Annotated in this window: 52 protein-coding genes and 6 tRNA genes (2 of these 58 only partly in view); 10 read left to right on the top strand and 48 right to left on the bottom strand. The window is 49.4% G+C overall.

Features of this window, described 5'->3' with window-relative positions:
* The 8 genes from PAEVO_RS19570 to PAEVO_RS19605 all read right to left on the bottom strand — a co-directional run.
* Positions 1-899 carry the 5' portion of an extracellular solute-binding protein gene (locus tag PAEVO_RS19570; protein ID WP_100539047.1) on the bottom strand. The gene continues 637 nt to the left of window position 1, outside the view, so 899 of the gene's 1,536 nt are visible here — the first part of the coding sequence; it begins with the start codon at positions 897-899; the stop codon falls past the left edge of the window.
* A 61-nt stretch (positions 900-960) separates the two neighbouring features.
* Entirely contained in the window at positions 961-1,833 is an 873-nt protein-coding gene (locus PAEVO_RS19575; protein WP_326114269.1) for a carbohydrate ABC transporter permease, read from the bottom strand.
* Positions 1,834-1,884: 51 nt separating this feature from the next.
* Complete coding sequence (locus PAEVO_RS19580) at positions 1,885-2,820, bottom strand: ABC transporter permease (RefSeq protein WP_243390827.1); 936 nt, start codon at positions 2,818-2,820, stop codon at positions 1,885-1,887.
* 425 nt (positions 2,821-3,245) lie between these two features.
* Positions 3,246-8,024: a polysaccharide lyase family 8 super-sandwich domain-containing protein gene (locus PAEVO_RS19585; RefSeq protein WP_165789687.1), complete on the bottom strand. Its 4,779-nt coding sequence runs from the start codon at positions 8,022-8,024 to the stop codon at positions 3,246-3,248.
* A 239-nt stretch (positions 8,025-8,263) separates the two neighbouring features.
* Positions 8,264-9,310, bottom strand: a complete 1,047-nt coding sequence (locus PAEVO_RS19590; protein WP_100539049.1) for a glycoside hydrolase family 130 protein — start codon at positions 9,308-9,310, stop codon at positions 8,264-8,266.
* Positions 9,311-9,342: 32 nt separating this feature from the next.
* Positions 9,343-10,875, bottom strand: coding sequence for an ABC transporter substrate-binding protein (locus PAEVO_RS19595; RefSeq protein ID WP_100539050.1), 1,533 nt, complete (start codon positions 10,873-10,875; stop codon positions 9,343-9,345).
* Positions 10,876-10,957: 82 nt separating this feature from the next.
* Complete coding sequence (locus PAEVO_RS19600) at positions 10,958-11,842, bottom strand: carbohydrate ABC transporter permease (protein ID WP_100539051.1); 885 nt, start codon at positions 11,840-11,842, stop codon at positions 10,958-10,960.
* A gap of 9 nt (positions 11,843-11,851) precedes the next feature.
* On the bottom strand, positions 11,852-12,790 hold the full coding sequence (locus PAEVO_RS19605; protein ID WP_100539052.1) for an ABC transporter permease: 939 nt from the start codon (positions 12,788-12,790) through the stop codon (positions 11,852-11,854).
* Between the two features lie 307 nt (positions 12,791-13,097).
* Between PAEVO_RS19605 and PAEVO_RS19610 the strand changes: the two genes are divergently transcribed.
* Both PAEVO_RS19610 and PAEVO_RS19615 read left to right on the top strand, forming a co-directional pair.
* Positions 13,098-15,365 (top strand): AraC family transcriptional regulator, encoded by a 2,268-nt coding sequence (locus PAEVO_RS19610; protein WP_165789688.1) that lies wholly within the window; start codon positions 13,098-13,100, stop codon positions 15,363-15,365.
* Positions 15,366-15,487: 122 nt separating this feature from the next.
* On the top strand, positions 15,488-17,818 hold the full coding sequence (locus PAEVO_RS19615) for a helix-turn-helix domain-containing protein (RefSeq protein ID WP_100539054.1): 2,331 nt from the start codon (positions 15,488-15,490) through the stop codon (positions 17,816-17,818).
* Positions 17,819-18,079: 261 nt separating this feature from the next.
* Here PAEVO_RS19615 and PAEVO_RS19620 read toward each other — a convergent pair whose 3' ends face one another.
* From PAEVO_RS19620 to PAEVO_RS19670, 11 genes are all read right to left on the bottom strand, one after another.
* A complete protein-coding gene (locus tag PAEVO_RS19620) occupies positions 18,080-18,265 on the bottom strand; it encodes a hypothetical protein (RefSeq protein WP_100539055.1) in 186 nt (61 codons plus the stop codon).
* 272 nt (positions 18,266-18,537) lie between these two features.
* Positions 18,538-20,406 carry a DUF6382 domain-containing protein gene (locus PAEVO_RS19625; RefSeq protein ID WP_100539056.1) on the bottom strand — a complete coding sequence of 623 codons (1,869 nt, stop codon included), beginning with the start codon at positions 20,404-20,406 and terminating at the stop codon, positions 18,538-18,540.
* 13 nt (positions 20,407-20,419) lie between these two features.
* A complete protein-coding gene (locus PAEVO_RS19630) occupies positions 20,420-20,932 on the bottom strand; it encodes an A24 family peptidase (RefSeq protein ID WP_100539057.1) in 513 nt (170 codons plus the stop codon).
* 239 nt (positions 20,933-21,171) lie between these two features.
* Positions 21,172-22,158, bottom strand: coding sequence for a TadE/TadG family type IV pilus assembly protein (locus tag PAEVO_RS19635; RefSeq protein WP_243390828.1), 987 nt, complete (start codon positions 22,156-22,158; stop codon positions 21,172-21,174).
* A gap of 16 nt (positions 22,159-22,174) precedes the next feature.
* Complete coding sequence (locus PAEVO_RS19640) at positions 22,175-24,406, bottom strand: hypothetical protein (RefSeq protein WP_100539058.1); 2,232 nt, start codon at positions 24,404-24,406, stop codon at positions 22,175-22,177.
* Positions 24,407-24,408: 2 nt separating this feature from the next.
* Entirely contained in the window at positions 24,409-25,083 is a 675-nt protein-coding gene (locus PAEVO_RS19645) for a TadE family protein (RefSeq protein WP_100539059.1), read from the bottom strand.
* Complete coding sequence (locus PAEVO_RS19650) at positions 25,076-25,267, bottom strand: Flp1 family type IVb pilin (protein ID WP_076324651.1); 192 nt, start codon at positions 25,265-25,267, stop codon at positions 25,076-25,078. Before PAEVO_RS19650 ends, PAEVO_RS19645 begins: the two co-directional genes overlap by 8 nt.
* Positions 25,268-25,287: 20 nt before the next feature.
* The gene (locus PAEVO_RS19655) at positions 25,288-26,160 is read right to left on the bottom strand and encodes a type II secretion system F family protein (RefSeq protein WP_100539060.1); all 873 of its coding nucleotides are present in this window, start codon (positions 26,158-26,160) and stop codon (positions 25,288-25,290) included.
* Positions 26,161-26,175: 15 nt separating this feature from the next.
* On the bottom strand, positions 26,176-27,033 hold the full coding sequence (locus PAEVO_RS19660) for a type II secretion system F family protein (protein ID WP_100539061.1): 858 nt from the start codon (positions 27,031-27,033) through the stop codon (positions 26,176-26,178).
* Positions 27,030-28,280 carry a TadA family conjugal transfer-associated ATPase gene (locus PAEVO_RS19665; protein WP_100539062.1) on the bottom strand — a complete coding sequence of 417 codons (1,251 nt, stop codon included), beginning with the start codon at positions 28,278-28,280 and terminating at the stop codon, positions 27,030-27,032. The genes PAEVO_RS19660 and PAEVO_RS19665 overlap by 4 nt, the downstream gene beginning before the upstream one ends.
* Positions 28,280-29,434 carry a P-loop NTPase family protein gene (locus PAEVO_RS19670; protein ID WP_100539063.1) on the bottom strand — a complete coding sequence of 385 codons (1,155 nt, stop codon included), beginning with the start codon at positions 29,432-29,434 and terminating at the stop codon, positions 28,280-28,282. The genes PAEVO_RS19665 and PAEVO_RS19670 overlap by 1 nt, the downstream gene beginning before the upstream one ends.
* Positions 29,435-29,744: 310 nt before the next feature.
* Here PAEVO_RS19670 and PAEVO_RS19675 point away from each other — a divergent pair, with 310 nt between their 5' ends.
* From PAEVO_RS19675 to PAEVO_RS19685, 3 genes are all read left to right on the top strand, one after another.
* Entirely contained in the window at positions 29,745-30,608 is an 864-nt protein-coding gene (locus PAEVO_RS19675; RefSeq protein WP_100539064.1) for a thermonuclease family protein, read from the top strand.
* Between the two features lie 78 nt (positions 30,609-30,686).
* Positions 30,687-32,099, top strand: coding sequence for a PepSY-associated TM helix domain-containing protein (locus PAEVO_RS19680; RefSeq protein WP_100539065.1), 1,413 nt, complete (start codon positions 30,687-30,689; stop codon positions 32,097-32,099).
* A gap of 40 nt (positions 32,100-32,139) precedes the next feature.
* The gene (locus PAEVO_RS19685) at positions 32,140-32,616 is read left to right on the top strand and encodes a FixH family protein (protein ID WP_100539066.1); all 477 of its coding nucleotides are present in this window, start codon (positions 32,140-32,142) and stop codon (positions 32,614-32,616) included.
* 10 nt (positions 32,617-32,626) lie between these two features.
* Here the strand turns inward: PAEVO_RS19685 and PAEVO_RS19690 are convergent, their stop codons facing one another.
* The 6 genes from PAEVO_RS19690 to PAEVO_RS19715 all read right to left on the bottom strand — a co-directional run bounded on the left by PAEVO_RS19690 (position 32,627) and on the right by PAEVO_RS19715 (position 35,032).
* Positions 32,627-33,052, bottom strand: a complete 426-nt coding sequence (locus PAEVO_RS19690) for a thiol-disulfide oxidoreductase DCC family protein (RefSeq protein ID WP_100539067.1) — start codon at positions 33,050-33,052, stop codon at positions 32,627-32,629.
* An 85-nt stretch (positions 33,053-33,137) separates the two neighbouring features.
* A complete protein-coding gene (locus tag PAEVO_RS19695; protein ID WP_076324660.1) occupies positions 33,138-33,413 on the bottom strand; it encodes a hypothetical protein in 276 nt (91 codons plus the stop codon).
* A gap of 89 nt (positions 33,414-33,502) precedes the next feature.
* Positions 33,503-33,745: a zinc ribbon domain-containing protein gene (locus PAEVO_RS19700; protein WP_071222731.1), complete on the bottom strand. Its 243-nt coding sequence runs from the start codon at positions 33,743-33,745 to the stop codon at positions 33,503-33,505.
* 133 nt (positions 33,746-33,878) lie between these two features.
* Positions 33,879-34,298, bottom strand: coding sequence for an organic hydroperoxide resistance protein (locus tag PAEVO_RS19705; protein ID WP_100539068.1), 420 nt, complete (start codon positions 34,296-34,298; stop codon positions 33,879-33,881).
* Between the two features lie 185 nt (positions 34,299-34,483).
* A tRNA-Leu gene (locus tag PAEVO_RS19710) sits at positions 34,484-34,566 on the bottom strand.
* 103 nt (positions 34,567-34,669) lie between these two features.
* Positions 34,670-35,032 (bottom strand): helix-turn-helix domain-containing protein, encoded by a 363-nt coding sequence (locus tag PAEVO_RS19715; protein WP_100539069.1) that lies wholly within the window; start codon positions 35,030-35,032, stop codon positions 34,670-34,672.
* A gap of 192 nt (positions 35,033-35,224) precedes the next feature.
* On the opposite strand from PAEVO_RS19715, the gene PAEVO_RS19720 reads away from it, so the two are divergent.
* Positions 35,225-35,854 (top strand): PAS domain-containing protein, encoded by a 630-nt coding sequence (locus PAEVO_RS19720; protein ID WP_243390829.1) that lies wholly within the window; start codon positions 35,225-35,227, stop codon positions 35,852-35,854.
* 100 nt (positions 35,855-35,954) lie between these two features.
* Here the strand turns inward: PAEVO_RS19720 and PAEVO_RS19725 are convergent, their stop codons facing one another.
* The 13 genes from PAEVO_RS19725 to PAEVO_RS19785 all read right to left on the bottom strand — a co-directional run bounded on the left by PAEVO_RS19725 (position 35,955) and on the right by PAEVO_RS19785 (position 45,668).
* Positions 35,955-37,637, bottom strand: coding sequence for an alpha/beta hydrolase (locus PAEVO_RS19725; protein WP_100539071.1), 1,683 nt, complete (start codon positions 37,635-37,637; stop codon positions 35,955-35,957).
* Positions 37,638-37,659: 22 nt separating this feature from the next.
* The gene (locus PAEVO_RS19730; RefSeq protein ID WP_100539072.1) at positions 37,660-38,679 is read right to left on the bottom strand and encodes a FecCD family ABC transporter permease; all 1,020 of its coding nucleotides are present in this window, start codon (positions 38,677-38,679) and stop codon (positions 37,660-37,662) included.
* A complete protein-coding gene (locus PAEVO_RS19735; protein WP_100539073.1) occupies positions 38,672-39,679 on the bottom strand; it encodes a FecCD family ABC transporter permease in 1,008 nt (335 codons plus the stop codon). The genes PAEVO_RS19730 and PAEVO_RS19735 overlap by 8 nt, the downstream gene beginning before the upstream one ends.
* Before the next feature lie 40 nt (positions 39,680-39,719).
* The gene (locus PAEVO_RS19740) at positions 39,720-40,742 is read right to left on the bottom strand and encodes an ABC transporter substrate-binding protein (RefSeq protein WP_100539074.1); all 1,023 of its coding nucleotides are present in this window, start codon (positions 40,740-40,742) and stop codon (positions 39,720-39,722) included.
* A gap of 115 nt (positions 40,743-40,857) precedes the next feature.
* A complete protein-coding gene (locus PAEVO_RS19745) occupies positions 40,858-42,525 on the bottom strand; it encodes an AraC family transcriptional regulator (protein WP_100539075.1) in 1,668 nt (555 codons plus the stop codon).
* A 258-nt stretch (positions 42,526-42,783) separates the two neighbouring features.
* Positions 42,784-43,248, bottom strand: coding sequence for a KGG domain-containing protein (locus tag PAEVO_RS19750; RefSeq protein ID WP_100539076.1), 465 nt, complete (start codon positions 43,246-43,248; stop codon positions 42,784-42,786).
* A 315-nt stretch (positions 43,249-43,563) separates the two neighbouring features.
* Positions 43,564-43,646: transfer RNA gene (locus PAEVO_RS19755), tRNA-Leu, on the bottom strand.
* Between the two features lie 39 nt (positions 43,647-43,685).
* Positions 43,686-43,761 (bottom strand) — tRNA-Lys (locus tag PAEVO_RS19760).
* Between the two features lie 159 nt (positions 43,762-43,920).
* A tRNA-Glu gene (locus PAEVO_RS19765) sits at positions 43,921-43,995 on the bottom strand.
* Positions 43,996-44,111: 116 nt separating this feature from the next.
* Entirely contained in the window at positions 44,112-44,807 is a 696-nt protein-coding gene (locus PAEVO_RS19770) for a Type 1 glutamine amidotransferase-like domain-containing protein (protein ID WP_100539077.1), read from the bottom strand.
* Between the two features lie 178 nt (positions 44,808-44,985).
* A tRNA-Ser gene (locus PAEVO_RS19775) sits at positions 44,986-45,074 on the bottom strand.
* Between the two features lie 3 nt (positions 45,075-45,077).
* A tRNA-Asn gene (locus PAEVO_RS19780) sits at positions 45,078-45,153 on the bottom strand.
* 26 nt (positions 45,154-45,179) lie between these two features.
* Positions 45,180-45,668, bottom strand: coding sequence for a SprT family protein (locus PAEVO_RS19785; RefSeq protein ID WP_207797488.1), 489 nt, complete (start codon positions 45,666-45,668; stop codon positions 45,180-45,182).
* A 116-nt stretch (positions 45,669-45,784) separates the two neighbouring features.
* Between PAEVO_RS19785 and PAEVO_RS19790 the strand changes: the two genes are divergently transcribed.
* Both PAEVO_RS19790 and cmpA read left to right on the top strand, forming a co-directional pair.
* Complete coding sequence (locus tag PAEVO_RS19790) at positions 45,785-46,135, top strand: hydrolase/acyltransferase (RefSeq protein ID WP_100539079.1); 351 nt, start codon at positions 45,785-45,787, stop codon at positions 46,133-46,135.
* Positions 46,136-46,215: 80 nt separating this feature from the next.
* The gene (cmpA, locus tag PAEVO_RS19795; RefSeq protein ID WP_015737250.1) at positions 46,216-46,347 is read left to right on the top strand and encodes a cortex morphogenetic protein CmpA; all 132 of its coding nucleotides are present in this window, start codon (positions 46,216-46,218) and stop codon (positions 46,345-46,347) included.
* 96 nt (positions 46,348-46,443) lie between these two features.
* On the opposite strand, the gene PAEVO_RS19800 is transcribed toward cmpA, so the two are convergent.
* Positions 46,444-46,914: a DinB family protein gene (locus PAEVO_RS19800; protein WP_100539080.1), complete on the bottom strand. Its 471-nt coding sequence runs from the start codon at positions 46,912-46,914 to the stop codon at positions 46,444-46,446.
* A 149-nt stretch (positions 46,915-47,063) separates the two neighbouring features.
* On the opposite strand from PAEVO_RS19800, the gene PAEVO_RS19805 reads away from it, so the two are divergent.
* Entirely contained in the window at positions 47,064-47,624 is a 561-nt protein-coding gene (locus PAEVO_RS19805; protein ID WP_100539081.1) for a CGNR zinc finger domain-containing protein, read from the top strand.
* Positions 47,625-47,691: 67 nt separating this feature from the next.
* Positions 47,692-48,132, top strand: coding sequence for a GNAT family N-acetyltransferase (locus tag PAEVO_RS19810; protein ID WP_100539082.1), 441 nt, complete (start codon positions 47,692-47,694; stop codon positions 48,130-48,132).
* A 104-nt stretch (positions 48,133-48,236) separates the two neighbouring features.
* Here the strand turns inward: PAEVO_RS19810 and PAEVO_RS19815 are convergent, their stop codons facing one another.
* The 9 genes from PAEVO_RS19815 to PAEVO_RS19855 all read right to left on the bottom strand — a co-directional run.
* Positions 48,237-50,453, bottom strand: coding sequence for a Tex family protein (locus PAEVO_RS19815; protein WP_100539083.1), 2,217 nt, complete (start codon positions 50,451-50,453; stop codon positions 48,237-48,239).
* A 439-nt stretch (positions 50,454-50,892) separates the two neighbouring features.
* The gene (locus PAEVO_RS19820) at positions 50,893-51,243 is read right to left on the bottom strand and encodes a type II toxin-antitoxin system PemK/MazF family toxin (protein WP_006212388.1); all 351 of its coding nucleotides are present in this window, start codon (positions 51,241-51,243) and stop codon (positions 50,893-50,895) included.
* A gap of 3 nt (positions 51,244-51,246) precedes the next feature.
* Positions 51,247-51,528 (bottom strand): CopG family ribbon-helix-helix protein, encoded by a 282-nt coding sequence (locus tag PAEVO_RS19825; RefSeq protein ID WP_028406492.1) that lies wholly within the window; start codon positions 51,526-51,528, stop codon positions 51,247-51,249.
* 225 nt (positions 51,529-51,753) lie between these two features.
* A complete protein-coding gene (alr, locus tag PAEVO_RS19830) occupies positions 51,754-52,941 on the bottom strand; it encodes an alanine racemase (protein ID WP_100539084.1) in 1,188 nt (395 codons plus the stop codon).
* A gap of 270 nt (positions 52,942-53,211) precedes the next feature.
* Positions 53,212-54,324, bottom strand: a complete 1,113-nt coding sequence (locus PAEVO_RS19835) for a LolA family protein (protein WP_100539085.1) — start codon at positions 54,322-54,324, stop codon at positions 53,212-53,214.
* A gap of 263 nt (positions 54,325-54,587) precedes the next feature.
* Entirely contained in the window at positions 54,588-55,916 is a 1,329-nt protein-coding gene (locus tag PAEVO_RS19840) for an MFS transporter (RefSeq protein WP_100539086.1), read from the bottom strand.
* 64 nt (positions 55,917-55,980) lie between these two features.
* A complete protein-coding gene (locus tag PAEVO_RS19845; RefSeq protein WP_100539087.1) occupies positions 55,981-56,478 on the bottom strand; it encodes a winged helix-turn-helix domain-containing protein in 498 nt (165 codons plus the stop codon).
* Between the two features lie 174 nt (positions 56,479-56,652).
* The gene (locus PAEVO_RS19850; RefSeq protein WP_100539088.1) at positions 56,653-57,213 is read right to left on the bottom strand and encodes a GNAT family N-acetyltransferase; all 561 of its coding nucleotides are present in this window, start codon (positions 57,211-57,213) and stop codon (positions 56,653-56,655) included.
* Positions 57,214-57,248: 35 nt separating this feature from the next.
* Positions 57,249-57,671: the final stretch of an alpha/beta hydrolase gene (locus tag PAEVO_RS19855; RefSeq protein ID WP_100539089.1), read on the bottom strand. 906 nt of this gene lie beyond the right edge of the window; 423 of the gene's 1,329 nt are visible here — the last part of the coding sequence; its start codon lies off the right edge, out of view; it ends in the stop codon at positions 57,249-57,251.

Below are 57,671 nucleotides of genomic sequence, written 5' to 3' on the forward strand. Positions count from 1 at the left end.
CCCAAACGGACGAACCATTCACCGCTGTCGAGTTGTGCATCTACCTGCTCCTGCTTCATGACCAGGATATCGGGATTGGTAATGCCCTTTGTGTACAGCTCGCGCATGAAAGACGCATCTTTCTTGAACTCTTCGGTCTCAATCCAAGACTTAACCTCGCCGCTTTGATTCACATAGAAGAACTTATCCTTCACGGTAAACGGGAACGTGTCATAAGTCCGGTGCAGGATGGACGTATGCAGGTAGATCGGGTCAAAGTCAGCGCGAGTGCCAAGATAGGGCTTATTGCTTCCCTTCCAGTTCTTCATGACAATCTCCCAAGCGCTGATCAATTCAGCTGGAGTCGTCGGCTCTTTGAGATTATTCTCGGCGAGAATGTCACGACGAATATTGAATTGACCTTCACTCGCCATTTCAACCCAATAAGAGGGAACGGCATAATACTTGCCATCGATTTTAGCTCCGTCGAAGATATCATCCGGAATATATTTCTTCAGATTTTCTCCATGCTTTTCAATCGCATCCGTGATATCCGCCAGTGCACCGCGGTTATAGTAGCTCGAGAACGGCGTGCGGTCCTGCATGACGTGGAACAGGTCGAAATCTTCTCCAGTGGACAGCATTAAGTTCAGCTTCTGATCCCACGCATCCCACGGGATATATATTTTTTCCACCTCAACGCCGACACCGTCCGCAGCCAGCTTCTCATTGACCTTTTGGAACACTTCCTTGTAGTCTTTCGGCTCTGTGCCTGGAACTAAATATTTGATTTTGACCGTATTGGCAGGCTTGTCATTATTCTCTGAATTGGAGACTGAAGAATTGTCCCCCTTACCGCATCCAATTAACGTCGAAAGGACAAGCACCACAGCCAATAGAAACACACCATACTTTTTCATATTAAATATTGACCTCCTTCTATAAAGTGCTTAATTTATGTTAACCCCGAAGGGGAGTATATCAGCCTTTGACAGAACCAATAACCAGGCCTTTCACGAAGTACTTTTGCAAATACGGATAGAGTAAGACGATCGGCCCGATCGTCACGATCGCTGTTGCCATCTTGACCGATTCTGAAGGAAGCGTGATGTCGCTTGTTCCGGCCAGCATCGTCATCTCGTTCAGCATGCTGATCTCCGATTGCATTTGCAGCAGCATAAATTGCAGCGGGTACAAATCCTTGCTGTCAATCAACATGATTGCATTCCACCAATTGTTCCAGTAATCAAGTCCGTAGAATAGCGCAATCGTTGCCAATACCGGTTTGCATAAAGGAAGATAGATCCGGAAGGCAATCGTAATATCGCTGGCCCCGTCTATGTTTGCCGACTCTCGCAGCGAGTCGGGAATCCCGCTCATGAAATTCCGCACAAGGAAGAGGTTGAACGGGCTGAACAACAGCGACGGAATGATTAAAGCGAAGATGTTATTGGTCAATCCAAGCGACCGATTCATCAGATACCAGGGAACAATTCCCGCCGAAAAAATCATGGTAATAAAGAAATAGAGCGCCATTGGATTGCGGTATTTCACATTTTTATTCGCCAACGTATAGCCAGCCATGGACGTAATCAGAATCGCCAGCACCGTACCAACAATTGTGACGAAGATGGAAATACCGTAGCTCTGCATGACCTGGGAACCCCCTGTAAAGATTAGCTTATAGGCATACAAAGAGAACTCCTCCGGGAAAAGGCTGTATCCGTTCTTCAATATGGCATCCTCATCCGTGACCGAGATCATCAAAACCAGAAGCATTGGAAGCAAACAAAGCGCCGAATAAACCGTAATGAGAGCATACATAATCGTCTTGCTGAATGAAAACGTCTTCACTTCTATACCTCCTAAAACCTTTCTTCGGGAATCTATCGCCGAAACCGGATTCTAATACAACGCGCCATCTTTAAAAAATTTGCGGGTAATGGAATTCGTGCCGAAGACTAGGATAAACCCGATGACGGACTGGAACAATCCGACAGCCATAGCTTCGGAAGGGTCGCCAATCTGACGCAAAGAGCGGAATACATACGTATCAATGATATCCGTGGTCGAATACAAGGTGCCATTGTCGCCAATCAAGGCGTAGATCATCCCGAAATCGCCGTACATGATTTTGCCGACCGAGAGCAGCATCAGTATAACCACCGTAGGCATCATCAACGGAATCGTAATGCGCATGCACATCTGCCACCGGTTAGCCCCATCAATCTCGGCAGCTTCATACAACGTCTCATCGATTCCGCTGATGGTAGCCAGATAAATGATCGCGCTCATCCCTGCTCCTTTCCACACATGCATGACGGTAAGAACAGCCGGCCATACCTTCGGCTCGGTGTACCAGTTGACCGAGACGAGACCAAGCTGGTTCAGCAATTTGTTCACGATCCCCATATCCATAGAAAAAAACGCATACAGCACATAGCTGATGACGATCCAGGAAATGAAGTTCGGAAACAACATCATGGATTGGCTGATTTTGACGAACAGCTTCTTGCGCAGCTCGTTCAGGATCAGTGAGATGGCCAGTGCCGTCAGCGTTCCAAAGACAATAAAGAGCAAATTTAGAAAGATGGTGTTAAAGGTGACCGTAAACGCCTTGCTCGACCCGAAAAAGAACTCGAAGTTCTTTAATCCTACCCACTCGCTATGAAATATGCCCTTTGTATAATTGAATCGTTGGAAAGCAATCAGTATATACGGATACGTCATATACCCGAAAATAAACGTGTAAACCATCGCCGGAAGGACCAGCAAGTAAGATGTTCCATTCCTACGGATATCAGAAAACATGCCGAATGCCGGTCGTTGTCTCTTTTCCAATTTCTTATCCTCCTTCTTTGCAGTGTACATTTTTGGGCTGCGTTAACGCTTGCTCTAACTCTATAGCAGCGGGTTAGCGTTTCCAATTTCAAATACCGGATATCGCTTTCACGATTCGATTAAAGGGCTTTCAAATTTCCGAACTGATTTTCATTTTGACCGAAAAATTCAAAGAGATCGACCACAAGAAGAAATTCGTCAGACGAGAAGGGATCATCATTAAGCGGAGCCCACACCTACCTCGATCGCGCTTAAGCCGCTGAATCGAATGGCTGGAACACGCCCACTCCCATTTTTTCACCTGACAATGTGACACATTTTCGTCCAATTTTTCCGCAAAGGTCTTAAGAAACACTTGAACACGAGTACAGGCACAGCATGAGGAACTTATCTGTTCCTACGCTGTGCCTGCTGTTAGCTCTGTTTTAGTGTTCTGTACCAAGCTCCAATATCCGCACCAATATGGTCACTGCTTCCGCCCGGGTCGCAGTACCGTTCGGAACGAACTTATTGTCGCCGCGGCCGCTCATGACGCCCAGCTTGCGAACCGCTTCAATCGCGCCTTTCGCCCATTTCGGGATATCCTTATCGTCCGCGAAGCCGGTCGTTGCGCCTGCTTCATCAGACAGGTGAAGCGCTCTAGCGATCATCGACGCCATTTCCGCGCGGGTAATACGCGCATTCGGCCGGATGCTGCCGTCCGCGTACCCGCTCACAATACCTGCTTCAACCGCATTCGCGATCGCTTGCTTCGCCCATCCGCCGATTTTGGCCTCGTCCGTAAACGCAGCCGCTGAACCTGCTCCTTCCAGCTTAAGCGCATTGGCCAGCATGACCGTAAACTCGGCGCGGGTAATGGCGGCATTCGGCTTGAACGTTCCATCCGGATAGCCGCTGACAAGCTTCATGCCCGCCGCGCTCAGGATGGCGCTCTTCGCCCAATGTCTCTCTATGTCAGTGAACGATGGCGCCGGCTCGTTCGGTTCGCCGCTTTCGACCTTCTTCTCGCCTACAGCCATGACCGCAAACTTGGTGAAGTGATCCACCTCGGCCGTAATTCGATCGCCTTTCACGACGCCGCCTATTTCAATCCATACTTTCTTTGCTTCGTCATAGTAGAAGATAGCAACTCTTTGATTGTCTCCTATGAGAGACGGATCGAACTTCATCGAGATGACGATCGGCTTCTTGAAGTTTCCAGCCATATTTTTCGTCAATTCAAAGACGTTGCTGACCAGCGTTTCCTTATCGAATACGAGGTTTGCCGTACTGAGCAGCTTCTCGATCTCAATGCGCAGCTCTTGCTCCGCCGCTCCTGCGCCTACCGTAAGGATAACTTCGTTATCGAGACTGACCTCGCCGGTCCTGCCGCTCGGAATAAGGATGATGCCGTTGGCCGATTTGATAACGGAAGTATCAATGCCACTGCCTGTGCCGCTGCCGCTGACCGGCGCCCCTGGTAGCGGATCCTTCGGCGTCTCCGGTTGCGAAGCCTTCGGCGTCGCCGTCACGGCAGTGGAGAACTTGCTCTCGCCCCCTGCTCCCACGGCTTTCACTGAGAACGCGTATCGTGTGCCGTTCGTCAGGCCGGTTACTGTGTATGCGGTTTCTGTGACGTTCGCCTGCACATGCTCCCAATCGGCCGGATCCACCGGAGCCGTAGACCCTGCATACTTGTAAACGACATAGCGATCCGCTCCAGCCACGGCATCCCAACTCAGCGAAACTTTCCGGTCGTCCGCCAAAGCGGCAAGATGAGCCGGCGCTGCCGGAACCTGCGACAATGTCGAATTCGGGGTCGCCGTCACGGCCATGGAGAAATCACTCTCGCCTCTCGCATCTACGGCTTTCACCGTAAACGCATAGCTCGTTCCGTTCGTCAACCCGGTTACCGTATACGTGGCTTCCGTTACGCTGGCTTGAGCCAGCTGCCAGTTGCCCGGATCGGCCGGCGCCGCCATGCCTTCATATTGGTATACGGAATAGGTGACGCTTTCCGCCGAAGCGTCCCATCTTAAGGTTACGGATCGATCACCGGGCGCAGCCGTCAAATTCGCAGGCGAAGCCGGAACAGATACTTCATCCGGCGACGGGATCACTTCGTTCGACGGCGCGGACGAGGCCGATTCCCATTTGCCGTTCCTTGCGATCACCGTAAAGGTATACGCCGTACCGTTCGTCAGACCGGTGACGGTGATTGGGCTGTCCGAACCTTCCGCCGTCGCAACAGCTTCTCCGTTTGCCCACGCGGTTACTTTATAGCCTGTAATTTCGCTTCCGCCGGTATTAATCGGCGCGGCAAAGCTTACCTCAGCGGACCCGTCATGACCGACGGCATGCACATCGGCAGGTGCGTCCGGAGCGGTAGCAAGAGCCGAATATACTCTAAATTCCCAGAGCGAGTAGCCGTATGTGGTCCCTCTTTTCGTGCCATACATCTGAACGTATCTGGCATTCACGGGTTCGAAGGAGATTCTATCGATTCCGCCGTCTCCGGTTGTGGTGCTGTAAACTGTAGTCCAATTCGTCGCGTCGTCGGAAACCTGAATTTGGTACGCCTTTCCATACGCATCTTCCCAATGTAGAGCGACCTCCTGGATCGACCTGCTAGAGCCAAGATCGACATAGATCCACTGCGGATCGGAATAGTTAGATCCCCAACGGGTACTAATTGAGCCATCGACTGCATAACCGGGCCCCACGTTCGCGGCTTTGGACGAGCTTGCCACTACCGGCTTGCCTTCTGCAAGATTGGGCGGTACTGCTTCATAAACGTTAAATTCATGAAGTGAGTAGCCATTTCCGGTACCCTGCTGAACCCCTTGCATACGAACGTACCTGGCACTGACCGGACTGAATGAAATGTCTTCGATTCCGCCTTCACCCGTCGTCGTTGAGTAAACATCCTTCCAGGTGACAGCATCGTCCGATACTTGAATTTTATAACTTTTCCCGTACGCTTTCTCCCAATTTAGCCTAACTTTATGGATCAAAAATTGATTTTGCAAATCAACATAAATCCATTCATTATCCGAATCGTTTGAACTCCAATACGAGGTTCTGTAGAGATCCGTAGCCTTCGAGGCATATAAGTTGTCTTTGCTGGATGAAGCGGTCGCTCCTTTACTGTAAGCGAGATCGAATCCGCTGTCGTCGATGGAGGCTCCCTCATTCAAAGTCATGCTTCGGCCTGTGAACGTATCCTTGCCGAGCGTATAGCTTGTCGTGGATGTTTCTCCGTTCCGATCCAGCGTCACGTTCACGGTAATCCCCGGTGTTTCGGGATTGGCGACCGAAATACGGACAGGTGCTGAAGATTCGTCAACGATAACCATGGCGGGTTGATCTACTGTGACAATCAAACCGTCTCTCACCGTCACCGTTCCGGGTTGATAAAACAGCAACTCCGCAATTCCCAGAGACATATGCCGGACAGCCTGGACGGACGATGTATTCGAAAGAATACTTATCGGGTTGTCGCTCGCGTAGCTGCTGACCTCTTCGGAGGTTTTGTTCGGCAATACAATGTATTGGTAGGAAGCGTTTGTGGGTTTCACGCCATGATCGAGCCAAATCGAAAAAATCGGCTTGGTCATCGCCTCCGTTGAACTTCCCGAGATGACGTCGCTCCATTTTCCGGTTTTCGTCTCCCGTTTTACTTGAAAATCCGTCGGAATCGGGAATATATAGCCGATATGATCGTTATAGGCCCAGCGTCCGCCCGTTTGCATCGTTCCGTCTGCTATCGGATTGCCATCTACGAGAACTTCGCCTATCGCCTGACTTTGGTTCAATGTCGTGTGGATCGCCGCGGTATTCGTTGAAGCGATTCCTGCACCAAGCGCCACCATTTCATCATCGAAAAAGAAGTAGCCTTTCTTTCCGCTTGTATTCAGCTTGTTAAAATCAAATGCGGTGGCCCCATAACGCTCATTTGTCACTCCGCCTACAAACGTTTTGGGATTGTTGAAATTCCCGTCTTTCGTGAGTGCGTACGGAGCCGTCGTACCGGGAACATGGGCCCAGTCCATCAACGGGTAAACGGGTCTGTATTCGTCGCCGGTTCTCTGAATGGCGGTGGCGCCTTGCGGCGTCCAGTACAACAGGTTATATCCGCTGGGATGAATCGTTCTCCATTCGCCGCCTTTAACCGTGCTGGAGGCCATCTTGACCGTAATTCCGTAGTCAGTTCGCATATGGGAGGAAACAAGCGTCTGCCATTGCGTCATATTGCTCACGTCCAGTCCGTTGCTCGTGTTCGTGCCGATCATGCGAATATTGTCAAGGAAACTGGCAAACTCCGCAGCCCGCTTCGGATTGGCCGTCTGCATCCATTGCAACGGATCTTCATAGAAGGTCAAAGCCGCGCTCGCATAATCCGGCCAATCAGGTCCATTCATCCCCATGCCCAAATCGGCAACATCGCCTCTCACGAGATACCTGGTGCCGTCCAACAAATATGACGATAACGAATCAATCGCCGCCTCGCTGTACGAGAACGCGGTGCCCGAGGTAATGTAGGCCCAGAATGACATATCTCTGGCAAAGCTTCTTCCATAGCCCGTCGTATAATTCGTTTTGCCATGCATGAAAAAAGACATGTCCGACTGGATTCCCGTCACCGTCGTAGTCACATTCGACAGTACGTTAAACGCATTCACGGCGTTCCGAACGATCTGGGCATCCTCCAGCAGTAAGCCCCGGTACATATAATTTTGATTGTACCAGGACGAATTGGCTCCATCGACAGTGTGTGGGCTGCTGTCTAACGTGCCGATAATATTGGAGACTTGCGTTGCCGATAAATATCCTTCACATAGAAGCGCAATTTTTTCCAGCCTTAGTTGTTTGCCGATTCCGGTCTCCCACCAGTTGGTTGAAGTCGGCTTTACCGTGAACCAATAATCCAGCGCCTTTTGAATACCATCTAACAGCGTTGCACTATGATAGTTTGGATCATTCGGGTCAGCAAACGCCTGCGCCATCGACTGCATCCGGTCTAAGGCAAGGTAGGGCGACCAACCTCTCCCATTGGCGGCGGAAGTTGTACTCGTGTAATCGACATCGCCCCAGCTTCCATCAGGGTTTTGATTGGATAAATAAGTACCTGCCTGTGATTTGAAGGTCCATTCGACCCGACCGTTCGTTCCGTCATTTATAATATCTTTGGAGATGTAAAAATCAACCATACGCTTTTTCATCATTTTCATATCAGCGATCTCTTGAGAAGCATTCGTTTCCTCGGGAGTGCTCGCCGATACGGGCGAGTATAAAAATATCGATGATATCATTAAACAAACCGTAGTAAGACATATCCACCTCTTTACAAACCTTTGCCTTGGGTTAGCCATTCTCATACTCCTCCTTGTTAAGCTCAAAAAGTTGTTGATAACGCTTTCACATTAATGGATTGAAGAAGGCAGCAAAAACTGCCCTCAACCCTTCAAATAAACGTACTATATATAACCTCCAAGGGGATGTCCACTATAGCCATCACTTCGTCCGCGGCACCGTAATACATGCGGATCGTTTGATCTAGTAAAATGGCTCCGCACGAAAACACGACCTCGCCGAAAAATCCATTCACCTCATATGCAGCTTCCGGCTCCAATACCGGTACACGAGATCTTGCTATCACCTTGGCCGGGTCTTTCAAGTCGAGCAGCACTGCGCCCATACAATAGCGATGCTTGCTGTCCGCGCCGTGGTACAGCCCAAGCCAGCCGCGTTCGGTTCGAATCGGAACCGCGCCGCCGCCCATACGAGCCGAATCCCAGCCTTGTTCGCTTAACCCCATCAGGAAGCGATGGTTCCCCCAATGTATGAGATCGGGCGATTCGGCAATCCACATCTCGGGGGAACCGAACGACTTCGGCACCGGACGGTGCAAAGCGTAGTATTTGCCGTTAATTTTCTCCGGGAATATCATGACGTCCTTATTTTCGGGAGCGAGCATAAGCCCGTGACGCTTGAATGTTCGAAAATCCCGGGTCTCCGCCAGGCCAACGCCAACGCCGCGAGCGGAGGCGGAGCTGTAAGTGATATAATACATGTCCCCGATTTGGGTCACGCGCGGATCTTCAATCCCCCACGCTTCCAGAGCGTGTTCCGGAAACAAGGCCGGCTGAGGCTCGATGTCGAAATGAACGCCATCCTTGCTTCGCGCCACCCGCAGATGGGATAAAGATGTGAGCATGACCGTTCGTCCGTCCCTTACTACGAAGCGCGAGTCGGAGAAATCATAGCTCGGATCGGCCTTGTCGTAGTGCTCTATAAGTACATCGGTGCCCGTTTCGTTAAGCCGTGGGACGAGCACTTCGTCCCCCCGGTCCGATACCGGCGCTTCCGAAACGCGCAGCAACAGAATAATTTCATCCCGTACTTGCGCAACGCCTGCATTAAACGCTCCAAGCACTTGAAAGTTGGGGCGGGAGGGTGCAACGTCCCGGGTCCGTATAACAGGATTTTGCGCGCAGCGTTTTACGTTCATGTGAGATACCTCTTTCCGTCTTTCAATGATTGTTATTTACCGGATGTAACGGCGTCGATTTGCGCTTGAATTTCATCGATCACTTTTTGTCCGCCGAGGCTCGCCATTTTTTCCTCCAGCGTCGCCTTCCCTTCATCCGCAGACAGCACACCTTGACTAAGCGGCAGGAAAACCGAATCGTGAAGCGGCGTAATTTTGGCATATTCCGTCTTCACCTTTTCAGCGTTAAAGCTGAAACCTGACGTCGGACTAAGCGTGAAATTAGCCGGGTCGGCGGAGAAGTCGAACCACTTCTTGTCATCCGGCATCATCGTATCCGGCGTGCGGTTTAGCGTTGGCCGCCAGGTCAGCACAAAGCCGGGGAACGAATAGTTGGACAGCACCTTATAGCTCGTATCGCCGACAGGCTCCCAGTCCTTCCCTTGAATGCCGTATTCCATCAAATCGTGGTTTTCCTTAATGGATAACCAATTGACTACGTCCAGAGCCAAATCGCTGTGCTTGGATGAAGTCGGAATGCAAAGGAAATTCCATTGCTGGAAAGCGGTATACGGCTTGGCCTTATCGCCGTTTGGAACGAAAACCTCAAGCTTGTCGCTGCCATCCTTCAGCATATCCGAATATTTCAATCCCTCCACACCGTCAGCCGCATAGTAGGTTGCCGCATATTTGCCCTGTTTGAACAATGTTTCCGCATTTTGCTCCTGCGCGATATTTTTGGAAATGATGCCATCCTTGTAGTATTTGGTGACGCGTTCATAACCATCGGCAATCATCGGGCTTGCCCATTGACCGACAACTTTCTTGTCCTTGGTTGAATAGGAGAACATGCTGACGCCGATTTCCAGCACTTCATCGAGCGCCAGATTAGCGGATTCGCTCAGGATAAATGGAAGTTTATCGGCTTTGATGCCGTTAATGACGAAGGGTCTGACGTCCTTCTCGTTTTCCTTGACCGTATACAAAAATTTCTCCAGATCTTCGAGCGTTTTCAACTCGGAAAATCCGTATTTCTCGCGCAAATCTTTGCGGATAAGCAGGCCGTATACCGGGCCTTGGGTGGTGCCAAGAGGAATGCCCATAATTTTGCCGTCGAATTTGTTATATTCCCACATTTCATCGGGAATGGACGCTTTAAGCTCCGGACGCTCGGCCACCATGGCATCCAGTTCCAGCAAAGAATTGCTGGCGATCATCTGATTCATCGACAACCATGGGGCATCCAAATACATATCGAAATCTTCCCCGGCAGACATCTTCACAGATACCGCATTCCCGTAATCGGACCACGGCAAGAAATTGATATTCAAGGCCGCTCCGACGTTGTCCGCTTTCAATTTGTCATTGACCGCCTGCAGCACATCGTCAAAGCCAGCCGGCTTATCCCCCGGGAAATAAGCTTTCAGCGTCACCGTTTCCTTCGGTGCGGATGTAGTGCTTTCCGTATTCGTTGGTGAATTCCCTTTATTGCCGCCTGTCTCCGTTTTGCCTCCGCAGCCCGCCAGCATCAATGACAAAGCCAATACTGTGGTCGTCACCGCGCCAAACCATTTTTTCAATCTCATTTCGTTAACCTCCCTCTATATAATGAAGAAAAAAGTATCTATGATTAACCGGGCTGATCCGGTTAATGCCGGAACTCCTCGATTACCCTTTGACAGCTCCTACCGTTAGACCTTTGACAAAATACTTTTGAAGCAAGGGATACAGCAAGACAATCGGGCCGATCGTCAGCACGGTTGTCGCCATCCGCACGCCATAGGTTGGTGGCGTTACGGCAATGGCTGCCGAGGCGGGAATGAGATTTCTGGCGGCCTCCATATTGGATACCATCCGGCGCAGAATCAATTGCAGCGGGAACAGCTTCTCATTATCCACGAACATCAATCCCATAAACCAGTCATTCCAGTAGTTCAGGGCATAAAAGAGACCGACGGAAGCCAGAATCGGCTTCGAGATCGGTATCATAATTTGAAAGAAAATTCTCATCTCATTCGCTCCGTCAATTCTTGCGGCTTCCTCCAATTCCTCGGGAATTGTGCGGAAGAAACTGACAAGCAAAAAGACGAGGAACGGCTGGCATAATAATGTTAAAATAAGCACCCAAACGGTATTTTGCAAATGCAGCCACTGACTGACCACAATATAAAACGGAATGATGCCCCCGGAAAAAAGCATAGGCAAATAGCAAAAAATCAGAAAAGGCGTTTGCAGGACATTCCGCTTGTTAGCCAGAGAATAGCCGAGCATTGCGGAAATGCACAGCGCGCTTAATGCGCCTACGGCGGTGATAAAAATCGTGACCGCATAGCCGCTCAGCAGCACATCCGATTGCAAAACCGCTTTATAAGCGTCCAGCGATAATTTTTGCGGAAATAAAGTATACCCATGCGCAATCAGTTCCCCCTCGTCCGTAAACGATCCGATAATCATCAGCAGAAAAGGAAACAGACAAAATAAGGTGAACAATAAAATGAACGTATAGGCAAATACCGTAAAAGTTCGATCCGCAGCACTCTGTTTCTGTCTCATCGTTACCTCCTAGAATAAAGCGGATTCTTTAGACACCCTTCGGGTTATCCAGTTGGCGGCAATGACGAAGATCAGACCCATAACCGACTGGAACAGGCCAACCGCCGAAGACATGCCGAAGTCATGCAACTGTCTCATGGAGCGGAATACGAAGGTGTCGATGACGTCGGTAGTCGGATACAGCAAGGAATTGTCTCCAATGATGGCATAGATCATGGCAAAGTCCCCGTTGAAAATCTTGCCTACGGCCAGCAAAGTCATGATCATCACAGTAGGAACGAGCAACGGCAGCGTAATGCGCAACACAATCTGCAGCTTAGACGCCCCGTCAATCCGGGCAGCCTCGTACAAATCCTCCGATATGCCGGTAATCGCGGCCAGAAAAATAATCGAAAGATAACCGGCTCCTTGCCATACGCGGATCACCGTCAGAATGAAAGGCCACAGCTTCGACTCAAACATCCAGTTGACCGGTTCCAAGCCGAAACTTTGCAGCCAAGTATTGATCATCGGCTCTTCCCCGCCAAACAAGGATTGGACAATCATTCCTACCACAATCCAGGACATAAAATAAGGAAGAAAAATGAGAGACTGCGAAATTCGTTTGAAATACTTATTGCGAATTTCATTGAACATTAGCGCGATTAATACAGCAGCCGCCGTAGTAAACAAAATGAACAGCATGTTCAGCATCAGCGTGTTGCGCAGTATGACCCAGAAGTCATCTGAAGTAAAAAAATAGTTGAAGTTTTTTAAACCGACCCATTCGCTTCCCGTAATTCCTTTGGCAAAATTATAGTCTTTGAAGGCAATCATAATCCCGTATATGGGAAAATAACTGAACACGAGAAAGAACAGCAGCCCCGGCACGGCCATAGCATAAAGAAAAGGATTACGAACAATATGCTTCAGCACGGGCCGTTTCCTTGCATTAAGTTGATATTGCATAGTTTTACTTCCCCCTTTCATCGAAACAGGCAATCACATTTTCGTCCCGTTATTTATACCTTCACCTTACCGAGCCCTTACCGCAACGACAATTCCAGCAAGCTCCAATTTTTCCTGCAAGCGCAGATTTACGAACTTCCCAAAAACAACACTACCCTCGAAAATAACCGATTCTGCAGACCGGATTGCTCGTTATGCTATAATTAATAATCTGAAAATTATATGCGGGGATTCTAATAACGGGGGATTTAGAGCAATGAAGTTCAGGTTTCCAATTTTCACCTCTCTGAAGCGACATCCTACTTATATGAAACTTATTTTTTATTTTGTCAGTGCAAACGTTCTGGTTCTGGCTATATCTTTTGCGCTGCTCTATTGGCAGTCTTCCAAGACACTTCTGGAAGAGATCGGCGATCATTCCGAATCCTTGCTAGTGAACAGTGCCCGGAACACAGCGCGACTGGTGGAATGGTCTTTGGAATTCAGCTTCTCCTCCAGCGATGACAGTACCCTCAAGGTGAATGCCCTTTCGGATCAATACAGCGATTTTGAAACTTATGAGGTATGGAGACGGCTTATCGACATTAAGAACGCCAATCCGTCTATCGATTCGGTATACCTAATCAACGATTACACAAATACTGTAGTAGATTCCAGACTTGGTTTGAGTGATGCGGAAGCTTTTTACGACCAGGACATTATTAAGCGCTTGCAGGATCCGGCTACAACGGATCACAGCGTTCTCATTCCGAGAGTCTTGTCCATTCCACTTGTCGGGATTAAGGCCAAAGAGGTGATTAGCATCGTAAGATTTTACGAAAAAGGCAGTTCCATCTCGGCTTTCGTTCTGAATATAGATACTGATAATTTAATGACCTTGCTTCAGAACAATTCGAATTATGCGAACAGGTCGGTCACTGTTCTGAATGATCGGGATGAGACGGTTTTTAGCAGCATTCCTTTGAATCAGGAACAAATTGCGGAGCTCAGGAGCCAAGGGAATAAGGGCGAAAGCGGATGGAAGCTGTTTCAGCCCCGCAATCAGGAAGAGCAACTGATGGTTTACGCAGGCTCCTCCATCAAAGGCATTCAGGATTGGACCTTTATCGAAACTATCCCGAAGTCTGTCATTTTGGGAAAAATCACGGTTCTTCGCAACACAAGTTTGATCTTGTTCCTCATTCTGTTCGCAGCATCATTGACCGTTATCGTTCTGATTTCCAAACGGGTGTACTCGCCTATTCAAGAACTGATCAGCAGAGTGATGCGGCAGCATCAAGCGGAAAAGCCCGGCGAAGGATCCAGCGCAAATGAACTTGACTACTTATCCCATGTGTTTACAGCCCAACACAAGCAGATTTATGAACTGACCGAGCACTGGCGGCATACTAAAATTCTGGGTAGGGAGCGGTTTTTACGGGATTTTCTGGGGGGGATCTACCATACGGCAGAGGAAATATGCTCTCAATTTCAAGAATGGGGAATTGCTCTGCCGGAAGATCAGCTATCGGTAGCCATCTTCCGGATCGACCACTTCTCGGAATTTACGGAGACCTACCCGGAGAAAGACCGGCGTCTACTCCGATTTGCAATGTCCAATATTATCCAGGAGTCGCTGCAATTTTCCAAGCACAAGCTGCAAACGGTGGACATGGGGAACGATCACGTGGCGGTTGTCTTATCGGCTCCATTGTCCGAGGAATTTGCGAAGAAGCTGCAAGTATCTAAGCAGTTAGTGGAGCAGTATTTGTCAATCGGCACGACCGTCGCTTGGGGTAGGACGTTGCCCAGCCTGACCGACATGCATGAGGTATATATGGAGACGTATGAACTAACGCACGAACGGTTCCGATTCGGGCACGGAGCGCTCATCATGAAAGCATGGCTGGCCGACGCGCCAGGAGAACTGTATCATTTGCCTGTGGACAAAGAACGGCAGATCGCTCAGGCTCTTCCCAAGGGTAACGCGGATATAGTTCTGGAAATCATACGCTCAGCCGTGGTCAAGCTGCGGGGACTGCCCTATTTTGAATGTAAAATGTCGTTGATTACCTTGTTTATGGACATACGCCGGCTCATGCAGGAGCACTCCAGTCAGCCGCTGCCCCATTCATGGGGGCTGACTTCCATCGAGAATCAGATCATACAGCAAGAGACGATGGAAAACGTAGTGCCTTGGATGGAAGCGCTTATAATCAAGACGCTTGAAGACATTGAGGCTGCCCGCAGTCTGTCCAAAAACGCGGCCCTGATCGAGCAGGCGGACCAGTTCATTGAAAAACAATTAACCGATTCGAACTTGTCCGCAAAAATGCTGGCCGACCAGTTGGGTCTGTCCGTGAACTATTTCCGCAGTTTGTATAAAGCGGAGACAAACCAGTCGGTTACGGAGAAGATATCGGAGAAGCGCCTAAATTACATTTGTCAGGAGTTGCTTGCCTCCGACTCGCCGATTGAGCCGATCATCCAGAAATACGGATTTTCGTCGCTTAACACGTTTTATTCCATCTTCAAAAAGGTGTATGGAATGACGCCAGCCCAATATCGGAGGATACATAAGAATGGACAGTATTGACATGCGGCTCAAACCTTTCAAATAAACGGACTGACTTTCATTTTTGCGTGAAGGAGTACCTTTTTAGCCATATATGTCCTATAGTGAAGTGGTTATATTAACGGCATTGGGAGGAATTCTTCATGCGGAACACCATGAATCGGCTTGTTCGATACAAGGCGTTTCAAAAACTTACAATTTCATATTTCCTGCTCGTTCTACTAACCGTCAGCCTGCTGTCCGGCGTCCTCTTCCTTCTCTTCTCCAAAAGCGCCGTCAAGGAGATCGATCGCAATTCCAAAGCCATGTTATCCCAAATCACTTACGCCTCGGAGGTCGTCTATAACCAAGTCATGACAATCGGTAATGCGCTGCTCATCCAGCCTGAGATCACCTCATTCCTGAATGACACGTTGGAGGACAAGACGAACAATTATCGGATATTTCAACAAATGAACCAGATTATAAGTGTGTATCCTTATATTTACAGTGCCGGGATCTACCGGCCTTCTACGGGAACAGCCGTCGATACTGCCGGGCTTCCATTCGACTCCTCGCTCATCACCCTTAGCGCGGAGCGGTACATGGAATTCTATCCACGTAGCTTGACCGTTGCCGACCGCAACAACGATGCGCCGCTTCAGCTCCTGACCTTTCTGCTGTACCCGGATTTTTCATTTAAGACCTCCGACAACCCGCTTATCTATATCAATGTGGAAGAAAAGTCGATTCTGACGACGATCCGCAAAATCAGCAAAACGGATTCCGCCAACAACGTTTTTGTCATCAACAAAGAGGGCAAAGTGCTCTCCCATACCGATTCAAGTTTATTTCTGAACGATTGGTCCGAGGAACAGTATGTGCAGCAAATTCTAAATCAGGACAAGGAAGAGAACAGCTTCACAACAAATATTCAAAATAAAAAGCATCTGGTCACTTATGTGAAGTCGGAGAAAATGGACTGGTATTTTGTAAGCGTTTCCCCTTACTCCGGACTCATCTCCAACATTGACCGTCTCCGCAACGTTACGCTGCTTGTGACAGCCGGGATTGTACTGACAGGTCTGCTGATCTCTATTTTTCTGACCAAGAGCATTTATAGACCGTTATCGACGCTGTTTGAGAAGATCATGCCGGACACGGATTCTCCGGTCTCCGGTTCGCCGTTCATAGATGAATATAAGATGATGGCCGAGGTTTTCCATTCATTGGAGGAACGTGAAAAATCGATGCAATTCGTGATCAACCGCTCTTCCCGAACGATTCGTGAGCATTATCTGCATTCATTGCTCCGGGGTCATCCGCTGGAATATTCAGTTCCGAGCGAATTAATTCGGGATATCGACGAGAAAGTGTCCGGGCCTTATTTTTGCGTGCTTGTATTCAAAATCAATGAGCTGGAACTAACAAGAGGGAGGATGGAGGTGGAGCAGCAGCCGCTGATGCTCTTGCTCTTCGCTCTAGGCAATATTGCAAAAGAGATGCTGGAACATATCGGGGAATGCGATTACCTGATTAGGGGGGGGAATGAAGCTGTCGCAATCCTTCAATGCACGAATAACCAACCGCCAGAGGAGCTCAAGGCTGCCTTGCGCAATATTCAGAGCTTTCTGAACAGTTACTTCAAGGTGACGGTATCCATAGGCATAGGGGATATAAGCCATGGCAGGAAGAATGTACCTTCCTCCTATACTTCGGCGCAGCAGTATGTTAAATACCGGCTGATCTACGGGAAGGAATCGATTCTGGATGCCATAGCGACACGCCCCCATATGATGGCGGCCTTGAGTTATCCGAGCGCCTTCGAGAAGAAGCTAGTCGATGCTGTGCAGTCCGGTAAGCCGGAGCCGATACGGGATGCAATCGAACAATTCGTAGAACAGATCTCTAACGGTTCAATCAATCAGGTGATTACATACAGCATCCAGCTCATGCTATCCTTACTCAAGCACTTTGACTATTTGCAGCATGTGCCCGATTCCAATTTCAACAAGTATCTGGATGCGGTGACCGATATTGAATCCGCCGAACATTTGACGGAAATCAAGGAAACTTTCAATCGCTATTGTTTTAATATCTGCACATTAATCGAAGAGAAGAATCTCTGGATGAATGCCCAGAAGCACAATGTTATCATTGAAAAAGTTCAGAATTACATCCAGGAACATTATGCCGAGCCAAACTTATCTCTGGAACTGGTGTCCAACATTGCCGGCCTGTCGCCAAGCTATTTGGGTAAGCTCTTCAAAAAAGCAACCCGTCAATCGTTCAGTGAATACCTGAATCACACTAGGCTGGAGAAAGCTAGGGATTTGCTTGCTTCCACCCATGAGACTGCAGCCAAAATCAGTGAATCGGTCGGAATGTACAATATCACTTACTTCTCCACTCTATTCAAGAAAAAGTATGGCCTGACTCCTTCCGTCTTCCGCGAGCAGGAGGCAATGAGAGGCAATGAAAGGGCTGGAGAATAAACAAATTAGAGCTTTCGGTTTGCGAGAAAAACTGGTGTTGCAGCTAAATTTCCAGCTCCAGCTATGACAGTGACCTCAATGAGTAGAGTGCTGTTCTCAAGGTACCATACAAAAAGAATTCATTTTTACCTATAGATGATTCTACACAAAAAAGCATCGACTACACGCCACACCAGCATCGCTGGACGAGTTACTCTTGTTGGAGCTTATAAAGCCCCTTCCGGGATTGTCCGTCTGGGCTTCTGGCAGGGGCTATTTACCTTAGCCAGCTAAATTAAATAGATACACCATTATCCCTACAAGCAAAGGTCCTATCACTAAAAACCCGAATATCAGGGCAATAACTTTTAGAGTTCCTGAGATTCCTTTTGACGAGTTCAAGGTGTCTAGTTTATTATTGATTTCTTTTAGCTCTTTCAATATTTCTCTATTTAAATCTTCAGACACATCAAAGTCCTCCTTATACACATGAATCAAAAAACACAAGATGTTTTTTCAATTAATCGTTAACATATACAAAGCTAGTCATGTATAGTTAATCGGTACATTTTACCATAATCATCATACCAGATGTTTTTTATAGATCTAGTAAAAATAAAAAACCAAAGGCCCCTCTAAAAATTAGGGTACACCTTTGGTTTTCTGCAATAATCCGAGTTTTCTCTAAACTTCTTAGAATCATAGCTACGTAAATCTTACTTCTACTATATAATCCCGTATTAATATAAATCCCTGCGCAAGGTAAACGACCATCCCGCAATAATAAAAACATCCCCCTCCATCAAAGGATATTCTTTATAAGGCACCATGGATTCTCCTTTCAACATCGTACCGTTTCTAGAACCCAAATCCTTCAGGACGTACCCTCCGCTTTCGCGCGAAAGCTCGACATGTGCCCGTGAAGTCCCCACTCCCTGCGCGACGAATTGGGCTACGTCGGGAGAACGGCCGATGATGAAATGGGGCTGATGCAGTTCTATCCGCTGTGGGGTGGCTGTATTCGGTTCGTTTAGTTCGAGGTAAACTCCTGCTGAATGTTGCACGGCTGGACGGGCTGCAGCATCCGGACTTAGCAGGACGGTAGCTCCCCCGCCTCCAGAGGATGAAAGCACCTCCGTCCGTTGAGACAAATGGGCATAATAATCCCCCTCTTCCCCATACGAATCCTCTGCCGCAGCTGCTGCCTCAGATGGACGCGAGTAAGCATGGCCCTGCGGAGACTGTGCGGGATATCCCGCTGAATGGTGAACTCTCTCGGAGTTAACTGGAGATTTAGGAACCCGCCATCTCCAATTCTCTTTCCCCTCCTCAAGCTCTGCTGCTGCTTTTCCAGCGTCTGTTTCCGAGTTATCCCCAAGAAGCCCCGATAAAGGATCCGCCTGAAAACGTGGGACGGACTTCCACTTGGAATGCTCCTGCGGGCTAAGCTCCGTTGACTCGAACATTGGCAGGGAACCGGACCAATCGCCGGATCTCCGTGATAGCAGCTGGAGTTTACCTGTCCAGCCAAGCCAGGCTACTGCAGCAAGTAGAATCGTAATCCCAACCGATACCCCCAACATCAGTGGAGAGCGCTGATTCATATACAACAATCTCCAAGCTCCCGCTGCGGCGAGCAAACATCCTAACAAAATATAGGTACGAACCGGTGAAGTCTTGTCATTGTCCGCATCATCTGAATTTGTATCATCCGTATCCGTATCAGGTAACCACGGAGGAGTTGAACCCAAGGGGCTTCGACCCCCATGAGAATTCATTTCCTCGCTCTTGCCCCTCTTCCCAAACATCTCATTCGTACGTTCCGTCAGACCTCGGATTAAACTCTGTTTATCCGTGTGGATGTCACTCTCCGTCTGCGGCATTGCTGTCCGCCCACGAGCCGGTTCTGTAAATGCGAATGCAGGCTTGGAGCCCAAGCTGCTTGATTGACTATCGGTATAGGGAGATCCTTGATTCAGACCTGAAGGCACTGCTGCATTTGCTTGAGTTACAGCACGATGCTCTTCACCCTCTCCAGCTAACAGCTCGACCACGAGCTTCTTTAGTCCCGGCAGATTGAAGCTTTGTTCACTGCAGAACGACATCAGTGCCTGTATCCCTCCCCCTTTTAACTCCGTCACCGATGCAAGCAACCTTGTCATTAGCTCTTTGAGCAAAATCGGAAGACGATTGCTGCTTGCTTCGCTAGCTGCAAGGGGAACATAAGTTAAATATAAAGTGCCAAGATGCAGGGAACCTTCAATAAACAGATAATCCTCATGAAGAATGTAGTTCTCGGGTTGGAGCATATACAACTTGCTGTCCTCCAGAGCGGTGACGATCTGCAGCAGCAATCCAAAATATTCGGTCAGCGTCATTCGCTCACTCTTCAACGCTTGAGACAGCATTTTTTTGCCGGTAATATCATATTCCAACGTTACTTTGTAATCGACTTCTTTCATATGCAGCTTCAGAAAATGAGGGATTCTCGAAGAACGGATCATTCCCAGCTGTACATGATTAAGTTCTGATGATTGGATTCCTTCAGCCCGGTCCAGCACCATCATGGTTCCACCGTTCTGCTTAAAATCCACCTTTAATCCGAGCATAGGCTCCCCCCTCCTATAAGTGAAGTACTACATACGTGCTGATTACGCCAGGAAGGACAGCCATCATAAAGGGGAATCGCAAGTGTTCCTCCTGGCTGTTGCGCCATAGCAACCAGCTCTTCATAACAAAAACTCCGGCGATACTGCCAACGACATTGCGTATTCGCTTCATCGTTTCCCGCCGCCAGAGCAGGATGAGCAACCCGATGACACCGGCAAAAAGGACAGAGTACATGATGCCCTGTAAGGTAAACCATAAGCCGGTCCAGGCACCAATCCCTCCAAACAGCTTAACGTCACCCGCTCCTACAGCTCCTATAAAATACATGATCAACAAGATAAGAAACCCTGCTCCAAGACCCTGCAAAGAAAAGAACAACCCCTTCCACCCGTCCAGAACGCCATGATAGACAGGACCGGACAGCATCGCCGAAACGGTTAATACATTCGGTATTTTCATGGAACGAAGGTCTGTAATGAATGCTGCAATCAGGTAAACGGCACAAATACCAAAGGCAACGGCCACACGTATCAACCTCCCCCGCGCGACTATTCAAAGGAACAGCCTTAATAGAACATTAAATGGATGCACAATGAATTGCTTCTTTGGAAGGACTTTTCCTGGATATTTCTTTGGAACGCTTCTCTTAAAACGCTTCTTAGATTGCTTCTCTTGGACACTTCTTTAGATTGCAAATCCTGGACGCCTTTATAATGCGATTCTTTTTTTGGAACTTTTATTTCATAACCTTACTTTCGAACGCCTCATGAACCCGACCGCGCCACTACCGTAAACGGCACCTCAATCCGCTGCCCGTCTGCTGTCTCTACGACAAACAGCCACGTTCCCGGCGTTGTATTAAAGCCTACATTCCATTCCCACTCGATATAGCCGTTACCGTCCGCGGTTTCCCAACCCAAATATTTAGCCGTACTCTGACCGCTCTTATAATAGACTGACAATTGAGCACTGCTGCCCGGCTCCACTTTTACTTTTACCTTAGCCTGCTTGCTGGCAACGGCCGGATTCGGCTTCTCCAGCAGCTCGATCGCCCCGCTTGTCCCCGAGCCGTCCCCTGAACCCGTTCCTCCTTCACCGGTGTCGCCAATCCATAATCTCTCCTGAGCTTTTGCCTGCAGCACGATGCGTTTGTTCAAGAAAGGAACCCGGATCGGAAGCGCGTAATTCACTTCAATCCCAAAATAAGGACTCGCTCCGCTTTTCAGATTGGGAATGTGAACATTGGACACATGGATTCGATCATAGTCCAGAAGATTATCAGGCATGAACGGTTTCATCATCGGCTTGACCACGGGATCGAGTACGGCTTCCACGGTTTGGTTCTTAAGCTGCTGCAGCGGCTCCTCGCCTGACGCTACAGCTTGCGTGATCCACTCATTAACAGGAGCAGGAAGAGAGTCGCTGTAATTCGAAACCCAATCAGAAAGCGACAATTTGGGAATCTCCCAATGAGATGTGCTTGGTGAGCCTTCTCCTGTCCCACTGCCACCAGCATTGGCCTGTACGGCTAGCGAGACGGGATACATATGAGCCGCTACGGTTTTGACCGTATCCGAAACGGTATTCTGGAGTGCTGTCGATATTAACGTCATTTGCACGATATAAATGAGAAAAATGACAAAAAACATAAACATCGGCAGCACAAGTGCAGCTTCCACCACCACGCTTCCTTGTTCCGATGACGCTTTACCTTTATGGAGAGGTTTCTGTATTACCGATAATCGTTTCATTCAAGTACCCCTAATCCTAATAGGAAAAATCCGCCTTGCGCTTTACCATGTAACGACTTCCCTGAACTTCGTCCCCATCGCTTCCAAATACAACGCCGATCGCTTTCGTCACCCCTGGAAGAAACCATAAACGCATGGCCGTCTTGACCTCTCCTGATGCGTAGGTAAATCGCTCCGCAGGATTGGTGCCGGTGTTCAATCGAATCAACGCCAACATGCGCGATAGCTTCTTCTCGTTATTGCTGTGAATAAACAGAAATATTCGTAAATGATCCCTGTAAGTCAGCTCAACGGGGACATACTTTGATAGTTGAACGCTCCCCTTCTGACACAACTGGATCATATCCTCAATGGCCTTCTCAATCCCATACAGAATCGCTGCCGCCAAAATCGCCAACGGATTTCCCAATTTACTATTCGCAATGAATCCTTCCATCGTCCGGATCGCGAGTCTGGAACCAAATATCTCTGCATAGGCCGCCGAGATATTCCCGGCGGGGTTATGAAATCCATATAGAATGTACTCCACTTCCTGGTTCCCAATGGCGAACTCCTGGATGACATCCCCGCCAGTGTTGGAACCATCAACCATCCCGGTTAAATTCCCAATATCAAAATGCTGATAGTAATGAACGGCGTACTCATTTTGAAACAGTTCATCCCTGACACCGCCAAGCACGTTCCCCATAAATCCAAACATACCATCCATATTATCCATCGCCTGTTTACCGGCATCATACGGATCATCATCCATAGGCTTTCCCTTACTCATACTGTCCGCTTCGGCATTAAATTGAAGACTTTCGTCATAGTACTGCTGGAGTTCACGAAACTCATCCATAATAGCCTGATGTTGTCCATTCAACCCGTTAATTGCCTCCATGACTTTGGATGCCTGCTTCAGCTTCTGATTGGCCTGCTTCTCCATCGCCTTGCGTTCCTTATCCGATGTGCGGAACTGTTCCAATGACGCCTGCTGCCGATCTATAATATTTCCATTGCCTGATACTCCATAATTAGATACAAAGTGCTGTAATGTGCGACTGGCTTCAAGCACCGTTCCCTTCATTCCCTCTCCCCCCAGAGAAGACTGAAGAGTGCTAACCGCTCGTTCAACCTGTTGGTATCGACTCTCCTGGCGATCAATCTCCTGTCGGAAGCCGTTCAAGAATTCATCGCTATGAATTAATTTGTCAGCTTGCTTCCGAATGGATTGAATCATCTCCGCTTCTGCCCCGGATGAATCGTTAGACCCTGGTGTTACGTCATTCGTAACCTGATCATATCCCTTATTAGATGAACGGTTCTCGGAATCCTTGATGACCTGCTTCATCTCTTCATTCAGATTCCTTGCTTCCTCCCATAATTGATGCGAATCCGAGAGAAGCTTGTCATTCTCCCTCTGAACTCGGCTGGCCTCCCTCGAGATCTTTGAGCCAATGGAAGAAATTCCGCTCCGGTAAGCCATGACCAGCAGCGTATACTGTTTTTCCTTAGGAGGCCGGTCTGCATCCTCCTGCTGTTTAGCCTTAAAATCCTCGTATTGTGATGCCACATCAGCGGCGGTATTCATACTGCCCCCCAACGAAATGTCAGAGATCGATTGTGCCGGCGGATCCATAACCAGCTTCGAAAGCCGGATTACATGCTCGCCTGCCTTCCGCTGCTTTGCCAGCATCTCATCCAGCGCCGCTTCCCGCTTGTCATACAATTTGCGAAGCTTCTTAAGGACATCGACCGTATTGGAAGCTTCCTTCAGGGACTGCGATAACGGTTTGAACTTGCCCACTAATTCCAAAGTGAAATCAATCGGCGCTTTATACTTCATATCCTCGATAATCTGCCGGTTGAAGATGTCATAAGTCCCCAGCGGACGCTGCAGCTCAAGCCCCGAGCTATCGAGCTCCATTGCCATTAACCGGAATGCATCGCTACGTTCTCCCGGATTCATGCTGTCATTCAGCACATTGCCCATAATGAGATCGCCGCTGGTGTCTCCAAGGGCAAATAATCCATATTCCTTCTGCAGCTGCGGATCATAGGAGGACATCACGGAGCGTACGGCTGCTCTTGTCAGCCTCTCGCTTTGAACCTTCATCGCCGCTATGCGGGAATAATCAATAAAGATAGCTACAAACATAAATACGGCTGCCAGGGCGATAATCAAAAAAACAGATACAGATCCATCAGACGATCGGCCCCCGTCTCTCCTTCTCCGATTAGACCGCGCTTTCCCATGCTTCGTCATGACTATCGCGAACCTCCGAACTTTTGTAGAACTTCTCCAGCGGCTGCCTTATCCGTTCCATTTCTCCCGCCTTGAAACTTCGATCCGTAATATCGCATTAGATCCACCGAACGAATAAACTCTACAGGATCAACTACGATCGACTGTGCGCTGACCTTGATCTGGCCTCCATCGTCCAATATTCGACTCAGCGGCGTCAGAGTTACCTGCTCATTTAACGAAGTCGTTACTTTTCGAATGAGCAGCTGATTTGTATAACGCATCTCTCCCGCCATGCTAGCGGGCACAGCCGTGCCGCCCTTGGACAGCTTAAGCTCGGGCAATTTTCCGCCCTCAGCCTCCCCTTGCGGCAGTGTAATCGACCTCGTACTGTCTCCCCCTACCAAACCAAATAGAGTTCCGACTACGTTATCTTCCGTTAACCGCCAATATAACGAATCATATTGTCCCTGCTCTACGGATCCCGTAGCTGCGAACTTGTGGCTGTTGTCCCAGCTATACGCGGTCCTTTCGGAAGCCGCGGCCGATGCCTGAACCAGCATCGACTGCTGGTAGATATACAAGCATAGGAACAGAAGCAATACCGTCACCATCAGTACGATGGGAAGAACCAGGGAGGCTTCCACCGTGAAGCTCCCTGTCTCGTCCTTCCATCTTCTCGGCAGCCGTTTACTCAAGGAACTCTTTACTCTTGTTGTTCACGTTTTTAAACAAGTTGTTCACCAAGGCCGTAATCTGATCTTTAAATATAAGCGCGATAATCAAAATAACGACTAGGATCAGGATCATCTCCAGCGTTCCGATCCCTTTCTCATCCTTCCAAAAAGCTTTCATCCCGTTCTTTGCCATGCTTAACATCATATTTCATACACCGGTCCCTTCTACATGTTCATCATCATAAATGCAGGCGCTCCGAGCAAAACAATCACGATCATGAAAATGACCACCATTGGCAGCACCAGCTTTGAGGAGGCCTGCTCGCCCCTTGTTCTTGCAATGGCCTTGCGCTTCTCCCACAGCACGCGGGACAAATCCCGCAGTGCCAGGACAAAGTCATTCCCGCCGCGCCGAAAATTAAGCAGGACGGTTGTTGTAAATATCGATACCTCCTGAACGCCGCACCGTTTATTGAACTGCTCGAAGGCTTGCTGGAACGGATGTCCTCCCTCCCATTCAAGCACCATTCGCTTCAGCTCGACATACAAAGGATGGTTCATGTCTTTATTCCGCTCTACACAATGAATGACCGCCCGCTGCACGGTCTCACCGGCGCCAACAAGCAGCACAATCTTGTTTAAAAGCTCCGGCAGCTCCATCACGATATCCTGCTCGCGCAGTGTGACCTTTTTATGAAGGTCCTTTACCAAAGCGACGGGCAGCAATGCACCCAATCCCAATCCGGCCAGAAGTCCGAGTACATCCCCCAACAGCAATGTCCACAGGCAGCCACCGATCAAAATAAGCCATGTATACGCAAGTGCCTCGGCCATAAACAATAACGTCATTTCTGTGCTGTGCCGCAATCCATGGATCTTCTGAACGGAACCCTGCATCCGGTAGAATACAATTGGAAGGCGCATCGGAACCTTTCCCCGCTCGAGCAGAAACAACAGAGGCGGTGCTAACCGCTGCAGCCTAAGACCTTCCATTGGCACTTTGCCAAGACGATGGTGCCGTTCGCCACACATTTGATTCAGCACCACCCAACCACCCACAAGCAGAACCATCAGCGCGCCGGATATCCATGTCAGCATGCCCGCCTCACCTCCTTACACCTTGATATTCATCATTTTGGTGATCCATAAGAAACAGCCTCCTAGAGCCGCCAGTGCAAAAGTAGAGATTAAGATCCCCGATCCGCTATACATGGACTCCATATAATCGGGAGATGTCATATTCATGAACAGCAGCAGGAGGAACGGCGCTGCAAGAAGCGCCTTGGATTCAAACCTCTTCTGGGCGATCATGACGGATATCTCCTGCTGAATATCCAGCTTTTCTCCGATGACAGAAGAGGTTCTGCGCACGACTTCAACCAGATCACCGCCTGTTCGTTTGCAAGTCGAGAAGACATCGGCAAAATTCGTCAGATCCTCCATCCCCACTCTTCGTGCAAAATCCTGCAAAGCAGTTTCAATAGGCTCGCCGTACTCCAAACGGGACACAATGACTTTGAGTTCAAAGATCATATCACTATGGCCTCCTGGATCCAGCAGCAGCAAATCCTGTACCGCGTCCCTGAACCCATTCTCCACGGAGCGGCCAGCCGACAGAGATGAGGACAAGGAATACAGAGCTTGCTTGAAGTGAAGATTCAGCGTCTTGCGCCTCCGTTCCAGCATAAACCGTCGCCAAAATTTAGGGACCGTCAGACCTCCCGTTCCAAGCAGCAGCGACAAAATCAGATTGTGATAAAACAGATAACCGATGCAGAAAAACAAAAGGCCGCCAAGGATGACACATGCTGTTCTCTGTCTCAGCGAGAGATGATAGACGCCGTAATCCGGGAGAGTGTTGGTTCGAGCTGGGGTAGCTTGCTCACGCTTTCCAGCCCCCTTACTCCTCTTGATCACCCGCTCGCCTTGACCCTCTTCAGGCGTCAAGACCGAACCGCCAGATCGCTTCATGGCGTCACCTCCATCATCTTCTGCAGCGGCCAAGTCGTAATCCCGGCCATATGAAGCTTGTCCGCCGATTGAAGCGGGTTGCCGCAAGGCTCAAGAGACCCAATCACCCGGCCGCCTGATTCACCCTTCTCGCAGAACCGGTACAGCGGATTCAGTAACACCTCGCCGCCCTCCATTCCAATCACTTCACTAATCTCCGTTACGCGCCGCGATCGGTCCCTAAGCCGGGATAAATGAACGAAAATATCAATCGCCGAGCTAATCTGCTGACGGACTACGCCGATCGGAAGATCCGCACCGCTCAGCACCATCGTTTCCAAACGGCTGATCATGTCCTGCGTGCTGTTGGCGTGCCCCGTCGACAGACTTCCGTCATGCCCCGTATTCATCGCCTGCAGCATATCCAGCGCCTCGCTGCCTCGTACCTCGCCCACCACGATCCGATTTGGACGCATCCGCAGGGAGGAACGAATCAGATCGCGTATCGCGATTTCCCCCCGGCCTTCCGTGTTGGCATTCCGGGTCTCCAGCGACACAAGATTCGGAACCGTCACGATCTTCAATTCCGCCGAATCCTCGATCGTGATGACACGTTCATCAGGCGGAATATACTGCGATAATGCATTCAGAAAAGTCGTCTTCCCCGAACCCGTCCCTCCGCCTATAAAAATATTGTATTTACCCTTAACCAGGATCCGTAGCTGCTCCGCCGCCTCTTCTGTTAGGGCGCCCCTTCCAACCAGGTCATCCATCGTCATCGGCGATTCCGGAAACTTCCGGATCGTCATGCTCGGCCCTTTCAGCGCGATGGGCGGGAGCACGATATTAACCCGCGAGCCATCCTTCAATCTGGCGTCAACGATGGGCGTCGATTCATTCACCACCCGGTTTACCGTACCGACAATGCTCTGAATGATATCCTCCAGCCGGCTCTGAGACTCGAATTGGAGCGCCAGCTTCTTGACCTCGCCATCCTGTTCAATGAATATGTCCTGGTGGCTGTTAATCATAATTTCCGTAATTGTTGGGTTATCCACTAATGGTTGAAGCACATCCAACCCGCGAAATGAATCAAATACCCTGCGCACCAGCCTCCGCTTCTCAGCGGCTGTCAGCTCCATGAGCTCGCGTCTCCTCCACACCATTTCCTCGATGCGGGCCATCAATTCCGAATTGTTAATGCTCGTACTCATGTCAAGCTCGGAACGAATCTGGTCACGAACCGACTTAAACGGATCCTCCATCATCACTGCCCACCACCCGCATGAACCGGCATGATACCCGTGCCCTCCAGCAGCTGCTGGCAAAGCTTCAATACCTCCCTTTGATAGATGGGTGAGGACAACAGCAGTTCTTCCCGATGGAGCTGTTTCCATGAAGGAATATAAGGCAGTACGCTGTCTATGCTCATATCCTTGCGGGGGAATCCGTTAACAAGCTGTCCTGTGTAACGATTGACAATGAATCGGCTCCGCTTCTTCAGACTTCCGAAAAGCGCGGGAGCCTTGAGCTCCAATTGATCCATCCACACACCGCTTTTATACATACTCATTAGATCATCCAATAAAACCCAGATCAGCACTCCGGCCTGCTCCAGAACCGTCTGCATTCGTTCTTCCATGTACCCCTCGGTATCCACGACAATGGCATCATATGAATTACACGCTGCAAGGGAAGCTAGCAGCAAAGCCGTGTCCTCCATGGTCATCTCCGTGATTTCCTTTACATTGAAGCTGGGCTCAAAGGAATCGCACTTCAGGCCGTGATGTCTGATGATATAAGGGGTTATCGACAACTCATTCCCCGAAGCCGATTCTTGTGACGCCTTAATGTCATACAACAATCTTGAAAAGCTCCCCTCCATGCCCACCGAACCGGAAGAAAATAATGCACTGCTGTTCACCGTCTCCAAATTGAGATAGAACACCTTTAATCCGAGCACGCCCAGCTGCTTCGCCATATTCATGGCTATCGTTGACTTCCCGCTCCCGCTCAGGGGAGATACAATGCCAATCACCGAGGTTGTTCCGACATTCAGTTTCTCCAGCGCCCCACCGCTTCGCTTACAGTGGGTGATGATGACTTCCATCAGCTGAGGCAGCGGTTGATACTTGAATGTACTGCTGCCCCCCTCTAAAAGAGAAGATGATGAATGGCCTTCACTTAGAAGCAGCCAAGGAACCGAAGTCTCCCCCTGGCTAAGCCAACTCTCCAGCATTTCCGTATCCCCCACGACCAGATTCGGCACTTCCCCCACTTCCATATAGTGTAGAAATGAATCCGTGCGCGTAAATGCGGTCACTTGCAGAGCCGTACCATAAGAGCTTCCATGCAAATAATTCAGCAGCGGTTCAACATACCGGGAATCCTGCACTGCCAGCACAAGTCGGGCCGGTATCATAAAGCCAATCCCTCATTTCTGTAACAACGCCAAAAAAGCACCGTCCAAGGCCGCAATATGCGGTCCATGAACGGTGCTTCCGTTGCCTGTTATAATTTGACATTAGAATATCACAATTGCAGCAGAACGGCAAGATTTTATTTTGATATACAGATAGCCCTTAATCACTATTGTCAAAACAAAGATAAATGTCCTACTATATAGGCTTAGAACGAATGTTCTCTATATAGGAACTACTTATATAGAATCAACATTACATAAACTCCTAAACCATCTGAACCAAACATCCAAGCCAGGAGAGTGACAACAAGTGAACAAACGAATGTTAACCGCTATGCTAACCGCCTTGCTGCTATTGTCAGGCTGCAGCCAGCCGCTGATGTCCCCGGCGACATCGAACGAAGGAATCGCAACAACCGCTAACTCCCAGGCAAAGACAAACACCAGCACGACGAATTCAAAACCAACGACCTATCCAACCGATGATCTGAATCTTCCGCGGGTAGCCGTAGAACTGGTCAAAGCCGTTGATGGCGACACCATCAGCGTGATGTTCGAAGGTAAAAAAGAGAATGTTCGCATGCTGCTAGTCGACACGCCCGAGACAAGCCATCCGAAGCTGGGCGTACAGCCGTTCGGGCCCGAAGCCAAGGCTTTTACGAAGGATCTGGTGGAACAAGCCGACCTTCTTGAATTGGAGTTCGATATCGGTCCGAACCGCGATAAATACTCCAGGCTGCTTGCGTATGTATATGCCGACGGAAAAATGGTCCAGGAATCGCTGCTTGAAGAAGGACTTGCCCGCGTGGCCTATATCTATCCGCCCAACACCCGCTATGTGGACAAATTTGATGATTTGCAGCGGATCAGCCGCGACCAGGCGCTCGGCATATGGAGCGTAGAGAACTATGCCCAGGAAGACGGCTTCCATCCGGAGGAGCAGGACGACGCAAACAACAAGAACAGCAGCCGTAATAACACAGCGGCATCCCAAGTTCCGAACGAGAACAGACAAGAGTACAAGCAAGGCTGCGACATCAAAGGCAACATCAACTCGAAGGGTGAAAAAATCTACCACACTCCCGAATCCCCATACTATGAGCGAACGAAGCAGGAGCAGTGGTTCTGCAGCGAGGCAGAAGCCGTCCAGGCCGGTTTCCGGGCCCCGAAGTAAACTCATCTGATATGTGAAATGAACGCTCATGTTCATCTTATATAAATTTTAGCCGTAATGGAAAAGGAGCCACCAGCCATGGGGAACAAGAAACCTCCCGCAATCCAACCAAATGAAAGTCCACCGCCAAATCCAAGCTCTGCCGCATGGTACAAAACCGTCTGGAGATGGCATTTCTATGCCGGCATCATTTTTGCTCCCTTTCTGATCATCCTGGCTGTAACCGGCTCCGTTTACTTATTCAAGCCTCAGATTGAACAAGCGCTATATCGGGACTACTACACGGTAACACCTCAGGTTGAACGGGTAACGCCCAGCAAGCTGGTCGGACAAGTGAAAGAACTCTACCCTGACGCTACGATCACGAAATACCGCCCCGGCGAGTCGGACTCCCGTTCTACAGAGATCAGTTTGACCTCAGAGGGCGAATCCATGACCGTCTTCATGGACCCTTATACCGGAGAGAAGATAGGCGAGTTGAAAGACAAAGACCGGATCATGGACAAAATCGAGGAGTTCCACGGTGAGCTGATGGTCGGGACCATCGGGGACCGGATCGTGGAGCTTGCCGCCTGCTGGGCGATCGTGCTCATCATTACCGGAGTGTATTTGTGGTTCCCGAAAAATAAAAACAAAAGCAAAAAGAAAAGAAGCCTCGCGGGTATCCTCTACCCCAGGCTCGGCAAGGGCAAGCAGATTCTTCGCAGGGACCTGCATGCCGTTCCCGCCTTCTGGATCGCGGCAGGCATGCTGTTTCTCGTCATGACCGGTTTGCCCTGGTCAGGCCTGTGGGGCAGCAATTTCCAAACCGTGGCGACCAATACCGGTGCCGGCTATCCGCCTTCCATCTGGTCAGGCAGTGCGCCATCCTCCCATGTGGTTCAGACGAAGGAAGTCGCAGAGGTCCCTTGGGCGGCCGAAAATCTGGAGGTACCTAACTCCACCATCTCCGACTTTACGCCGCTTCCAATCGAAGATGTCATGTACGTAGCCCGAAGCGAGGGGATCCATCCAAGCTACACCATCAGCATTCCGCAGCAAGCGGACGGCGTGTACACGTTGTCGGCCTATCCGCCGAAAGCGCAGGACGAAGCTACCATGCATATCGACCAGTACAGCGGCGCGGTGTTGGCGGATTATCGCTATGATCATTACGGATTCGTCGGCAAAGCCGTTGCCCTGGGCATTACCCTGCACAAAGGAACCCAATTCGGCATCGTCAACCAGATCTTCAGTTTGCTTATATGCATAGGCATCATTTTTATTGCGGTAAGCGGTTTGTACTTGTGGTGGAAGCGAAAACCGGAGCACGGACTGGGGGCACCAAAAGCACCCGAGGTTAAAGCGAAGAACATGTGGGTATTCCTTCTGCTGCTCATCGCTTTGGGGATCCTGTTCCCGCTTGTTGGCTTGTCGCTCATCATCGTGTGGATCATCGATTATGTCATCGTTCGGAGGGTACCGGCGATCAAGACATTTCTGAATGCCTGATTCGGTTCTATACTCTAACTATAATAAGGGGTGGCGGTCCATGATCATGAAAAGCCGTGTTATATTATCCGTACTACTGTCGGTCCTGCTGCTGAGCGCTTGTTCGGCCAGTCCCGAAGCAGCCAACCGGTATGAAAAAGAAATCCCGCTGATCGCCGAGGTGAACATTCCGGAGACGTTATCTGTGCGTCAACCGGAGACCATTGAAATCATTCTCACCCAGGATGGCCAAAGAGTACCCGGTGCGGATTTTGTCCACTACGAACTGTGGAGCCATGACGGCTCCTTGCGGGATCCCATGACAGACGCGGTAGAGGTCGGTGATGGCGTGTACACGGTAACCAAAACCTTCGATAAAGAGGGGCTGTATTTCATCAAGCTGCACAGCGGCAACAACGGTTCCATCATCATTCCCCAAAAACCGTTCGCGGTTGGCAAACTGTCCGAGGCCGAGCTTGCCTACCTGCAAGCAGGAACTCCGACATTTCAAGAAGGTACGGCAGAACATCATCATTAATACAAGTGGATTAGGACAAGAACCGGCGCCGAATGTCCGGCGTCGGGATCATGCATTCACTGGATTGCCCAAACCACCGGTAACGGTTCTTCGCTACCCAGCGGTACACCAGGTTTCGTAAGAATGGGGGAATCAGAATCAGGATATACGACAGCGGCCAAGGAAAGCGAAGACGCCGCGCAATCCGCAGAGCTCCCGTCGACCTTGTGTAATACCTCCCCTGTTCAATCAGCACCATCGTTTCCGTAGTATCTCCACGTAGCCCTCCCTGCCTCAACAGCTCCTGTCCAATCTCGGATTGCAGCGAAGCGAAACGAAAGGCACCCGCAGGATCTCTCTTGATAATGAACTGCGTCAGACCCTGGCACAAATGGCACACACCATCAATCAGTACAATCGCATACTCTTCATGATTTTCGGTTGCACGATCCTTCATATCTTTCCTGGCTCCCTTCAGGCCTAAAACAAGAAAAAACGCAGGAGCCCTCTCCTACGCTTGATCAAGTACGCTTATTGGTTTATTACTCAGCAGCTTTGTTCAGCCACTCGCCGTCTTTCATCTGCTGATCGAATTCGTTCGAGAATTTCTCCATGCATTTGCATATGAAATCCTTACGACAAACCGGGCAAGGTACTTTCCCAAGTCGGCTAAGCGCAGTCAGTTTCCATTCCGGGAAGCGGTTATAGAATACGCGAATATCCGTTCCGTCAGCCGTGTGGATAATGAATTCGTAAAGCCCTTCTTTTTCATTGCTTCCAGCTGTGGTCACATTTGCAATCTGCGGTCTGTATGGCATGTTCATCACCCGTTTATTTTATTTAAATTCCTTATGACTGGTTTGTACTTTCTGGTACTTAGTCATATTAAAGAATTTTAGGGGTGATGTCAACCGAAGAACACATCCAGGATCGAGCCAAGCTGCCCCCTCTTTTTACCTTCTAATATATCCGGGTTGAACACTTCCACATATCCGCAGTTCGTGCAGGAAACAAATAGGAAATGATTGTGCTGAATATCAAACATCTTGCTCAGCCCGGCCCCTGACATCGAGACCTCTTTCGTCTGGCAGTGATTCCCTCCGCATTTGCTGCATACAAACCGTTCCTCTATCATTTGTTCAATACTCATCTTAAGCGCCCCTTTCCAATTCATAGCTTTAACTGAAATACGAAGTATCATGTAAAAAGTTTCATATTCCGCATCGTAAGCCGACAAAAAGGATGACCCTCCATTTCAGAGGGCCATCCGAATTTCTTTATGGTCAGCTCACGCTTAATTCCACGTCGATGTTGCCTCGGGTTGCCTTGGAATAAGGGCAAAATGCATGCGCCTTCTTCGCAAGGTCCTCTGCCTGGCTTCGTTCGATACCCGGCATTTCGATCTTCAGCTTCACCGCAAGCTTGAAGCCGTCAGCGCCCTCGTCCTTTCCGATCATGACCTGGGAGTGGATCACAACGTCCTTGAGCTCGACGCCCTCTTTACGGGCGATATTAGCCAGGGCGCTTTCGTAACAGGCGCCATAGCCGGCAGCAAACAGCTGCTCCGGATTGGTTCCGCCACCGCCCGGTCCTCCAAGCTCCTTCGGCATGCTTAGCTTGTGATTAAGAACCCCATCCGTAGATTCAACAGAGCCTTCGCGCCCTCCAATGACTTTTACATCTGCTGTGTATAATGGTTTCATGCTCGTTCATCTCCTTCATGCCCTATTATGATCTCTACATGTACTCTTTAAACTTGCAGCACAAATTGAAACGATAAATAGGCCAACTCGCAAAAGAAACAGCATGTCCCGACTCGCAAAGCAAATAAAAAAAGCTGTTTATCAAAGGAAAAATTCCTCTTGATAAACAGCTTCTTTATGAAGTATGCGGTAGAGAGGACTCGAACCTCCACGGGTATACACCCACTACCCCCTCAAGATAGCGTGTCTGCCATTCCACCACTACCGCATGTTGTAAGGGATGTTCTGTAGCGAACATTCCCTATTATACTGTTCCATCATACAAAAGTAAAGAACCAAATTGTGGATCATGGGCTTAGGCGTATGAGCTGCTAAGTCTTGTCGTTTCGCTTTTCCTTCCGGTATGCTGAGAACTCGATATATTCACGGATAAACTCCTTCTCATTCTCTGCCAATCCGGACATGAAGGGAAGATCGGACGATTCCGCATCCACTCCATACTCCCCACGCGCTTCCCTGACTCGGGTAGGGTTGCCCTTGCCAATAATCAACCAGTCCAAGCTTACGGAAAAGAATGCTGCAATCTCAATCAATTTATTCGTGCTCGGCGTTGTTTTCCCCCTCTTCCAATCACCAAAATTTCCTGTGCTGATTCCGAGGGTTTCACAAAACGCCTTCTTGGTCATACCTCGGCTTTCTATGAGATGTTCGATTCGTTGGTAAATAGATTGCATCAAACAACCGCCTTCCTAGTTCTCTTTGAAAGAAAATTACTTATGTACGTATTTTTCTCTTGCAAAACCACTTAATTACGTGTATAATCAAATATATATTGCCTAAATTATACCATAGTACTCATTGTTCGTTGTATCTTTTACTCATGAGTCTATTCAGTACGAGGAGCGAGTCATTTGCCCTACGATACCATGATCACATCTTGGAATAATGCGGTTCATTCCTTGAATAAAGGATTGATGATCATTACGCCGGATGGCATCATAGACAAAATTAACGATCCACTCATTACCATGGCCGAAAGATATGGTGTTTCCCCTGAGTTTGGATGGCAGGGGGCATCTTTTTTTAATATCGCTTCCCAGCCCTTGAGTTTGGCTTCATTCGATCATTTTTTCCATGAGCTGGATGTGCCCTCCGTAAGAGATGTTATGCTGGGTAAGCAGCCTGATTATTCCTTTGAATATGCAGTGCCATGGAACGGCCAAGAGAATTGGGTGTTATGTGAGGTACTGCCGCTGCTTATCAACAAGGACCGTCGTATTCACGGAGCTATGATATCATTTACGGATATTACGAAGTTCAAACGTAAGGAACTGCTGCTGGAACAAGCGCTGGCTCACAGTTTTCCCCTTCCCGGGCATATTCCCATCTGCGCCGTATGCAAATACGTTCACCACGCGGAAGAATGGGAGCCCGTGGAGAGCTATTTGGAGAGCCGCCTCCCCATTGAATTCACCCACGACATCTGTCCGGATTGCATTCGCAGATTATACCCCAAGTACTCATCCATCCTTGATGATCCGGAATTACTCGATTAACTCTCTGCCTACATACAACAACACGAAATAAGCAGCTTCAATATCCGGCTTTATCACGGATATGAGGCTGCTTATTCATGCTTAACGCATCATTCTCATATTACGCGTTCACAAAACGAAGCAGAGGGCTTATCAGAGCAGGCAGTACCGAGACGTGGCCTTCTCCCTCAACTTCATTAAACGTAGTCTCCAGCAGCTCATCATGCCCTTTGAGGAATGCATAGAGCTCCCTGGCGTCTTGAACCATGGACGGCTTCTCCTCGGCTCCCACGTACAGACGCAGCTGTTTGCGCTGTCCACTCTGCTGTAAACGGGTTTTTCCCTCTTCCCATCGTTTGTACAGCACGTAGTTCTTCCACCACACCGAGGGACAGGCCGCAATATACCGCGAAAAGGTCTCCGGTCTGGTGAATAAGGTATACAAGGTAAAATAACCACCGAGCGAGTGCCCGAACAGCGCCTGCTTTGAACGGTTCACCTCGTATTGCCGCTCCACGGCCGGCTTCAGCTGCTGCTCGATAAACGTAAGGAATGCTTCGACGCCGCCTGTTTCCGGCCAATCCAATCCGTTAGGACGGACCGGCAGTTCATGGTCTTCAGCATATTCAGTAAAGTTATAAAAACGCTCACTGCTCACGATGGGACTGTCACTGTCAAAGCCGATCCCGACAATAAGCGCCGAAGGAATGCCCCGAGGCGTCCGGGATTGCAGCCGGATTGCCTCTGCAAGCGATCCGAAGGTCGCATTGGCATCCAGCGAATATAACACAGGATACCCCCCTTCGCGTGGCGGCCCCATCGGTTCGGCAATGAAAATGCGGTATTCACGGCCTGTGACGTCGGATTGCATGGACCATGTCACCGTTCCCGGTATGCAAAACAGAGGATCCTTTTCGTGGTTATTGCAGTTATCGGGGTTATTGCGGTTATCATGGTTATGGTCATCGCGGTTATCGTGCTCTTCATCCTTTTCGTGCTTTTCGCCTTTTTCGTGATTACCCATACCCTCATGCTGAGCTCGCACCATCTCGGATTCTTGGTCATATTCTTCCTTGACGAACAACCACCGCAGCGCATCCGGAAATCTTCTGGCCATAAAGATGGGATCATGGGTCCCATCAGGATCTACCGCCAGCTGGAGCCGCTCGGGGCTCCCCCCTTGTTCCAACCAGAATCGATGGGCCTCGACGTTATTCGAAAACATATGTTTTTGCGCATTTTCCTTATACGCACCTTCCAACTGTCCAACGGACATATACACCCTCACCCCGGCAGGCAATTTCCCCTGCTCCCTGATGTAATCCATAACCCCCTCATACCATAACGAAGCCGACAGCATCCCGATCCGTCCGAAGGTCTCGGCCCGCCAATACCCCGCGAACATCGAGATCAAACCGCCAAAGGAACCGCCAATGATGGCTGTATGCTCGGGGGCTGCGAGTGTACGGTAATGTCTGTCTATGTATGCCTTGATGACATCCGCAACCTCATCGACATAAGCTCTGCCCTCCCCGCCGAAAGGCGGATTGCCCTCCAGCAGCGGCTCGGCTGGCCAAGGCGTATACTCACGGTTCCGATTTGTTGACGATATCCCGACCAGGATGACCTCGACGAGTTGGCCTGCTGCAAACAGATGGTTCAGATAGTTGAGACAGTCCGTGAACATATCTCCTTGATCCTGTACATAGGCAACAGGATAGGAACGGTCCGACTCATGATAAGAAGGAGGTAAATATAGTATGAGTTCCCTGTCCTCAACCACCAGCTGTTGATAACGATTCATGTGATCCTCCCGAAAGCTGCTTTTATTTTCTCATGCGAATTAATAGATAGATAAAATACGGTACCCCGATCACGGACACCACAATGCCTGCAGCCAGCTCGGCCGGAGCGAATATCGTTCTGCCGATGAAATCGCCTATGACCACAATCGCCATGCCTGCTATACCGCTGATCGGGATGATATGCCTGTGCCGCAGTCCAACCAGCTGCCTTGCCAGATGCGGAGCGATCAGACCGACAAACCCAATGCTGCCGGATACGGCAACGCTCGCGCTAACCAAACCGATGCTGCATAGAAGCAATACATTTTTCTCGCGCTCGACGGACACCCCGACACTCTTCACGCTTTCCTCGCTCAGCTGGAACAAGTCGAGCACTTGAGAGCGGAGCCAAATGACAGGCGGCAGCAAAATGAGCCAAGGAAGCATGGTGACCACGAACTTCCAGTTGGCGCTGTGAAGGCTGCCGGCCAGCCAAGCTACGGCCATCTCATAATCCGATGGATTCATTTTCAGCGAGAGGAACATCGTAATAGCACCAAAGCCGGATGCAATCGCAATCCCCACAAGAATTAGCCGCTGCGGATCCAGCTTTCCGTTTTCTCTGGCGAACATAAATATGGCCGTAGTCGCCGCCAAGCCGCCAGCGATACCGAACATCGGCATCATCATAACCCCGAGCCAGCCTGTCATCGTGATCTGCCCTTGCAGCAGGAACATAAACAACACAACCGCCATGCCTGCACCTGCATTGATGCCGAGGATACCCGGATCCGCGAGTCCATTGCGGGTAACCCCCTGGATAACTGCACCGGCCATCCCCAGCGCAAACCCGACGAGAGCGCCAAGCACGATACGCGGCAACCTGAATTCAAACACAACGAGTTCAAAATCGGAATTGGGACTCATCCGAAGCAGTGTCTGAAATACTTCCTTGATGGACATATCAAACGTCCCGTTGGTCAGACTGAAATATACGGCAGTCAATACAACCAAGATTCCTCCAGTCAGAACAATCGGGAATCGATAGTAGGTATTACGCACGCTGAGCCCCTCCCCTCGTCTTGATCAAATAGAGGAAGAAAGGAACGCCGATCAACGAAGTAATAACACCCACCGGCGTCTCAAACGGGTAATTTACAAAGCGTGCGAGAATATCGCACAATGCAAGAAACATGCCGCCAAGCACGCCCGACACCGGTACGATCCATCGATAATCCGAGCCGGACAGGAAACGGGCAATATGAGGAATAATCAAGCCTACAAAGGCAACCTTACCCGCCAGCGCCACAGATACGCCGGTTAGAATGACAACAGCCAGCATCGTAAGGGCTTTGATCAGCCATGTATTCACACCGAGTCCCTTGGCCGTCTCGTCCCCGAGTGATAGCAGCGTGATCGATTTGGATAATACAACGGCAAGGCTTAAACCGACGATGGCAAACGGAATGCTCAGTTTGATCAGTTCCGGGTCCATTGCGTGCAGTCGGGCATTGTACCAGAAACTGATATTTTGCGATACTTGAAAATACGCCGCCAATGCCTCCGCGGTACCGCTAAGAAACGTTCCGATCACGGTTCCGAGTATTGCCAGTCGAACCGGACTGAGTCCGCCAGGAATAAGCCATGCCAAGCCGAACACGACGGCTGCTCCGATGGCTGAGCCGATCAACGAACTGACGATGTACATATTGGAGCTGGCGTTCGGGATAAATACCATGAACAGCGTCACCGCGAACACCGAACCGTCGGATACCCCCATGATGGATGGGGACGCCAAATAGTTCCTTGTCATTCCTTGCATTAACGCGCCTGATACCGCGAGAAAAGCGCCGATGAGCATGGCGCCAACGACTCTCGGCAATCGGGAGCTCACAATGATCTGATGATCGATGCTCTCCGAATCAAAAGCAAAGATGGAATCCCAAACGGTATCCATCGTAATATTTTTGGCTCCATACAGGATGGAGGCCGCTATGAGTAATAAACAGACCGCCGGGGCCATCACAAGGATGACAGCCGGCAGTGATTTTTTGAACCCCATGAACAACACGCCTTATAGGTTTATACTGGAATGATGAATGTTACTTTGTCAGACTTTCGACCGCAGCTTTCAGAAACTCGATTTTGCTGTACGCGGTTCCACCTTGAGCGAGTGGGTCCACCACGTTGACAAAAGCGGTGCCGTTCTTAAATGCATTCAAGTTCTTCATGATCGGATCATTCTGCAGCTCTTCCAGGGCGTTCGGCGTATCCTTGTTCTCATCAGGCGAGAACTGTACGAATACATAATCCGGATTCATCTCTGCAATCTTCTCTTTCGAGATCAGTTCCTGCGCTTTGGCTGCGGCTACTTCAGCCGGTACTGCAATCCCCAATTCCTCATACAACACCGGGTTAAAGAACACCCCTGCCGGGTAGATGTACATCTCGCCTGCACGAATCCGAAGCGCCAGAACCTTCTTGTCCTTCAGACTATCTCCAATTGTCTCTTTGACGTTTTCCAAGTCCTCTTTATATTTCGCGATTGCCTGTTCCGCTTGTTCCTGTTTACCGCTTAACTCGCCGAGCAATCTCAGGTTGCTTTTCCAGTTAGTCGAGATATGGGAGTACGGAATCGTGGGAGCAATTTTGTTCAACTGTTCAATGACTTCAGGCTTCGCTTTGGACGATGCCAAAATCACATCCGGCTTCAAAGACAGGATCGTTTCAAAATTCGGCTCCATTTTCTCACCAACCGACTGAGCATCCTTCGTGATCGACTCAAACATCGGCGGGAATTTACCCGAGAAGGTGATCGCTCCAACCGGATTCACTTCCAACACAATGGCATCCTCCATGGCTTCAACGGCACCCGTGATGACGATGCGCTCCGTTTTGGCCGGAAGCGTATATTCCTGATCGAGGTATTTCACAACTTTAGTATCGGACGCAGCGGGGGTCGCTTCTTCTTTCGCAGCGTTATCCTCCCCGGCTGTGTTCGTGCTTTCTGCTGCATTATTCGTGCTTGCTCCGTCTGTATCTTTAGCGTCATTACCTCCACCGCAAGCGGACAGTACCAACGCAAATGCCAGCAATAACCCCAAAACCCATTTCATTCGTTTCATCTCTCTCCAAATACCCCTTCCATGATCTATGATCAAAACAAATGATAATGATTATCATTATTGATCATAGTATAGGATTTGCTCTCTAAGCACCATGGACAAATAACCGGATTCCTCATGGACAATTTCCGGAAAACAACCGGAAGGCCTCCTCCGCCATCTGCTCCATCGCAATGGGAGAGTATTCGCGCCAGGGGTAAGAGGATAATGGATGGAACGTTCCATCTCGCACCGCGGGAATGGTCATCCACTCGGGCGTTGCCTGCAGTTTTCTCCAATTCGCCAGCGTTTCGGAATCCTGACGGATCAAGAGCAGAATATGGTCTGCGCGGCTCTCCTTGATCTGCTTAATCGTTAAACATCCTGCATCCTCCCGATCCATAGGCTTAGCCGGTTGAAAATTAAAATAATCAAATAATAGTTCCTTCATGCCCGGATGGCTGTAAGCCATAAGTTCATCCTGATGCAGGCGTGCGGTCAAAAGCGTGCGTTCATCCATCATTTCAGCGGGGAGCTTCTCTCGGTAAGTTGATATTTTATGATGGAACGTTTCAATCCATCGCTCTGCTTCGGGCAGCTTGTTTAGCAATTTAGCGAGTCCCAACAGATTAAACTGCCACCCTTCCTGTTCTTCCGCCATTTCGTAGAGAGGTGCAATCAGCCGAAGCTGCTCCTTCTCCCAATCCTCCACCCCTTGTGCACAGACGATGAGCTCGGGACGTGCCGAGGCCAGCTTCTCCAGATTGGCATATTTGTTATGATTCTGGCGGTATGCATCCAGATGGACAGGGATATCCGGCCCAAGAAGGTTATAGTAATGCTGTGACCACTTTGGATGAAGCGGAGCAGCATACGGCGTAAAATCCAGCGGCATGGCGTAACCCAGAAGAGCTGTGGAGCCGTACATCGCCAGTTTATTTTTCCTTGTCTTCATATACACCGAGGGAGAGATCCCGAATGCCTTCTTGAACTTGCGGCTAAAATAAAATTCATCCTTATACCCCACCATATGCGCCACTTCACGCAGCAAAGAATCCGAGCCCAGCATCAGCTGCTTCGCCTTGTTCAATCGAACATGCGCCAAATAATCCATTGCGCTGTGCCCATACGTCTTCTTATATACTTCTACAAAATATTTAGGACTCAGCTCGGAGAGTGTCGCCAATTGTTCAATCGTTAAATCTTCATCATAATGCTCCTCGATATACTCCTTCACCCGCTCCAGTGCTTGCCGCTTATCATTCTTGGAGTAAGGGCTGCATTCGGCAATCATCGTATACAGCAGCTCTTGAAAATCCAGCTGAACTCTCCACTGCTTCATGGGCTCCTTGCTGTGAAAATCCTTATACATCGACCGGCAGACGAGATTCAAGCGGTCCGGAGAGCTGATGACAAAGATGCCGTCATAGGGCATGAAAGCGGCGCCGTCCACCTCCTGCAATCGACCGCAGCCTGATATCCCTTCCATGAAACTAAAATGAAGGATCGCGACCGAAGCCTGTTCGTATTCCTCAGGATTCTTGTGATCGGCACTCGTGATTCCAAAAGTAGACCCCGCTGCACAAAAATAAACACATCCCTTATTCATACGGGTCATTTGCTCTGCCTGTAGTAAACAGGTTTCTCCGCTAAGTGGGATGATTAGGGCTGGCTGAACTGCCAGCTGTTGCTCTAAGGAGAGCTCTTGCCCATGAACAATATCCATATTCCATAAACGGGCCATGAGCCCGCTGTATTCACGCGGATCTTTTTTGCTGCTACGATTCGTCGATAGGTTTACCATTTGTACAGACCCCAACCTTAAATGAGAATGGTTATCATTATCATATAATTATCACACACTGTCCCAAAAGTCCAGCACGATCTTCTCTTTTCCACCTTGCTGCATGACGATACAAGGCAAAAAGAAAGCAGCCACGCACTCCCTGTCAGGGAGTCGTAGCTGCTGCTTTCAAATGGTATGATATGAGGCGGATCTTTCGCATGCGAGAATTTCAGTCCCCTCCAAGGGGAACTTCTTCTCAAATCCGCCGGATTGTCATTAGTTCCCCCGCTGGCGCTGCCTTGCTCTCGCCTCGCCGCCTTTGCGGCCCGCTTCTTCACGGCTCATCTTGCCGTCCCCGTTGCTGCCGCTGCCGCTTCTGGCTTCGCCGCCCTGCTGCCCAATCTCTTGATAGAACTCACGTCCGTGGGAATCCGAGGTAGCCTCGCCGCCTTTGCGTCCGATATCCTCATAGAATTCCCTGCCATGGGAATCGGAAGTCGCTTCCCCGCCCTTCTGGCCGATTTCTTGATAAAATTCTTTATCATGGGAGTTTGACGTGGATTCTCCACCCTTTTTACCGATATCCTGATAAAACTCTTTGTCATGGGACCGGGAAGTTGCTTCGCCGCCCTTCCGTCCGATTTCTTGGTAGAACTCTTTGTCATGGTTGTTCGCTGTTGCTTCTCCACCTAAACGTCCTGCTTCTTCACGGCTCATCTTTCCATTGTTGTTATTAGCCATTCTGAATCACTCCTTATAGGTAATTTGAAGTTGCTGCTCGTCCACGTTATGATATTAAACTCCTGACCAGAGATGAAACACCAGTGTTGCATAAACGCGCACTGAAAATCGATGGAAACCGTGATGAATCCTATGTAAACCTTGATGTAAGAAAAAACGTCTATCGACGTGCATTCTAGAGAAGACAGACCGCGTTTAGAGGTTGTTTTTCTTGCGATATCAGGTAGGCCATACTTCGAAATTTTTACTTTCTGATATCTTAAACGCAAAAAAAAGCCCCACACCAAAGTGCGGAGCTTTTTCTTAATGTTCGTATGCGGTAGAGAGGACTCGAACCTCCACGGGTATACACCCACTACCCCCTCAAGATAGCGTGTCTGCCATTCCACCACTACCGCATAATATAAGGGGTACATCATTTCGTTACTTCATAAAAATGGTGAGCCATGAAGGGCTCGAACCTTCGACACCCTGATTAAAAGTCAGGTGCTCTACCAACTGAGCTAATGGCTCTCGATGACAATCATGCTGCTGCCATATAAGAAAGTTATATAGAAAGTGGTGACCCGTAGGGGATACTCTCTCTTCGTTCGAGACTGCGAAGCTTATCCTAACGGAGGGTTATGCTCCGACGAACCGACGGGATTCTCATTCCCAAAGTTATATAGAAAGTGGTGACCCGTAGGGGATTCGAACCCCTGTTACCTCCGTGAAAGGGAGGTGTCTTAACCCCTTGACCAACGGGCCACTTTAACCACGTCGCCGTGACGACAAGATTGAGTATAGCATAATTTCAAAAAAGCTGGCAAGCTTTTTTTTCGTGAATTTTAATATTTATTTTTGGAGCTTTTTCGGCCAATAAATCAGCCTAAAAAGTCCGGCGTTAACTTCGCTTCTTGAACGCTATTCCCTTCGCGCTCCACACGGTATGCATATGCATTTTTCCTTGAGCTTACGATTCTATGCAACCGTCCCTCCATAAAATGCAATGCAGCCCCATCATCAGCAGCATATCCCGCTTGTGATTCACCTTGAAGCACGAGTTTATGATAGGCAGGTCTTCTTTTGCTCTCACCATCATAATGCGGGCAATGACTGCCTTGTAATAGACCCAAACCCTCAAGCTTGTACAAAGGCCCGTTCAACGGGTCCGTCACTCCCTGCTCAAACCAACAAATGGAACCAGCGCTTAAACCGGTTAAGATGACACCCTGTTCATAAGCCTCTTTGAGTATCTGATCCAAGCCCCATTCCTTCCACAAGACGAGCATATTCCGGGTATTGCCCCCGCCAACATAGATGATATCCTTCTTGAGTACAAAAGACCGAAGATCGGCAAAGTTCGGCTGAAACAGTGACAGATGGCTGGGAGTGCACGGCAGTGTCCGGAAAGCATGATAGAAACGTTCAACATAACCATCCGCATCCCCGCTTGCCGTCGGAACAAAACACACTTCAGGCCTCTCTCTCGATACTTGTGCCAAAACATAGCGATCAAGCAAGAGATTATCCGGTTCCATCGAGAAACCGCCGCCACCCATGGCAATAATCTGTTTCATTGAGCTCTCCCCCATTCAAGTTCAACGAAAGAGAAAGGGGTACTCTCCCTTCGGTCGAGACTGCGAAGTATACCTAACGCCGCTTATGCTCCGACGAACCCTATCTAGGGTTCTCATCCCTTTGCAAAAAAAGCCCCGATCACTTTGTGATGGGAGCTTTCTTCGATGTAACGCTCAACGGAGAGAGAGGGATTCGAACCCTCGCACCGCTTACGCAGTCTAACCCCTTAGCAGAGGGTCCCCTTATAGCCACTTGGGTATCTCTCCATATGGCTCCCCGAACAGGACTCGAACCTGTGACAACTCGATTAACAGTCGAGTGCTCTACCAACTGAGCTATCAGGGAACATTAAGTTGGATATTAATAATTTATCATGACTTCATAGGGGAGTCAAGCTTCAGAAGCGTAAGGCGTCCGGCGCACTTTCCGCACCGATACCGGGCCGGATTCATCTTCCGTTTGCGCAGATATTCAGTCCCGCAGGCGCTGCAGCGAAGTTTATATCGATAAGGTTCCGGCTCCCGACGGCCCGCAGTCTTGCCCTTCGGCAAGGATTTGCAGAAACGGCTCCCTCCAACGGCTTGCAGCAGGCTTTTGAAATCAGCGTCCCGATGCCGATATCCCCTGCCCGCAATATGCAGATGATAATGGCACAGCTCATGCTTGATGATCTTCTCCACCTCTTCCCTGCCGTGCGTAGCCAGCTGATGCGGATTGATCTCGATATGATGGCTTTTCATGAAATAGCGGCCGCCTGTCGAGGACAATCGCCGGTTAAACGTCGCCTTGTGCCTGAACGGAACCCGAAAGCTCTCCAGCGAGATTTTCTCAACCCATGCCTGCAGTTCTTCATTACTCATCTCGTTCATCGTCACCCTGTCCGATCCTTCCTTTTGCCTTATAAATGCTACTTGAATTTTAACTTCTCTCTGGGCTACACTGTCAAGTAGAAAGTATGGAGGGAGAACCTGCAATCATGCCGAACATGCGCTACGTTATTTTAAAAGGACAGGACGAGCTGTTATTTGTCGAAATGCCCAGTGACTATGCTTACCAGCTCAGTGCTCTAAATTTACGCCTCAATAAGGAAATTGATAAACTCACCGCCGCAGGCAAACCTCAGCTGCCTCTTGCTGTAGCGGAATGCGACAATCTGGATCTGCTGCAGGAATCGCTAAGCATTCAAGGTGGTCTGGAATACATAAATGAGCTTGAGCAGGCCTTTGCTTCCCTTAAGGAAACGGAATATCCGCTCATCTCGCTGCTTACCGAGATTCGGGCTCTCCAAGCGCAGCTTGAGCAGTGGTACGAGGAAGAAGCGCAATAATCGAGGTAGACCTGCACGCTTTGGGCTTTTTCCCCATATGCTATCCATACAGATGGAATTAGCAAGAGGAGGAGATACCCTTGCCGCAATGGCTCTGCAATCAATTGACACGCGCTTTTCGTAAAAAGGACAGACGTCAGATCAAGCTGCTGAACGAATGCTGGTACTTTTACCGGAATTCCCCGGGTGAAGAAAACTCGAATGCCCGTTAGGGCACTGCAACCGATCCATATGTATGACAATAAGCCGGACACCCTGTCCGGCTTATTTTTGCGTTTGATTAGGGCTGAATGCGTCGAATTTTGAACTTATAGAAAGCTGCGTTTAGCTGGCCAGGAGCCCTGAAGCTTCCGGAGAAAAACAATTTGTCCCGTATGATATGCATCATGCATAATTAAGCTAAGGATTCGCTGAGGCGATTCGATGATCTCCGCCTCCGGCATCTCCTCAAACTTGTGTCTTAAAGCGCCATGAACATCTTGAATCTGCTCCCGAGCCATATTCCATGCCTCCTCGCTTGGGTCATGAATGAGAAACGTCTCGTCATTGCCTATCCCTTCATCAGGAAGCGGTGTACCTTCCAATCTCGCGAGCAGACGCTGCTTGTAATACAGCAAATGCTGCACGTTCTCCCAAATGGAATTCGCCGCCTGCCCTTCCGGTTTCCACAAAGCCTGCTCGACCGTCACATCCTTCAGGGCGGGGAGAATTGGAGGATACCAATCCTCTTGCCCCATCGTATAATCCCAGTTTTGGAGCAGTAGTTCCTTCATGTTCATAACCACCATCGCCTCCGCCTCGTTTTTTGTAACCACCATAAGTGAAATAGAATGTTACATAAAAATTAACACAGTTTAGACTTCATTACAAGTAACTAGTAACATAAATCTTCACTTGTTACAATAATGAATGAGAAAGGATGGGTTTCATGTTATGGGATGATTTTATAAATAGCAAATGGCATGACTGGAGAGGCAGCGGCCGATCCGAGGACCGGCTTGCCCGTGAGGATTGGCTCACCGATTTCATGAACCAATATCAGCTTCAAGTCAACCTGCCGCTGACCCCGGATGAACTGGAACTTCTCCGGCAGCTTCGCTCCTTCCTTCGAACATGTGTTCAACACATCGTCGCGGGAGAGCCACCTTCGCTCAGGGAGATAGAGGCATTGAACCGCTGGATGGCTGCTGGCCCCGTTATTCGCCATCTGGAAATAGATGAGGATCAAAACTTGGAGCTGTCTTATATCCCCCAAAATCCGGGCCTGCAAGCAGTGACTGCCGAGATTGCCGGCTCCTTTGCGCAAGCCATCGAGCAAGGCGAATTATCCCGGTTTCGCATCTGCACAAATCCGGATTGCCTGTGGGTATATTATGACGATACACGGAACCGTTCCAAACGTTATTGCGACGATAAAATGTGCGGCAATCTGATGAAGGTCAGACGGTTTCGGGCGAAGAAAAAGCAGCAATCGGACAGCGAGCGTTAAGCCGACGCGTTAGTTTAGGGAGCAGTGTATCTCAACATATATTATTATCAAGCTGAGGTGAGTAGTCATGAGCATCAAAAGGGTGACTCCAGCAGAATTGACCTGGGTCAATCAGCAATACGAACACATCGGGTTCCAGCCAAGCACACTGGACAATGAAATCATTGCGATCGTGATGTCGCAAGACGACGATGCAGGAGTCGGCCGATTGGTTAAACTTAATGACCACGAGGCGGAGCTCGGCGGTATTTATATTCTGAACGAGTTTAGAGGACAATCTCTTGCGCACGAAATCGTCGCGTTTTTGGTAGAAGAATCGAAAAGATTGGGCTTGGAAACCGTATACTGCATTCCGTTTGAGGAGCTGCAGCATTTCTATAAGAAGTTTGGTTTTCATGAATTCGATGTATCTGCTCCCACAGTCGAACCCAAAATTTTAGCAAAATATCACTGGTGTCTGGAGAGATACGATAAAAAAGTCCTGCTGTTAAAGCTGAATCATGGCTAAACCAACCGCCGGGACATGCTCCATTAGCTTTGTCCGGACCTATTACGAAAAAAAAGAGCCGTTCTCCCCAAAGGAGTTCCGGCTCTTCTTCTATTAAGCAGATCTTATGACTGATCTTTCGGCTTGCGCATCGTCAATCCGACGCGGCCTTTTTTCAAATCTACATTCAGCACCCACACGGTAACGTTATCCCCCACGGAAACAACGTCCATCGGATGTTTGACAAATCCATCGCTCAGCTGGGAAATATGCACCAGGCCGTCGCTCTTGATGCCGATATCCACAAAGGCGCCAAAATCGATGACATTGCGTACCGTTCCCTGCAGCTCCATTCCCGGCATGAGATCCTCGATCTTCAGTACGTCCTGACGGAAAATCGGCAGCGGCAATTCCTCCCGCGGATCGCGTCCCGGGCGCTGCAAGCTGTCCAGTATATCACGCAGCGTTGGCACCCCAACCTCCAGCTTCACGGCAAGGTTCTCCGGCTGCTGGGCATCCAGCAGTTCAGCGAGCTCCTTGCTTCCGAGCTTGTCCAGACTTACCTGAAGCTCTTTGAACAAACGGTCAACCACCGCATAGGATTCCGGGTGAATCGGGGTACGATCCAATATGTTCTCGCCTTCCGAAATCCGCATAAAGCCCACGCACTGCTCGTAGGTCTTGGCACCAAGACGCGGAACCTTCTGCAGCTGCTTCCGGCTGACAAACTTCCCGTTTTCTTCCCGGTATTTCACTATATTTTTGGCAATGGTGGCATTGATGCCAGCCACATAGGAGAGCAGCGACGGCGATGCCGTATTCACATCCACCCCGACATGGTTAACCGCAGACTCCACGACGGCCTTCAGGCTCTCCTCCAGATGCTTCTGGGTTACGTCATGCTGATATTGGCCCACGCCGATTGATTTCGGATCAATCTTCACCAGCTCGGCCAGCGGATCCTGCACACGGCGTGCAATCGAGGCCGCGCTGCGCTCGGCGACATCCAGATCAGGGAACTCTTCTTGAGCCAGCTTCGATGCCGAGTACACGCTTGCTCCCGCTTCATTGACGATGAGGTATGCCAGCTCAGGGTCGGCAAGTTCCGCAATGACTTCTTCAGCAACGAACTGCTCCGTTTCACGGGATGCCGTACCGTTTCCAATGACAATCAGCTTGATGCCGTATTTTGCAATCAGCTCTTTAAACTTTGCGGCTGCTTCCTGCTTCTTGTTGGCCGGCGGCGTCGGATAGGTTACAGCTACCTCAAGCAGCTTGCCCGTATCATCGACCACCGCAAGCTTACAACCGGTACGGTATGCCGGGTCAACGCCCAGCACACAGCGTCCCTTCACCGGCGGCTGCAGCAGCAGGCTGCGCAGGTTCCCCGCAAAGATGGAGATCGCCTGATTCTCCCCTTTTTCCGTCAGCTCCCCCCGCACTTCCCGTTCAATCGATGGAGCAATAAGACGTTTGTATGAATCCTCGATCACCGCCGTAAGAATGTCGGTGACGGCAGAAGGACCTTTAAGCACCTGCTTGCCGATATACGCATGAACGGATTCGGAAGGAACATCAAGCCCCACCTTCAGAATATTCTCGCGCTCTCCCCGGTTAATGGCCAAAATCCGGTGTGGCGGCATTTTCTTTGCCAGTTCCCGGTAATTGTAATAGTTCTCGTATACGGATTCCACTTCGGTATCCTTCGCCTCTGAGGTTAATATGCCGTGGTCCATACTGTATCTGCGTACCCAGGAACGAACGGTTGCGTCATCGGCAATGTTCTCGGCCAGTATATCCATCGCGCCTTGCACAGCCTCTTCTGCCGAAGCCACACCCTTCTCCTCATCGACATACTTGGCTGCCTCAACCATCACATCAGCCTGCTTCGGCTGCGACCATATCCACTCCGACAGCGGCTCAAGTCCTTTTTCCTTGGCGACGCTTGCCCGGGTTTTACGCTTTTGCTTATACGGACGGTAGAGATCTTCTACCTCCTGCAGCTTAACGGCGGCTGTAATCGACGCCTTCAGATCTTCCGTCAGCTTGCCTTGCTCCTCTATGATGCGGATGACTTCCCGCTTACGGACCTCGAGATTGCGCAAATAGCCTGTCCGCTCTTCAATATCACGTAACTGGTTCTCATCCAGTTCGCCTGTCATTTCCTTACGGTAACGCGCAATAAACGGTATGGTATTGCCCTCATCCAGAAGTTCAACGGTCGTGCGCACCTGTTTTTCGGACAATTGAAGCTCCTTTGCGATCTGCTTCACGATCCGTTTCGATTCTTCCTTGCGAATCTGTTCTTCATTTACTTCCACAACAGCTTCTAATTCAGACAATGATATCCCTCTTTCTTCAATGAAACTATATTTGCTATTATCCCAAACTTAAGCGCTCATTTCCACTACATCGCTCACTTCATAAGGCTTTAAGCTGCTTTTAATGTCAATTTCATCTGATTTTAAGATTTTATTTATATTCTTATAGTACGAAAATGCAGCTGCCGGCTATCCACACCTCATTAAAATCAGGAGGTCACCTTAGATGAATGACAAACATGCGATTGCCTGGTCCGTTGCCTGCCTTTTGTTTATTGCAGCGGCGGTCACTACGGCCTACATCCTCATACCTACAAACACGTAATCCACCCATCTCCAGTCTCATGCAGCAATTGCCGAGCCGTCATCCATACCTCCATATAAAAACCCTCAAGGAGTCACTCCTTGAGGGTTTTTAGTCATAACATTCTATGTGGAAAACGTTAGCGCTTGAATGGAATCAAAAATCAATCAAGCCCAGACTTATTTGCAGGGAATCATCCACCTTACTCATCATTTCATCATCAAGATGGGTGATTTTGTCGGTTAGCCGCTGCTTATCAATCGTCCGGATCTGCTCTAGCAAAATGACGGAATCCCGGTCAAATCCATGCGACGCCGCGTCGATTTCGACGTGAGTCGGCAGCTTGGCTTTTTGAATCTGTGCCGTAATGGCTGCAACAATCACAGTCGGACTAAACCGGTTGCCGATATCGTTCTGAATGACAAGGACCGGCCTTACGCCGCCCTGCTCAGAACCGACAACAGGTGATAAATCCGCAAAAAATACGTCGCCCCGTTTAACGATCACTGTCTACACCCCGCTTACTAAGCGGTCTAGAGTGTTGTCTGCATCTTCCTCCGCGTGAAACGCCTCAGAAGCCATGGTCAGGTTAATTTTGGCCATTTCCATATAACCTCGCTGCATGGATTCACGAATGTAACGTTTCTTCCGTTCATTCAGGTACAACTTCATGGCTTGCCTAATAAGCTCACTGCGGTTGGAATTTTCCAGCTGAGCGATCCCGTCCACTTCCTGCAAAAGATGATCCGGTAAACTGATCATGATTCGTTTGGTGTTCTGCATATTGGCCACCCTCTATTACACCCCCACAACCTTCTCGCCTGTGCACCAGTATTACATTATTCAAGGAAAATTATACAAAAGAATATATATGCCGAAGGTATATCAAGTATGCTGCATATCATTATAAACTACAATCGACACTTTCGTACAGACTTTAACGACATATTCCTAATTCGGGAAGGTCTGTACTTATTCCTTCTTTCCTGAATAAATTACTTAGGGTGACATGCCTTTTTAAAGGTTGCTCCAGAGTGCGTTTACGGTCTTCACGGGTATATCATCACGTATATACTGACGTGGTACCCGGTGGGCAATCATGCAGACGACCTCGTAGTGGATCGTCCCCAGCTTGGACGCCAGCTCATCTGCCGTGATGCATTCGCCAGACTGCTGACCGATGAGTACAACCTCTTCACCAGCTTTAATTTGTTCCGCCTCATCGGCGAAAGGTTTGAGCGATACCATACATTGGTCCATACAGATGGTTCCGACTACAGGGACGCGGCGGCCGCGTATTAATACTTCCACTTTACCGCTCAGCATACGAGAGAAGCCATCGGCGAAACCGATGGGAAGGGTTCCAATTTGCTCTTCCTCCTCCGTTACATACTTCGTCCCGTAGCTGATACCGGAATGCGGAGGTAAATTTTTGACGTAGACAAGCTTTGTCTTTAACGTCATGACAGGGCGGAGGCTCACTGTCTTTCGATTCACCTCATCCGAAGGATACAGTCCGTACAAGCCGATGCCGACACGAACCATATCATAGGATAATTCGGGTGTATCAATTGCAGCAGCACTATTGCCCGTATGTATGATCGGGATATGGTAGTCCTTATCCCGAAGAGCGTCCGCTACGCCCTGAAAACGGCGGTACTGTCCCAACGTATAGTCTTTGTTCTCTTCATCCGCTCTTGCAAAATGGGTAAACATTCCTTCGACAACAACCTGCGGCAGCGAAAATACTTCTTCTATAAAAGAAATCGCATCTTCGCCTGGAAGCAGGCCCAAACGACCCATTCCGCTGTCAATCTTGATGTGTACCTTGAGTGGCTTCTCCGGCTGGACCGGCAGTGCCTTTATCGCTTGGAGCACTTCCGAACTGAACAGGGTTATGGTTACATCATGCTCATAAGCGATCTCTACAGCCTCCGGTGGTGTATAACCGAGCACCAGGATCGGGCTAGAGATGCCTCCTTGCCGAAGCTCGAGTGCTTCATCCAGGAAAGCTACGCTTAAGTAAGCCACCCCCAGTTGCTGAAGTTCGCGTGCCACTTCTACAGCTCCGTGACCATAGGCGTTAGCCTTCACACAAGCAAGCAATTTCATGTGGCTTGGCAGCGCATCACGAAAAGCGTTATAGTTGGCGCGCAGATGGTCCAGGTTGATCTCCGCCAGGGTAGGTCGATATATCGCTTGCAATTCCAGTCACCTTCTTACCATTTTGAAAAAAGCATTATGCTTTACAATAGATTAATGGTAATGTTCCCGGGAGCAACTGTCAATTGAGACAAACTGCTTATTTATGAGGCTCGTGGTTCCCCCGGGTGGCGAAACTTGGTGAAACATCGGAATATCTGCAAGAAATGGCGATTGGCCCACGGACGGAGTGTCTTTATTTGGAAAAGAGGCGAATGGCCTCATTGTCGGAATTTTGCCCTCCTTCAATGCTCGGTATCCGCCTACTTCGTATTATTTACCCGATTCTCCCTGCATGGAAGCAGCGACTTTCTTCATTTCTTCGACAGGCAGGTTGGCGCTCGTGATCCGGTATTCTACGCCTTCCGAACTCCAGGTCAGCGTTCTTTGCTGATCGCCGGTGAGCAGGCCAACCGTCGTGAAATCGATATACACCGCCTCGCCCGGTACGAGGGAAACCGCACGATCCACCGGTCTGGATTCCATAATCGTGTATTGGTACACACCGTCATACTTCAGAATAACGGCATGATCCTTGCTCTCCGGAACTTCCATGGTGTCCTTGTTCGTGACCCCTGCAGGCACATATTCCGGATAGATGATGCCGAAGGACCCCATGTCGCCGCCGGCAGCCGTTTCCGTCAAGCCCTCGGTTCCCTGAGTACCGTTCCCCTCCGTCGTGGAAACCACCGGTATCCCGTTCTCGTCCACTTCCGCCATCGTCCCCTTCGCATCGTTCATGGCACTGAGATTCTTGTTCGTATCAAACGAATCCTTGGTCAGGTTCGTATCGAAAGTAAAGGTGTTGAATTTCACCTCAACCACCACATTCGCTTCGGAGTCCGACACTTGCACCTGTTTCGGCGTGTAGTTGTCCTTGGCGAGCCAAATCTTCTGACGAATCAAGGAATGGCTGTGGTAATTGGCAGCCACATCAAACACATAACTATCCTTATCCTCGGCAAACTGACGGGTGTTGTCGCTCAAAATGCTGCTAAGCAGCGTTTGGTACAGATATACCTGTCCCTGATTATCCGGCCAATCGCTCTTGAAGCGGAAGCTCTTGTTCAAGCTCGGCGTCAGAACGAACACGCCGTCATCGTTGCGAAGCACGATTTGCGTAATATCCTTTTGCCCATTGGTTAAGCTGATCCGGTAGTAAGATGGAGACTGGTACCATACCTCAACCTGATACTCCTGCGGCGCCGAACCGGTATGTATGGTCATAACGCCCGCTCCCTGGTAAGCGCCCTTGGCACTTTCCAGCTTATCAGCCACCTTGCCCAGATCCTTCACAACGCTGTCTGCATTCTTCTTCCCGCATCCCGCCAGTATTGTTGTTAAGCATAATACTACCGCGAGCAGCACCCATGAAATCCGGCGCATGTCATCATCCCCTTCAACACTTGTTTTGACTTGATTGATACATGTCTATGAGGGACTTGGTCACATTATGCAGACTAGCCTGACAAGCACCGTTACGGTGGGACGCAGCAGGCGTTTGCACTTCACTTAAGCGAAAAAAAAAGAGCCGAGGGCGAATCCGTCGATCGCTGATTCATCCCCGGTTCAATCTTTGAGAAATTCCAGTACGGGCCATCTTCTTCTGCCCTCTGTAAAGCATGGAAGATGATCGACGTTAGCCAACTCTAAGGGGCTGTTTGCATAGAAATGGAATTCTCAGGAGTTTCATTCGTATAAGGCGCAAACCATTCCTCATCTACATTGTCAGGTGACGGAAGACTGCGGGTAGTCGAGTCAAAGATCCAGAAGATCCCTACGCAGAGCACGACGATTCCGCATCCCGCGATAACGGAGGAACCTGCCGCAACAATGCCAAGAGCACCTCCGATCAGGCTGCCAAGCGGCATGGCAATTCCGCTGAGCCCGCTAGCTGCCGCGAACACCGTACCCAATCTTTTCTGGGGTATCGCCTTCTGAATGACCGAATTAATGATGACGTTCGTAATGCCTCCGGGAAACCAGGCCAGACCATATACCAGAACGACAAGCCATGTCCATGGGGTGAATACGCTGAGACACCAGGCAGCGCCCGATAAACAAAACGCTCCGGCAAAAATATATCCAAGGGGCAGGCGCTCCAGCTTCAAATACGGAGCCAGGATCGCTCCCAGCAAACTCCCGAAAGCCTGGGCCATAAGCAATATACCGTAGACGCCGGCTCCACCGAGGCTGTCGGCGAACGCAGGCATAACCGTAAAGGTAGCGCCGCCCGCAGCATTGATGACGATCATCCCCATCTGTACCCGTGCGAGCGGGGTTGCCAGAATGTACCTAAGGCCTTCCTTCATGTCCGCCCAATAATTTTTAAGGGCATTACGCTTAGGTTTGGAAGTTACGGTGCTTTTCGGCGATGTGTTATTTACGTTGTTATCCGAAGTTTTGATAGACTTCTTGATTTTCAGTTGCGAGAATAACAGCGCTCCGACGAAAAAACCGATCGAATTCCATAAGTAAAGGGATACTGCGCCCAGCACAATAATCAATACGCCGGATATTGCGTTACAAGCGACATCGATGCCTTGATAGGCTAAGGAGAACAGCGAATTGCCTTGCGTTAGCTGCTTCTTATCGAGAATTTTAGGAAGGGCCGACATTTGGGCCGGATATACCCACATATTTAGCGTGGATAGAATCGGTGTTATCGCAAGCACAACGCCAACCGTCAGAAAGTCGAAATAAAATGCAAGCGGAACGATCAACAGAAGAACCGCCTGAAACAACTGGGTGTACACCAGAAGCCCCCGTAAAGGAACGCGGTCAATCATCGGGCCGGATAACAATTGAATGATCCGGGGGAGAATCGAGAGGAATCCGGCAAGTCCCGTATACAGCGTCGAGCCCCCCAGATCATACACCAGCCACATGGCCGCTACCGCGTACAGGCTGTCGCCGATATTCGTAAGGATTCGGCCAACGAACAACAGCAGAAAATTGCGATTCTTTAATATTTCCACGAAAGAAACAACTCCTTCATTTTTAAATTTAATAGTTTGGGAGAAGAGGCTTTGAAGCCCCTTCCTATTTGGACGTTTCCGTCGAAACCACGTTGATCCCTACGGCATACTCCTTGCTGTCTTCCCCTTTGGTCGCGATGGTTTTGTTCACCCATTTTTCGAGCAGCTCCCGGAATTCCTTTGTCATCTCTTCATATTGGTCGGCGTTCAGCTGCAGCCTCAAGCTAATTCGGGTTCGGGTCGCTGCTTCATAATCTTCGGCAAGAACCGGGTCCATCGTTTGCGTTCCCTTGGTGTTAAACCACTTCGCTTTGGATTTATAATATTTCTCAACGATGCCGCCGACCGTCCGGGTCTCCACCAAATCTATCAGACCGCCGTCATATAACTTCTGGATATGGTAGTGGATGCTTCCCGGCGAATCTCCCAATTCATCCGCGACTTGCTTGGAGGTTTTGGCGATATCCAGTATGGTTCCGAGTATTTTCACCCGCTGGGCGCTGCCCAGCAGCTTCGCTTGTTCCACCGATATTTCAATGCTCTGATTTTGATCTTGATCCATGACGCAAACACTCCATTCTAAATGAAATTGCCATTCTAATTGTGTAATTCATACGGTTATTTTCGTTTGTTCTAATTTAGTTTATCATTCTAATTTTTTAGATCGATATGACACAATAATAAACCACCTATTACCATTTGTAAATAGGCGGCTTATAAATTGTTTCTTTTTTTTCTAAACGGGTTTGACCATATGATAATAAACATGCCCGTTAATCATGATTTCCTTATCTGTTTTATAACCTCGTCTTTCGTACAAAGAATGGGCGCGATGATTGTCCGTCACCACGGCGAGAGCAATTTTACGATAGGTAAGCTCCTTTGCCCGATTCTCCGCATGTTGAATAAGAGCCGAACCAATCCCCTTTCCTCCAAACTGCGGTGAAACGGATAGCGTATCGATATAGTACTCATCCTCGTCCGCTTCTTTGTCCAGCGCTATGGAAGGGTCATTCTTAAGCTTCCGCAAACGATCCAACATCGGACGATCCAATTCGGCCGCTTGATCGCCGCCGTAAGCTACGATCATGCCGGCCACCTCGCCGTCGATCTCTTTCACGGCAGCCTGACGGTAACTAAGCCTGCCCTCGTCCGCCCGGAAATATTGCTCCAGCACTTCAAGCACTTTCTCTTCACTGTCTTCCCCTGTTAATTGATGCGCCACATCGTGCAGCGCATCGTACAGCAGCCTTATCGCTGCAGCTGCATCCTGTGGTCTTGCTGATCTGATGGTCATGCCGATTCATCCTCCGATTACAATTCAACTCAAATTCAAGCATCCCAGTCCTCAACCTCATAAAACAGCTCCATCTCGGACGATGCCGTAAAAGAACGCCGTTTCACTTCAGGATCCCCGATCTTCTCATGCAGTCCAAAGCCTCTTGATACCTTGAACGTAAAAGACAAACCATGTGGTACCATCGCACTTCCCCTATATAAGCCCTCTCCGCAGTACGGAATCTCAAATCCGGCATAGATCGCGGGGGAAACCGGCGTGGAAGGCGGTACCTTCACCTGAATCGTGACTTTCACAAGCTCAGGCAGCTCTTCTACAATCGTAATCTCTTTATCCGCGATCAAGCTTCCGATTTGCAGCGTAATCCGGGTACTGCCGGGAGTTCTAGGCTTCAGCGTTCCGTCCGGCAGCAGCGTGAGCAATTCCGGATCCTCTACATGATACGTTCCGTTCATCAA

The sequence above is a fragment of the Paenibacillus sp. GM2FR genome (assembly GCF_002803325.1).
GTDB lineage: Bacteria > Bacillota > Bacilli > Paenibacillales > Paenibacillaceae > Paenibacillus_AQ > Paenibacillus_AQ lautus.

Excerpts from the sequence above, each read along its gene's own strand:
- PAEVO_RS19595 (WP_100539050.1), bottom strand. The coding sequence starts at position 10,875 with ATGAGATTGAAAAAATGGTTTGGCGCGGTGACGACCACAGTATTGGCT.
- PAEVO_RS19785 (WP_207797488.1), bottom strand. The coding sequence starts at position 45,668 with ATGAGTAATGAAGAACTGCAGGCATGGGTTGAGAAAATCTCGCTGGAG.
- PAEVO_RS19725 (WP_100539071.1), bottom strand. The coding sequence starts at position 37,637 with ATGAATCGTTATCAACAGCTGGTGGTTGAGGACAGGGAACTCATACTA.
- PAEVO_RS19750 (WP_100539076.1), bottom strand. The coding sequence starts at position 43,248 with ATGGCTAATAACAACAATGGAAAGATGAGCCGTGAAGAAGCAGGACGT.
- PAEVO_RS19650 (WP_076324651.1), bottom strand. The coding sequence starts at position 25,267 with ATGATGTTAAGCATGGCAAAGAACGGGATGAAAGCTTTTTGGAAGGAT.
- PAEVO_RS19615 (WP_100539054.1), top strand. The coding sequence starts at position 15,488 with ATGCGGAACACCATGAATCGGCTTGTTCGATACAAGGCGTTTCAAAAA.
- PAEVO_RS19805 (WP_100539081.1), top strand. The coding sequence starts at position 47,064 with ATGTTATGGGATGATTTTATAAATAGCAAATGGCATGACTGGAGAGGC.
- PAEVO_RS19720 (WP_243390829.1), top strand. The coding sequence starts at position 35,225 with ATGATCACATCTTGGAATAATGCGGTTCATTCCTTGAATAAAGGATTG.
- PAEVO_RS19670 (WP_100539063.1), bottom strand. The coding sequence starts at position 29,434 with ATGATACCGGCCCGACTTGTGCTGGCAGTGCAGGATTCCCGGTATGTT.
- PAEVO_RS19655 (WP_100539060.1), bottom strand. The coding sequence starts at position 26,160 with ATGCTGACATGGATATCCGGCGCGCTGATGGTTCTGCTTGTGGGTGGT.
- PAEVO_RS19735 (WP_100539073.1), bottom strand. The coding sequence starts at position 39,679 with ATGGGGTTCAAAAAATCACTGCCGGCTGTCATCCTTGTGATGGCCCCG.
- PAEVO_RS19625 (WP_100539056.1), bottom strand. The coding sequence starts at position 20,406 with ATGCTCGGATTAAAGGTGGATTTTAAGCAGAACGGTGGAACCATGATG.
- PAEVO_RS19800 (WP_100539080.1), bottom strand. The coding sequence starts at position 46,914 with ATGAACATGAAGGAACTACTGCTCCAAAACTGGGATTATACGATGGGG.
- PAEVO_RS19610 (WP_165789688.1), top strand. The coding sequence starts at position 13,098 with ATGAAACTTATTTTTTATTTTGTCAGTGCAAACGTTCTGGTTCTGGCT.
- PAEVO_RS19835 (WP_100539085.1), bottom strand. The coding sequence starts at position 54,324 with ATGCGCCGGATTTCATGGGTGCTGCTCGCGGTAGTATTATGCTTAACA.
- PAEVO_RS19685 (WP_100539066.1), top strand. The coding sequence starts at position 32,140 with ATGATCATGAAAAGCCGTGTTATATTATCCGTACTACTGTCGGTCCTG.
- PAEVO_RS19705 (WP_100539068.1), bottom strand. The coding sequence starts at position 34,298 with ATGAAACCATTATACACAGCAGATGTAAAAGTCATTGGAGGGCGCGAA.
- PAEVO_RS19690 (WP_100539067.1), bottom strand. The coding sequence starts at position 33,052 with ATGAAGGATCGTGCAACCGAAAATCATGAAGAGTATGCGATTGTACTG.
- PAEVO_RS19715 (WP_100539069.1), bottom strand. The coding sequence starts at position 35,032 with ATGCAATCTATTTACCAACGAATCGAACATCTCATAGAAAGCCGAGGT.
- PAEVO_RS19850 (WP_100539088.1), bottom strand. The coding sequence starts at position 57,213 with ATGACCATCAGATCAGCAAGACCACAGGATGCAGCTGCAGCGATAAGG.
- PAEVO_RS19790 (WP_100539079.1), top strand. The coding sequence starts at position 45,785 with ATGCCGAACATGCGCTACGTTATTTTAAAAGGACAGGACGAGCTGTTA.
- PAEVO_RS19680 (WP_100539065.1), top strand. The coding sequence starts at position 30,687 with ATGGGGAACAAGAAACCTCCCGCAATCCAACCAAATGAAAGTCCACCG.
- PAEVO_RS19740 (WP_100539074.1), bottom strand. The coding sequence starts at position 40,742 with ATGAAACGAATGAAATGGGTTTTGGGGTTATTGCTGGCATTTGCGTTG.
- PAEVO_RS19810 (WP_100539082.1), top strand. The coding sequence starts at position 47,692 with ATGAGCATCAAAAGGGTGACTCCAGCAGAATTGACCTGGGTCAATCAG.
- PAEVO_RS19745 (WP_100539075.1), bottom strand. The coding sequence starts at position 42,525 with ATGGTAAACCTATCGACGAATCGTAGCAGCAAAAAAGATCCGCGTGAA.
- PAEVO_RS19635 (WP_243390828.1), bottom strand. The coding sequence starts at position 22,158 with ATGAAACGATTATCGGTAATACAGAAACCTCTCCATAAAGGTAAAGCG.
- PAEVO_RS19590 (WP_100539049.1), bottom strand. The coding sequence starts at position 9,310 with ATGAACGTAAAACGCTGCGCGCAAAATCCTGTTATACGGACCCGGGAC.
- PAEVO_RS19695 (WP_076324660.1), bottom strand. The coding sequence starts at position 33,413 with ATGCCATACAGACCGCAGATTGCAAATGTGACCACAGCTGGAAGCAAT.
- PAEVO_RS19660 (WP_100539061.1), bottom strand. The coding sequence starts at position 27,033 with ATGAAGCGATCTGGCGGTTCGGTCTTGACGCCTGAAGAGGGTCAAGGC.
- PAEVO_RS19640 (WP_100539058.1), bottom strand. The coding sequence starts at position 24,406 with ATGACGAAGCATGGGAAAGCGCGGTCTAATCGGAGAAGGAGAGACGGG.
- PAEVO_RS19600 (WP_100539051.1), bottom strand. The coding sequence starts at position 11,842 with ATGAGACAGAAACAGAGTGCTGCGGATCGAACTTTTACGGTATTTGCC.
- PAEVO_RS19845 (WP_100539087.1), bottom strand. The coding sequence starts at position 56,478 with ATGGATCAAGATCAAAATCAGAGCATTGAAATATCGGTGGAACAAGCG.
- PAEVO_RS19665 (WP_100539062.1), bottom strand. The coding sequence starts at position 28,280 with ATGATGGAGGATCCGTTTAAGTCGGTTCGTGACCAGATTCGTTCCGAG.
- PAEVO_RS19585 (WP_165789687.1), bottom strand. The coding sequence starts at position 8,024 with ATGATGAAAAAGCGTATGGTTGATTTTTACATCTCCAAAGATATTATA.
- PAEVO_RS19770 (WP_100539077.1), bottom strand. The coding sequence starts at position 44,807 with ATGAAACAGATTATTGCCATGGGTGGCGGCGGTTTCTCGATGGAACCG.
- PAEVO_RS19605 (WP_100539052.1), bottom strand. The coding sequence starts at position 12,790 with ATGCAATATCAACTTAATGCAAGGAAACGGCCCGTGCTGAAGCATATT.
- PAEVO_RS19700 (WP_071222731.1), bottom strand. The coding sequence starts at position 33,745 with ATGAGTATTGAACAAATGATAGAGGAACGGTTTGTATGCAGCAAATGC.